General features: G+C 46.0%; 46 protein-coding genes, 1 tRNA gene and 1 riboswitch (2 of these 48 running past the window's edge). Of the genes, 28 read left to right on the forward strand and 19 right to left on the reverse strand.

What is annotated here, in order from left to right:
- Positions 1–269 carry the end of a ligase-associated DNA damage response endonuclease PdeM gene (gene pdeM, locus Q1V85_RS19890; protein ID WP_300602312.1) on the forward strand. It extends 391 nt beyond the left edge of the window, so only the last 269 of its 660 coding nucleotides appear in the window; its start codon lies off the left edge, out of view; the stop codon is at positions 267–269.
- 56 nt (positions 270–325) lie between these two features.
- Positions 326–499 carry a hypothetical protein gene (locus tag Q1V85_RS19895; protein WP_300602313.1) on the forward strand — a complete coding sequence of 58 codons (174 nt, stop codon included), beginning with the start codon at positions 326–328 and terminating at the stop codon, positions 497–499.
- Positions 500–609: 110 nt separating this feature from the next.
- Here Q1V85_RS19895 and Q1V85_RS19900 read toward each other — a convergent pair whose 3' ends face one another.
- Positions 610–957, reverse strand: a complete 348-nt coding sequence (locus Q1V85_RS19900) for a hypothetical protein (protein ID WP_300602314.1) — start codon at positions 955–957, stop codon at positions 610–612.
- A 412-nt stretch (positions 958–1,369) separates the two neighbouring features.
- On the opposite strand from Q1V85_RS19900, the gene Q1V85_RS19905 reads away from it, so the two are divergent.
- Positions 1,370–1,549, forward strand: coding sequence for a hypothetical protein (locus Q1V85_RS19905; RefSeq protein WP_300602315.1), 180 nt, complete (start codon positions 1,370–1,372; stop codon positions 1,547–1,549).
- 32 nt (positions 1,550–1,581) lie between these two features.
- On the opposite strand, the gene Q1V85_RS19910 is transcribed toward Q1V85_RS19905, so the two are convergent.
- From Q1V85_RS19910 to Q1V85_RS19925, 4 genes are all read right to left on the reverse strand, one after another.
- Positions 1,582–1,938 carry a hypothetical protein gene (locus Q1V85_RS19910; RefSeq protein ID WP_300602316.1) on the reverse strand — a complete coding sequence of 119 codons (357 nt, stop codon included), beginning with the start codon at positions 1,936–1,938 and terminating at the stop codon, positions 1,582–1,584.
- Positions 1,939–2,405: 467 nt separating this feature from the next.
- Positions 2,406–3,563 (reverse strand): hypothetical protein, encoded by a 1,158-nt coding sequence (locus Q1V85_RS19915; protein WP_300602317.1) that lies wholly within the window; start codon positions 3,561–3,563, stop codon positions 2,406–2,408.
- Positions 3,564–3,969: 406 nt separating this feature from the next.
- Entirely contained in the window at positions 3,970–5,238 is a 1,269-nt protein-coding gene (locus Q1V85_RS19920) for a hypothetical protein (protein ID WP_300602318.1), read from the reverse strand.
- 164 nt (positions 5,239–5,402) lie between these two features.
- Positions 5,403–5,849 (reverse strand): Hsp20/alpha crystallin family protein, encoded by a 447-nt coding sequence (locus Q1V85_RS19925; protein WP_300602319.1) that lies wholly within the window; start codon positions 5,847–5,849, stop codon positions 5,403–5,405.
- Between the two features lie 318 nt (positions 5,850–6,167).
- Between Q1V85_RS19925 and Q1V85_RS19930 the strand changes: the two genes are divergently transcribed.
- The 4 genes from Q1V85_RS19930 to Q1V85_RS19945 all read left to right on the forward strand — a co-directional run bounded on the left by Q1V85_RS19930 (position 6,168) and on the right by Q1V85_RS19945 (position 10,718).
- Positions 6,168–6,584 (forward strand): BrxA/BrxB family bacilliredoxin, encoded by a 417-nt coding sequence (locus Q1V85_RS19930; RefSeq protein WP_300602320.1) that lies wholly within the window; start codon positions 6,168–6,170, stop codon positions 6,582–6,584.
- Between the two features lie 155 nt (positions 6,585–6,739).
- Positions 6,740–8,026, forward strand: coding sequence for a prolipoprotein diacylglyceryl transferase family protein (locus tag Q1V85_RS19935; protein ID WP_300602321.1), 1,287 nt, complete (start codon positions 6,740–6,742; stop codon positions 8,024–8,026).
- A gap of 169 nt (positions 8,027–8,195) precedes the next feature.
- Positions 8,196–9,053, forward strand: coding sequence for an RNA polymerase sigma factor RpoD/SigA (locus Q1V85_RS19940; RefSeq protein ID WP_008585204.1), 858 nt, complete (start codon positions 8,196–8,198; stop codon positions 9,051–9,053).
- Between the two features lie 762 nt (positions 9,054–9,815).
- A complete protein-coding gene (locus Q1V85_RS19945) occupies positions 9,816–10,718 on the forward strand; it encodes an SDR family oxidoreductase (RefSeq protein WP_300602322.1) in 903 nt (300 codons plus the stop codon).
- Here Q1V85_RS19945 and Q1V85_RS19950 read toward each other — a convergent pair.
- From Q1V85_RS19950 to Q1V85_RS19960, 3 genes are all read right to left on the reverse strand, one after another.
- A complete protein-coding gene (locus Q1V85_RS19950) occupies positions 10,715–11,308 on the reverse strand; it encodes a DUF1684 domain-containing protein (protein WP_300602323.1) in 594 nt (197 codons plus the stop codon). The two genes, Q1V85_RS19945 and Q1V85_RS19950, sit on opposite strands and share 4 nt — an antisense overlap.
- Positions 11,309–11,318: 10 nt before the next feature.
- Entirely contained in the window at positions 11,319–12,248 is a 930-nt protein-coding gene (ctlX, locus tag Q1V85_RS19955) for a citrulline utilization hydrolase CtlX (protein ID WP_300602324.1), read from the reverse strand.
- Positions 12,249–12,615: 367 nt separating this feature from the next.
- On the reverse strand, positions 12,616–14,046 hold the full coding sequence (locus Q1V85_RS19960; RefSeq protein ID WP_300602325.1) for an arginine deiminase family protein: 1,431 nt from the start codon (positions 14,044–14,046) through the stop codon (positions 12,616–12,618).
- 97 nt (positions 14,047–14,143) lie between these two features.
- On the opposite strand from Q1V85_RS19960, the gene Q1V85_RS19965 reads away from it, so the two are divergent.
- The 5 genes from Q1V85_RS19965 (at position 14,144) to Q1V85_RS19985 (ending at position 19,326) form a co-directional block, all read left to right on the forward strand.
- Complete coding sequence (locus Q1V85_RS19965) at positions 14,144–15,025, forward strand: DMT family transporter (RefSeq protein ID WP_300602326.1); 882 nt, start codon at positions 14,144–14,146, stop codon at positions 15,023–15,025.
- Positions 15,026–15,734: 709 nt separating this feature from the next.
- Positions 15,735–16,613, forward strand: coding sequence for a PPK2 family polyphosphate kinase (locus Q1V85_RS19970; RefSeq protein WP_300602327.1), 879 nt, complete (start codon positions 15,735–15,737; stop codon positions 16,611–16,613).
- A gap of 159 nt (positions 16,614–16,772) precedes the next feature.
- Positions 16,773–17,789, forward strand: coding sequence for a c-type cytochrome (locus Q1V85_RS19975; RefSeq protein WP_300602328.1), 1,017 nt, complete (start codon positions 16,773–16,775; stop codon positions 17,787–17,789).
- A gap of 22 nt (positions 17,790–17,811) precedes the next feature.
- A complete protein-coding gene (locus Q1V85_RS19980; protein WP_300602329.1) occupies positions 17,812–18,276 on the forward strand; it encodes a DsrE family protein in 465 nt (154 codons plus the stop codon).
- 129 nt (positions 18,277–18,405) lie between these two features.
- Positions 18,406–19,326 carry a substrate-binding domain-containing protein gene (locus Q1V85_RS19985; RefSeq protein WP_300602330.1) on the forward strand — a complete coding sequence of 307 codons (921 nt, stop codon included), beginning with the start codon at positions 18,406–18,408 and terminating at the stop codon, positions 19,324–19,326.
- A 498-nt stretch (positions 19,327–19,824) separates the two neighbouring features.
- On the opposite strand, the gene Q1V85_RS19990 is transcribed toward Q1V85_RS19985, so the two are convergent.
- Positions 19,825–20,532, reverse strand: coding sequence for a DinB family protein (locus Q1V85_RS19990; RefSeq protein ID WP_300602331.1), 708 nt, complete (start codon positions 20,530–20,532; stop codon positions 19,825–19,827).
- 311 nt (positions 20,533–20,843) lie between these two features.
- Here Q1V85_RS19990 and Q1V85_RS19995 point away from each other — a divergent pair, with 311 nt between their 5' ends.
- From Q1V85_RS19995 to Q1V85_RS20005, 3 genes are all read left to right on the forward strand, one after another.
- Entirely contained in the window at positions 20,844–22,583 is a 1,740-nt protein-coding gene (locus tag Q1V85_RS19995; protein ID WP_300602332.1) for a hypothetical protein, read from the forward strand.
- Positions 22,584–22,768: 185 nt separating this feature from the next.
- Complete coding sequence (locus tag Q1V85_RS20000; protein WP_300602333.1) at positions 22,769–25,999, forward strand: glycosyl hydrolase; 3,231 nt, start codon at positions 22,769–22,771, stop codon at positions 25,997–25,999.
- Between the two features lie 258 nt (positions 26,000–26,257).
- The gene (locus Q1V85_RS20005; protein WP_300602334.1) at positions 26,258–27,997 is read left to right on the forward strand and encodes a hypothetical protein; all 1,740 of its coding nucleotides are present in this window, start codon (positions 26,258–26,260) and stop codon (positions 27,995–27,997) included.
- Between the two features lie 196 nt (positions 27,998–28,193).
- On the opposite strand, the gene Q1V85_RS20010 is transcribed toward Q1V85_RS20005, so the two are convergent.
- Entirely contained in the window at positions 28,194–31,202 is a 3,009-nt protein-coding gene (locus Q1V85_RS20010) for a sensor histidine kinase (protein ID WP_300602335.1), read from the reverse strand.
- Between the two features lie 495 nt (positions 31,203–31,697).
- Between Q1V85_RS20010 and Q1V85_RS20015 the strand changes: the two genes are divergently transcribed.
- Positions 31,698–34,208, forward strand: coding sequence for a hypothetical protein (locus Q1V85_RS20015; protein ID WP_300602336.1), 2,511 nt, complete (start codon positions 31,698–31,700; stop codon positions 34,206–34,208).
- Positions 34,209–34,366: 158 nt separating this feature from the next.
- On the opposite strand, the gene Q1V85_RS25235 is transcribed toward Q1V85_RS20015, so the two are convergent.
- A complete protein-coding gene (locus tag Q1V85_RS25235) occupies positions 34,367–34,516 on the reverse strand; it encodes a LuxR C-terminal-related transcriptional regulator (protein WP_366914020.1) in 150 nt (49 codons plus the stop codon).
- Between the two features lie 312 nt (positions 34,517–34,828).
- Here Q1V85_RS25235 and Q1V85_RS20020 point away from each other — a divergent pair, with 312 nt between their 5' ends.
- The 3 genes from Q1V85_RS20020 (at position 34,829) to Q1V85_RS20030 (ending at position 36,348) form a co-directional block, all read left to right on the forward strand.
- On the forward strand, positions 34,829–35,893 hold the full coding sequence (locus tag Q1V85_RS20020; protein ID WP_300602337.1) for an alpha/beta hydrolase-fold protein: 1,065 nt from the start codon (positions 34,829–34,831) through the stop codon (positions 35,891–35,893).
- A gap of 114 nt (positions 35,894–36,007) precedes the next feature.
- Positions 36,008–36,092, forward strand: a tRNA-Ser gene (locus tag Q1V85_RS20025).
- Positions 36,093–36,141: 49 nt separating this feature from the next.
- Positions 36,142–36,348: a hypothetical protein gene (locus Q1V85_RS20030; RefSeq protein ID WP_300602338.1), complete on the forward strand. Its 207-nt coding sequence runs from the start codon at positions 36,142–36,144 to the stop codon at positions 36,346–36,348.
- A 56-nt stretch (positions 36,349–36,404) separates the two neighbouring features.
- Here Q1V85_RS20030 and Q1V85_RS20035 read toward each other — a convergent pair whose 3' ends face one another.
- Together Q1V85_RS20035 and Q1V85_RS20040 are read right to left on the reverse strand one after the other, a co-directional pair.
- A complete protein-coding gene (locus tag Q1V85_RS20035; RefSeq protein WP_300602339.1) occupies positions 36,405–37,598 on the reverse strand; it encodes a hypothetical protein in 1,194 nt (397 codons plus the stop codon).
- 134 nt (positions 37,599–37,732) lie between these two features.
- A complete protein-coding gene (locus Q1V85_RS20040) occupies positions 37,733–38,959 on the reverse strand; it encodes a LamG domain-containing protein (RefSeq protein WP_300602340.1) in 1,227 nt (408 codons plus the stop codon).
- 505 nt (positions 38,960–39,464) lie between these two features.
- On the opposite strand from Q1V85_RS20040, the gene Q1V85_RS20045 reads away from it, so the two are divergent.
- From Q1V85_RS20045 to Q1V85_RS20065, 5 genes are all read left to right on the forward strand, one after another.
- On the forward strand, positions 39,465–41,408 hold the full coding sequence (locus Q1V85_RS20045; RefSeq protein ID WP_300602341.1) for an ATP-binding protein: 1,944 nt from the start codon (positions 39,465–39,467) through the stop codon (positions 41,406–41,408).
- Positions 41,409–41,580: 172 nt separating this feature from the next.
- Positions 41,581–42,195, forward strand: a complete 615-nt coding sequence (locus tag Q1V85_RS20050) for a response regulator transcription factor (protein ID WP_300602342.1) — start codon at positions 41,581–41,583, stop codon at positions 42,193–42,195.
- A 329-nt stretch (positions 42,196–42,524) separates the two neighbouring features.
- Complete coding sequence (gene ric, locus Q1V85_RS20055; RefSeq protein ID WP_300602343.1) at positions 42,525–43,235, forward strand: iron-sulfur cluster repair di-iron protein; 711 nt, start codon at positions 42,525–42,527, stop codon at positions 43,233–43,235.
- 55 nt (positions 43,236–43,290) lie between these two features.
- A complete protein-coding gene (locus Q1V85_RS20060; RefSeq protein WP_300602344.1) occupies positions 43,291–43,488 on the forward strand; it encodes a hypothetical protein in 198 nt (65 codons plus the stop codon).
- 473 nt (positions 43,489–43,961) lie between these two features.
- Entirely contained in the window at positions 43,962–44,609 is a 648-nt protein-coding gene (locus tag Q1V85_RS20065) for a TetR/AcrR family transcriptional regulator (RefSeq protein ID WP_300602345.1), read from the forward strand.
- 58 nt (positions 44,610–44,667) lie between these two features.
- On the opposite strand, the gene Q1V85_RS20070 is transcribed toward Q1V85_RS20065, so the two are convergent.
- Positions 44,668–45,165 carry a MarR family winged helix-turn-helix transcriptional regulator gene (locus Q1V85_RS20070; protein ID WP_300602346.1) on the reverse strand — a complete coding sequence of 166 codons (498 nt, stop codon included), beginning with the start codon at positions 45,163–45,165 and terminating at the stop codon, positions 44,668–44,670.
- Positions 45,166–45,170: 5 nt separating this feature from the next.
- On the reverse strand, positions 45,171–45,662 hold the full coding sequence (locus Q1V85_RS20075) for a GNAT family N-acetyltransferase (RefSeq protein WP_300602348.1): 492 nt from the start codon (positions 45,660–45,662) through the stop codon (positions 45,171–45,173).
- 412 nt (positions 45,663–46,074) lie between these two features.
- Between Q1V85_RS20075 and Q1V85_RS20080 the strand changes: the two genes are divergently transcribed.
- Positions 46,075–47,322 carry an ABC transporter permease gene (locus tag Q1V85_RS20080; RefSeq protein WP_300602350.1) on the forward strand — a complete coding sequence of 416 codons (1,248 nt, stop codon included), beginning with the start codon at positions 46,075–46,077 and terminating at the stop codon, positions 47,320–47,322.
- A 267-nt stretch (positions 47,323–47,589) separates the two neighbouring features.
- Positions 47,590–48,633, forward strand: a complete 1,044-nt coding sequence (gene tsaD / locus Q1V85_RS20085; RefSeq protein ID WP_300602352.1) for a tRNA (adenosine(37)-N6)-threonylcarbamoyltransferase complex transferase subunit TsaD — start codon at positions 47,590–47,592, stop codon at positions 48,631–48,633.
- Between the two features lie 187 nt (positions 48,634–48,820).
- On the opposite strand, the gene Q1V85_RS20090 is transcribed toward tsaD, so the two are convergent.
- From Q1V85_RS20090 to Q1V85_RS20100, 3 genes are all read right to left on the reverse strand, one after another.
- A complete protein-coding gene (locus Q1V85_RS20090; RefSeq protein ID WP_300602354.1) occupies positions 48,821–50,077 on the reverse strand; it encodes a homoserine dehydrogenase in 1,257 nt (418 codons plus the stop codon).
- A gap of 5 nt (positions 50,078–50,082) precedes the next feature.
- Positions 50,083–51,123, reverse strand: a complete 1,041-nt coding sequence (gene metX, locus Q1V85_RS20095; protein ID WP_300602356.1) for a homoserine O-acetyltransferase — start codon at positions 51,121–51,123, stop codon at positions 50,083–50,085.
- Between the two features lie 69 nt (positions 51,124–51,192).
- On the reverse strand, positions 51,193–52,506 hold the full coding sequence (locus Q1V85_RS20100) for an O-acetylhomoserine aminocarboxypropyltransferase/cysteine synthase family protein (protein WP_300602358.1): 1,314 nt from the start codon (positions 52,504–52,506) through the stop codon (positions 51,193–51,195).
- Positions 52,507–52,812: 306 nt separating this feature from the next.
- Positions 52,813–52,921, reverse strand: a riboswitch (SAM riboswitch).
- Between the two features lie 291 nt (positions 52,922–53,212).
- Between Q1V85_RS20100 and pckA the strand changes: the two genes are divergently transcribed.
- The gene (gene pckA / locus Q1V85_RS20105; protein WP_300602360.1) at positions 53,213–54,817 is read left to right on the forward strand and encodes a phosphoenolpyruvate carboxykinase (ATP); all 1,605 of its coding nucleotides are present in this window, start codon (positions 53,213–53,215) and stop codon (positions 54,815–54,817) included.
- 353 nt (positions 54,818–55,170) lie between these two features.
- Here pckA and Q1V85_RS20110 read toward each other — a convergent pair whose 3' ends face one another.
- Positions 55,171–56,664, reverse strand: a complete 1,494-nt coding sequence (locus tag Q1V85_RS20110) for an arylsulfatase (protein ID WP_300602362.1) — start codon at positions 56,662–56,664, stop codon at positions 55,171–55,173.
- 322 nt (positions 56,665–56,986) lie between these two features.
- Between Q1V85_RS20110 and Q1V85_RS20115 the strand changes: the two genes are divergently transcribed.
- Positions 56,987–57,671, forward strand: partial view of a sulfatase-like hydrolase/transferase gene (locus tag Q1V85_RS20115; RefSeq protein ID WP_300602364.1) — the start only. It continues 845 nt past the right edge of the window; only the first 685 of its 1,530 coding nucleotides appear in the window; it begins with the start codon at positions 56,987–56,989; the stop codon falls past the right edge of the window.

Here is a 57,671-nt window from a genome sequence, read left to right on the forward strand (position 1 = left end):
CGGAGCATATTAACCCTCCCTTTCATTTTGTACATGAAATGGAAGAAGCGCATCCTGAACGGCTTACGATCTCCGGCCATGTACATCCCGGCTACCTGCTTTCCGGAAAAGCCCGGCAGGCACTTTGCCTTCCCTGTTTTGTATATGGACCCCATCAGTTACTGTTGCCGGCGTTTAGTGCCTTTACCGGTTTGTGTACTACATTTGAAAAAGCACCGGGCGCACATTATTTTGTGATCTCCGGTGATAAAATATTTGCATTTCAATAGCGGTACGGCCACGTATTTGGCATCATATTTTACGGTATTTCAAAAATAACCGGTGTATGATGACTATAAAGAAACATAAGACCACCAATCCGATGGATAAAAAAGAGGAAGTGGCCACAAGCAATGATCCCAGGATTGACCAGGATGTGCCCGGATTTCCACACCACCCTTCTTCCGAAGAAGATCTCAAAAAGAAAAATGAGAAGGATGTAAAGAAGAAAAAGAAATAAAAGAAAGCGCTTCAAAAGTCACCTGCTGCTCCCGGATGCCCAATAAGTCCGGCATGAACGCATGGTGGTTTTTGAAGCAACCTCTTTGTTATAGATGAAAAGGCATGCCTTTACTCAAACAATTCCTGGTCTTCCCGTTCCGCCATTGGGATCTTTTTAATAAAATCATCAAATTCCGGTCCCTCATGATTGCTGTACGGACCATAAATATCCAGGATATAAGCACGAAAGCCCTGCGGATCCTGGGTTACATAAAGCACCGTATTATTATCCGGATCCGATTCGTCTTCAAAACGGAATGTGCGGATAATAAGCAGGTCTTCCGGCTGGTAAACCCGTTGATGTTTTTCCGAAACCATTTGTTTTTGATCATTCATGATGATCTCCTGGTCAATACCCCGCTGTTTCAATTTTTCCAGCACCTTTGTAAGGGTGGTCATTTCTGTTTTTTGTTCCATAAGACAATAATTTGGATCAGGTAATTGAAATATCACTTTATAAAAACAGAAACTGCGCCAAAAACAGCATTATGGATTTGTTTAACGTTCCAGGTTTAAGGTTAGGTCCGCTTCAGACCTGATGTCTATTGTAGCTATCAATGGTCAGTTATCAGATGATCCCGTTCGTGATAAGCAGATCAGTTATTCAATGCTATTGCTCAATAGGGTGTTATCACCTGAGCATGATAGATACGATTAAAAACTGAAAACTGACGGTTGAAAGCTAAATGCTAAGCATATGGTGACTGATAACTAAAGACTAAACGCTGAAGCCAGAAGCAGAAGACCCAGGTTTGGAAGATCCTCGGGCCAGTGTGTAAAATACACCGTTCTTTATCTCTGGTAATGGGGACTGTTTACCCCCGCCAGGATGATGAACGGCGTTGCTGAAAATAGCACCACCGATCGTTCCGGTTCCTTTTTGTTAACCACAGCACCGGCTATTTCCGGTTTTGTTGAAACAGGGTCTGGTAATGGCGGCTGGCTGGGTGTTTCCGGGGCCTGTGGCACTGGAACTGCAATTGTTTGCCGGGCCAGTTGTGCTTCATAACCGGCCAGTTCCTGCAGGTCCGCCTCAATAATTTAGACAGCTGTTTCAGCGATTTGCATCCTGTTTTCCAGTTTGATCAGCAGGATAGGGTTGTATCGCAACAAGCGCGCCTCCAGTACCATAACCTGGCTTTTAGCCAGATCGCGTTTTAGCTTCGTCGTTACATCCGTGGGTGGTGCCTGGGTTAACGCCTGCTCATAGCCATCGAGTACAGCTTGCTTCACGTACCGCTCTGCCAGGGTTTTTTCAATGATCTTTCGATGGCGCTCAATCCTGCGTTCAAGAAAACCGATTTTTACGGTTAAGCTGGATTGTTGCTGTCGCAATGTTTCTTTTAGCAATGCGTAGTCCTGGATGGTATAAACCCGGTTTAAAGATAGTTTTGTCATATTGGTTGCTTTAAGGTTAAAAAACAGGGGCTTTCGCTACCTAAATATAACAAAAAAAACGATAATGTGAAACGATGAGATTTTTTAACGGTTTATTGGGTAGGGCGTTTATGAGCACTATTATCATTCAGGAGCAGGTATTTGGTGTAATAGATTTGGAAGGGGTGGATTTTTATCATTTTTAAACTAACATTCGGAGCTGGATTTGGACTTTAGTTCTTTCGATATCTAAATTTTCTCTTTGTAATTAGAGTGCAGGGCTGGCAAGAAAATGGCTCACATAAAATCTCTATGCTGATTCTGACTTGCGGAATAGGTTATGGCTTTGTCTTTATCAGGCTTACGTTCGAAAAGTATAGTCCAACGAGCAGATTGGCACAATATTCTTCGCTGAGTGGGGATTTAAGGAATAATATCAAGAGGTGCTAGTTAGATAGCACCTCTTGATAAACTTTTAAAAATAATAATTAATTGTAATATTGATAATAAAAATGAAGACCTACCTGGAAATGAACATTTAACTTTATTCTGGCGGTATATAATTTCAGGTTATTGATATTGGGTAGCAATGTGGATGCTGGGCCTGTGGGGCCATTCGAGTTGTATAATTCATATGTGGGGTGGGCTCCAAAACCGACGGTATAAACATCGTTGTCTGCTAAGAAGTTTTTTGTATAAGTGAACCGTCCATCTGAGGTAGGGTAAATAGCATTGCCTATTTGAACATTACCAGGTGCATACATAATTCCATGACCAGGTGTGCCATCTATCGTTTCAACAGAAAGGTAATCGAGATATGTGTTTGCTCCATATGTTCCCCAAATAAAGTATTGCTTTCTTTGCTGAGTAAATTCAATATAAAACTTATAAATACAAGACCAAATTGTTCCACCAAGGGCATCAGTACCTGTGGGAACAACAATATAGTTTTCATGCAACCGTATAAATTTCCTTGTTTTACTATCGACGTCAAATCTTTGAGCTGCAATTTCATAGTCAAACTGTTGATTAGAAGATGGTTGGATAATTGGATCTGTTGTTGCCATTAAAGCTTTCATTTTGGGGAATGATTTAATTCTTTCGGCTTTTATGTCTGCCCTAAAATTACTTAGTTCTTTATCCAAGTTGAGATTGGCATCAAGAAAACTATTTGTTTGTAGTTCAGATTTAGACGCTTGCAAATAAAAGACATTATTGTTGTGATATCGGAGAAGGTATTCTCCAACCTGTACAATACCTTTGCTGTTAAGTACTTTATCTAAGGGTATACCGTTTTTACTACGCAATAGTCCGTCCTCTTTTCCATAAAAAAAGAAATTGCTGTCAATAATATTATTGCCTCCTGGAGTAGCCTCTATCTGGAGGAATTGGTCGTATAAAGATTTTTTGAGACCACTATTTCGCTTCCACTTTTGATATTCTGAATCACTCATCGCCATTAGTTTTGAAATCGTTTCATTAAAGGTGGCGATACTTTCAAATTTGAGATATGGCTCTCCATTAATGGAACTATTAAGAGTATTGGCGCTACCTTGATTTTGAATGGTTTCATCTTTTTTACAAGAGACAAGCGTTAAGATAAAAGCAGTAATAGTTAATAAATAGCAGTAAACTTGTTTTTTCATTTTCATTAGTTTTTAATTAGTAAATCGTGTTTTAAATAAGAAAATATTTCGGCCTGGCAAAAGGATGCCTGTTGAATTATTTCAGAGGTTGGTATTATTTAGCTGGGGCACGTTATCTTTTACAGGAAATCGAATAGATGTCTTTCATCATAATTGGTTTCATTTTTCATAAAGAGTTTAATTATATCTTAAAGATAATAAATAAATACTATATAAAAAATAATTTAACAGTGTTTTAAAAAAGGGTTGAAGACTTTTATTTAATTGGAATGTTCGGTAAAAGTTATTGAGAGGGAGTTGAGGGCACTATCTTAAAAAAAAATTGTAAATATTAAAATCCGGAGCTAGGTCATTAATCTAAGTTAATTCCAGAATTTAATCTCTTGTTTTTTTGTTTTTGGGGAATCTATTTTAGCCGGTACTTGCGCTGCACTTTGGAACTGTTAAAATATTTATTGATCTGTTCCTCCGACATGTTTTCCGCCATTTCTGTAGGTACTTCCCCCAGTTGAGCCTGGCTCTGGCGTAATTCTTTTTTAAGGGTTTCCGTTTTGGCTGCGATATTCGGATCGCGGTCGCCCGATAGCTTACAGTCAAAAACCACGTATTCAAGACGCTTAATATTGGCCCTGAGCTGTCCAGCCTGGTTTTGCTCTACCGTTTTTGGCGGAGCTGTTGCCTCCCTGATGGGTATGGCAAGTACACCGGCGCCGGCCAGCACTTTTGGAGTGGCTACTTTGTTATTGTTTACGGTTGTGGATATAACAGTTCCCGTGGTAGTAGTGGCAGCTGTGGCTACATCAAAGCCCGATCTCCAGGACTTGGTCGATTTTAGTTTTTTATCCAATTGGAGGAATGTGTATTTATAGCGCAATAACCAGCGGTTCATGTTTTCCAGGGCATCGGCGTATTCCCGGGTGGCAATATCGAAGTTCAATGCATTCCGCACTATTACTTTCACACGGGCCGTGTCTGTGAAATTAAACTGTGTAGTGCCGATAAACACCAGGTTTACGATCTTTACCTGCGCTGAATCTTTTTCGCTCACAAAGTCATAACCGGGCATCCACTCAAAAGTATCATCGCAGGTTTTGGGCAGCTTAAAACCGCCAATAGAAATGTTGCTGGTAACAAGTACCCGCTCTATTGGGAAATTTCCGTTATCGCAAAGAACATTAAAGGATAGTTTATTGCCTTCTTCTACATATACCGGGCTTACTACCGACGGTTTAATGCGAGGAAAAATAATATCGGTACTATAAAAGGAAATAGTAAAAGAAGTATCTACCCGGTCATGCGGATCCGACAAGCTTTGCACACCGATCTGCACCGGGTATTTGGTGTCGTATTTTAACCTGCCCGACATAAACAGCGACTTATTGGATTTAAAGGAAAGTGTTCCGTTGTCCTTGTCTATCCGCAGGCCGGATGGAGCATCTTTCAGGAACCAGTAATAATTCTTTTGAGGTTTATTGATCTGCAGCCTGTAAGACAGGTTAGAATCCACGTGCAGGGAAAAGAACGGGTAAAGGTTAATGATCCGTAAACTGGTATCTGCGTACCGGATAGTGTTAGGGATTATAGGAAGGTTAACGGAGTCATTTGTAACCTGGGCATTGAGCGCTCCGAATACAGAAAGCACAAATGCTGTAAAAAATATTATTTTTTTGAGCATAATCATAACGGGCGGTTAAAATGATTTACGAAAATACTGGATTATGACGAACTCAGCATAAATAAGGTTCATTTCCAGGCAGAAATAAAAAAGCCCATTGTAGAAACAACGGGCTCTAAACCAAAACTAACTGCTTATGAGAAAAATTTTTGTGCTTTATATCATTAAAGAACTTCTATATCTTTTGACGCCGTTTTAATATTTTCCTTTTTCTGGATCGTAACTATTAAGATACCATTAACATATTTGGCTTCAATTTTATCTGTATCCACTTTGTCGTCAACGGTGAATGTCCGTTTGAAGGAACGGGTCCAGAATTCTTTCCGGATATTCTTTTCAGTTGTGGCATTGGTTGCCTCGCCCTTATCAACAGAAATTGAAAGAATTTGTTGATCAATATTGATTTTAAAATCACTTTTTTCAAACCCGGGAGCAACTACCTCAATCTGGTACTCATTTTCTTTCTCTTTAATGTTGACCGGTACAAACCCGCGGGTATTGGGGTTTTTTACCTCCGCCTTAAAAATGGCAGGAATCTCTGTTATAAAATCATCTACCAGGCTGGTTAATGTGCGCTCGAAGGGCGTTCCGTTGAATTTTACGTTTGTCATTGCTATTCGTTTTAATTAAGTTTTAAAAATTTTGATTTGTATAGCAGGGATCAAATTCAACACCAACTGAATTTATCGGAAATAATGTCATTATTTTGTTGTTTTGTTTGACATGTTGTCATTTTATTAAACTCCCGAAGGTGCTAGTTGTCAGTTTACTCCCGAAAAATTCAAATAGGGGGCTAAATAATCAGCGCATCTGCGGCAGGTTTTAAAAAGAGCCGCAGATGCGCTGATTTAAAGAACCTTGTTTACCGGTAACCTTTGGTTTTAACTTTTTAGCTATTTTTGTGTTATCGTTTTAAAATCTATATAAATATGTATCCACAGGAAATAGTGATCCCCATGATGGAGGAATTGACTGATAATGGTTTTGAAAATCTCTCTACCCCTGAAGCGGTAGACGCTTCATTGGCGCAAAAAGGTACCAATCTTTTGGTAATTAACTCTGTATGCGGATGTTCCGCTGGTACGGCCCGTCCGGGAGTGCTAATGGCAATTGCCAATGCCGAAAAGAAACCAGATCACCTGACCACCAGTTTTGCCGGGTTCGATATTGAAGCAGTAAGCAAAGTACGCGAGCACCTGTTGCCTTATCCACCGTCTTCACCGGCTGTTGCCTTGTTTAAAGACGGGGAACTGGTGCATTTTATTGAGCGCCATCAGATCGAAGGCCGGTCTGCACAAATGATTGCGCAGAACCTGATCGCTGCTTTCGACGAATATTGCAACTAATCCTTCAGCGGGTATCTATAAAGGTCCTACATGGCACATGCAGGACCTTTTCTTTTGCACTTACTAAAGGCTTCTAAAGCCCTGAATGGAAAACTTTTAAGCGTTTAAACCTTAAACCTGCCTTATATTTGTAATATTGTGCTCAATTTTAACGCATGTATCCAAACCTATATTACGTTTTTAAAGATTTTTTCGGTATTGAGTGGAACTTCCTGCATTTTGTAAATTCCTTTGGTTTTTTTGTTGCGCTGGCCTTTATTATTTGTTCCGTTGTTTTGGCTAAAGAATTGCGCCGCAAGGGAAAGGAAGGAATGCTGGGACCGGTTGAGGAAAAAGTAATTGTAGGTAAGCCGGCCTCGCCCGCGGAACTGGCTACCAACTTTGGTCTTGGATTTTTGCTTGGATATAAAATCCTTGGATTATTCATGACAAATGGCGGCATGACCAATCCCCAGGAATATATTTTTTCCTCACAGGGAAACCTGCTGGCCGGTATCGGGTTGGGCGCGATATTTACGTATATAAAATGGCGGGAAAAAAACCGGCAAAAGCTGGCGACACCTGAAACCCGTACCATCCGTGTTTGGCCGCACGACCGGGTAGGGGAGATCACCATGATCGCCATTATCTTCGGACTGCTGGGCGCCAAATTGTTTGATACGTTTGAAAACTGGGATTCTTTTCTCAAGGACCCATCCTCTATTTTCTCTATGTCGGGGCTTACCTTTTACGGGGGGCTTATTTGTGCGGGCATTGCGCTTTGGTGGTATACCCGCAAGCATCAGATCCCGTTCCTGCATTTTATTGATGTAATGGCGCCGGTGATGATGCTGGCCTATGGCCTGGGACGTATTGGCTGCCAGGTTTCCGGCGACGGGGACTGGGGCATTTACAATGCTGCATTTAAAACGACTCCCAACGGAGGGGTGCTTCCTGCAACGCTGAACGACTTCCAGGCAACCGTAGCCCAGCAGTCGGAGTTTTTTGCACATAGTTCTACGCATCATGCATTTTTTCCCAAACCGGGATTCCTGAGTTTTCTGCCGGATTGGTTTTTTGCGTATGATTTTCCGCATAATGTAAATGAAACCGGGGTGCCGCTGACCAATTGTATCGGCAAGTACTGTAACCATCTTCCCGTACCTGTATTCCCCACTTCGCTTTATGAGATTATTATGGGACTCATCCTCTTCGGGCTGATCTGGGCCATCCGCAAGCGCTTTAAAGTACCTGGGATGCTTTTTGGTATTTATTTGATATTAAATGGTTTGGAGCGATTTTTTATTGAAAAGATCCGCGTAAATGTGAAAATGAATTTCCTTGGGATGCAGATCACCCAGGCCGAGTTGATCTCCTTTTTAATGATCATAGCGGGAGCCATCATGATCATTTTATTAAAACGCGGTTACCGGGAAGGAAAACCTGTTGAAAAAACGTCATAACCTATTATAACTAACTTTCTAAAAAACTGTTATATTACAGATAAGTTCGGAGAGCCGGATGGTTTTTCGCTAAATCTGTTGTATCTTTGAATGTTTTTAAAAAAACTGTTAATATTGTTCTATCGGAATACCGGCCCTCTTGGGGACGGTTCTTATAATTAATTCTATTATGCGCCAGCTAAAAATTGCTACACAAATTACTAACCGTGACTCTCAGGCGGTGGAAAAATATCTCCAGGAGATTTCGAAAATTTCCATGATTACGCCCGAAGAGGAAACAACACTGGCCCAAAAGATCAAAATGGGCGATCAGCGTGCGCTGGATAAGCTGGTTCAGGCGAACCTGCGTTTTGTGGTGTCCGTGGCAAAGCAATACCAGCACCAGGGGCTTTCCCTGAGTGATCTGATCAACGAGGGAAACCTGGGCCTGATCAAGGCAGCGCAGCGTTTTGACGAAACCAAAGGTTTTAAATTTATTTCCTACGCCGTTTGGTGGATCCGTCAGTCCATTCTGCAGGCTTTGGCCGAGCAGGGCAGGCTGGTTCGTTTACCCCAGAACAAGATCGGTACCTATAATAAAGCCAATAAAGCCTATATGGCTTTTGAGCAGGAGCATGAGCGGGAACCTTCTACAGAAGAACTTTCCGAATTGTTGGAAATGAGTGAAACGGAGATCAACAATATCTTCCAGAGCAATACCCGGCATACTTCGCTGGATGCCCCCGTGCATGAAGCAGAGGATGTGGCCATGGGCGATTTGCTGGAAGGCGGATCGGATACGGATGATGATGTGATGAAGGATTCATTGCGTAACGAGATCCGGAGGGTTCTGAAATCGCTTTCTCCCCGTGAAGCTGAAATTGTAAATGCCTATTTTGGATTGGATGGGGAAAATGGGGTAACCATCGAACAGATCGGCCAGAAGTACGATCTTACCAAAGAGCGTATCCGCCAGATCAAGGAGCGCGCCATCAAAAGGCTGCAAAAAGCACGGTACAGCAGTGCGCTGAAATCCTACCTGGGATAAGGCCAGTGTTGAATATAAAAAATATGAAGCTCCGGTATTGCCGGGGCTTTTTTGTTTAAGAGGGGAGAGATGAATTTGAAAATTTGAATCCCGATAGTCATCGGGAGTGGAAATGTGGAATGAGGCAGTAGTGAATAGTCAATAGACAATAGTCAATAGTTTTTTGCGGTTTTTGTCAATAGGCAGCAAATTGCTTTGTATATCCCTAAAACTTTCGTCTTCCTTGTCTCCCTGTCCACAAAAAGCTTTAGCCTTCAGCTATCAACCGTAGATGCTGCTTCATTCCTGCTGATCTATTGCCTCATTTCTGCATTTTTCCGGGGACACAAAGACTGGTGGGACATCGGGTGACTTCTGAAAACTGAAAACTGACGACTGAAAACTGATGACTGAATGCTAAAAGCTAAACGCTTTAAGGGGAGAGATGAATTTGAAAATTTGAAGATGTGGGAATGAGACAATAATGAATAGTGAATAGTCAATAGTTTTTTGCGGTTTTTGTCAATAGGCAGCAAATTGCTTTGTATATTCCTAAAACCCTTCGTCTCCCTTGTCTCCCTGTCCACAAAAAGCTTTAGCCTTCAGCTATCAACCGTAGATGCTGCTTCATTCCTGCTGATCTATTGCCTCATTTCTGCATTTTTCCGGGGACACAAAGACTGGTGGGACATTGGGTGACTTCTGAAAACTGACGACTGATAACTGATAACTGATGGCTGAAGTCCTGATTGCATTTTCATTTTATGTCCCTATTATTGTAGCATGAAAATTTTGGTAACGGGCTCAAACGGATTGGTAGGCAGCTATGTGGTGCAACAGTTGCTGGACGCAGGACACCAGGTATTTGCTTCTTCCAAAACACCGGACCTGTCGGCATTTGGCGAACGCAAAGGATACCGGTTTATCCAGATGGATTTTACTGATCCGTATATACTGAGTGCCGTTTTTGAGGCCGTGCAGCCGGATGTGGTGGTGCACAGCGGCGCCATGAGCAAGCCGGATGATTGTGAGCTGAACCAGGCGGATGCCTATAATGTAAACACCGCAGGAACCCTGCAATTACTGCTCAATGCGGCCGACTATCAAAGTTTTTTTATTTTCCTTTCTACCGATTTTATTTTTAACGGAAAGCAGGGCATGCACCGCGAGGAAGATCCGGCAGACCCGCTCAGCTATTATGGCCGAACCAAACTGGAAGCGGAAGATGCGGTAAAAGCATACGAATATGGGTGGGCCATTGTGCGCACAGTATTTGTTTACGGAAAGCCGCTCTATGGCCGTGATTGTTTCCTGACGATGATCGCAAAAAAACTGCGGAATAACGAAGCTTACAAGCTTACAGACGACCAGGAACGAACCCCCACCTATGCACCGGATCTGGCAAAAGGCATTGCCGCGATCATTGAAAAGAAAGCAACCGGCGTATTCCATCTTTGCGGGAAAGACATCCGGTCGCCCTACCAGATGGCGATGGAAGCGGCCGCATTTATGGGGATCGGTGCACATCAGTTAACACCCGTACGCACGGCCGACCTGCCGGCGCTGGCGGAGCGCCCTTTAAAAAGCGGACTGGATATTTCCAAAGCACAGCAGGAACTGGGGTATGCACCGCTTCCGTTTCCGGAAGGATTGCGGCGGACCCTTGAAGGGATAGCCGGTGTTTAATGTTCCCGTGCAAATTGTTTTTCGCCTGCGTTTATGGCGATCTTTAAGTGATTTTCTTTTGGGGGAATCGGACAGCTGTACCCCGTGCTCACATAGGCACAATAAGGGTTATAGGCCTTGTTAAAATCCAGTACAACAGTATTGTTTTTAATGTCCGTGGTTTTCAGATCAAGGTAGCGGCCGGTTTCATAACTCTCTTTGCCATTGGTGGCATCTTTAAAAGGCAAAAACAGGTAATCGAAATATTCTTCTCTTTGAAGAAGGAATTGCGACTGGTAAACAGCCAGCTTTTGCTGACTTCCGTTTAATGTAAACAGCAGCCACCCATAAATACGATATTGTTTCGGCTTGCCATTGGAAGTGGGTACGGGGAACCAGTCGCTTTTCGTTTCTTTTTGAAATCTTGCTATTACCCGGTAATGTTCATCAGCAGGAAAAAAACGGAAGTACTGTTTTTCTGCACCGGTAACCACCTGGTGTTTTGCTACATAGTCTGCTATAAAATGGTCGATGCTGTCTTTGTAAGCATCCTGTGCATGGGCGGTCAGGGTTATGCACCATGCAGCGAGATAAAGAAATACCTGTTTCATGTACGTGTTTTTAATGAGGATGTGATGCCGGTTGCAGTGGAAGAAATACCTCTGCAATCATGCATCGTGCACTGCCGCCGCCGTTCTGTTCGATGGTGGTGAGCGGTGCGTGTAAAATAGGGTTATAGGTTTCCAGCCGTTGTTTTTGAGCATCGGATAAGGAATGGTAAGCAGCAGAAGACATCACCAGGAACCGTTGTCCTTCGGTATTCCGTACCTGCAGGGCATTACCTGCAAAATGTTCCATTTGTTCCAGGCTGATGGAAATGATTTCCTTGCCGGTGTCGGTAAGCGATTGCAATACCTGCGCCCGTTCTGTTGGATCGGCAATGGTATCTGCAGCGATGATGGCATAATCCTCTGCCACGCTCATCATCACATTGGTGTGGTAGATGGGTGTGCCGTTGCCATCAGTAGCATGAAAGATCACCGGGGTGAAATCGAGCATACCGCAAAAATCGAGCAATACCTGTTCGTCGGTGCGGGCCGAAAGGCAGGCATAGGCCTTCTGATGCACACGGTCCAGCACCATACTACCCGTTCCTTCCAAAAAACGCTGCTCCTTTTCGTAGCTGGTAAGATCCACTTTGGAATAGATAATGAACTGTTCCTTCAATTGATGCAGGATACCCTTGGCCCGTTCCGTTCTCCGGTTGGTGGCAAACATCGGGTAAAGCACAATTTGTCCGTCGCCGTGCATGGAGATCCAGTTATTGGGAAATACCGAATCGGGCGTATAAGGCTGCGGCTGGTCCTGTATCACATGCACATCGATCTGGTGATTTCTGAGCAGGGCTACCAGCTGATCAAATTCTTCCTGGGCCTTCTCATTCACATTCCAGTTGCTGTTTGCTTTCTGAAATGCATTATTTACGGCCGTTTCCGCATTAAAGCCAAAGGCGATGGGGCGGATCATGAGTAAGTGCGCTGTTGTTTGCATACCTGTTAATAAATGAACAACTGTTAAAGAAAAAAAGTTTAGCCGCTATACATTCCGGCCGGTGATAAAAGAAACGATTATGATTTGTTATGCACTGTTTCCAATCTGTGCCTGCTGCATCTGTGCAACAATGATCGATCGCCTTGGATATGGAAGATCAATGATACGATCGTCGACTTCACTATACGCTGCCCCGGGGGACAAAAGCATCAAATGTAATCCCCAGGTTGATTTGGTTCCCGGTCAACTACTCAGTGTGACGACCGGGACAGTGATCATTGCCGTATAGATTTTGTTACGCAAATGGAGACCCGTATGACAAATAACTTTTGAACCGTTGTCCGGATGCCTGCTTCAAAAAATCATGCTACGGCGCTTCCCGCAGCAGCGGCATACTCATGCAATGAAAACCGCCGCGGGCCCTGGAAAGTTCCGCGGATGGAATGGTAATAAACGTATCTTTTAGCTTTTTCGGATCCACCGCTCCGCTTTCCAGCTGCGGCAGCAGTGTTTTAATGTCCACGATGGTAAAACCTTCTTTCCGGAATGCCTCCAGCGTTTTGTCGTTCCGGTCGTAACCCACTACCACACCATCTTTCAGGGCCAGCAGGTTACAACTGTCGGTCCATTGCTCGCGCAGATCAAAAGGAAATTCATCGTTGCCGGAATGAATGATCTTTACGCTTCCCTTTACCTTCAGATCCTTTTTGCTGATATCCACCAGCAGGTCTTCCAGGCTGGCAAAGCGGACGGGCTTTGAAATATTGTTCTTCCGGAACTGGATAATGGAAACGGCCGTTTCGGGTTTCTGATCTTCGATTGCACGTAAGATCAGATCACTCATTTCTTTTTTTGCCTGCTTTTTAGAAAAGGCGCCCAACATTACCCAGGTATCTTTTTTTACCTGTGTAAAAATGGTATCGATGTGCATGTACTCCCGTTTCTGCGGGATCTGAACCAGGGTTACTTTGCTGACGATGTTCTTTTTAAAAAGTGTGGTAGCTACCTGGTGAGCCGCGGCCATACTGGTACGCTCGCTGATGCCGATGACCACATGCTCACTGCTTACCACCATTACATCTCCACCTTCAAGCGTTACATTGTATTCGTCGGCATCTACGGGCAGCAGGAAATGGTAAGGACTATCGGAAAGTTCTATGATATGGTTCCGGTAATCTTTAAAAAGCGGGTGGTTAAAGAAAATATATTTCATCAGCAAGGCCTCCCGGAGCCTTGCCTTTTTAGCGGGCTTATTTAAAAGAATATGGTCCTTGATCACGATGCCGATATCCCGGGTAAAAATAAAATTCGGCACGGGCGGAAACAGCATTTCCAGGTTGGTACCGGTACCACTGATAAAGATCCGCGCCAGTTCTTCCGGCTTTTGGGTCAGCAGCATTTCCTGTGTATGGTACGAACAGTTTTCTATGGCACACACAGAAGCCACGAGCTTTTGCCGGATAGCGGCATTGCGGAGTATTTCTGCCAGCAACACTTCAATTTCGATCACATTTTTTGAGTGATGAAAGCCTGCGCTGCCCGGTTTAAAAAAGCGGTAATCATTTTTAGGATCGTCGATCGATTTTAAGCGGCCCCTGATCAGGTCAGGATCCAGGAAATACAATAGCAGTTTTGTATAGTAATCGTATTCCTTGCGGCGAACGGTGTTGAGGTGTACAATGTCTTCAAACAGCCAGTCCTGCGCTTTTGAGGGGATCACCTTCCCAATACCGCTGTCCGGGCTGTGTACCAGCAATTTTTTCAGTAAACCAATTTCCGATGTTACATTTATTTGCATATAGAGGTTATTGAAACGCTAACGTCTGTTATTAACAAAAATAAGGGAATGAATGTTTGTGATCAAAGTTCTGTAATTTAATTAGCTTGCACGCCGGATGAAGAAAGCGTTTTTACAATTACATATTGCAGTGTTACTGGCTGGTTTTACCGGTATCCTGGGCGAGTTAATTACCCTTAATGAGGGGTTATTGGTATGGTACCGGCTGATGATTGCAGCAGTAACGCTTTGGGTATTGATGTGGGCTACGGGCAGGTTGCAGCGGCTGCCGGTAAAAGAGGCGCTGAAGATCTCCGGTATCGGCTTTTTATCGGCATTGCACTGGGTGTTTTTTTATGCCTCTATAAAATATGGAAATGTTTCCATCGGGCTGGTCTGCCTTTCGGCGGTCGGCTTTTTTTCGGCGATCCTGGAGCCCTTGCTCAACCGGGTGCCCATAAAGCGTACCGAACTGGTATTGGGACTTTGCTCTGTGTTTGGAATTTATCTCATCTTTCATTTTGATGCCCAATATAAATTGGGGATCATATTGGGCTTTATTTCCTCCTTTTTTGCGGCCCTGTTTCCCATCCTTTTGAAATTTTCGATGAAACGCACCAACATGCAAACGGTGCTTACCTGGCAGATGACCGGCGGGTTCATCACCCTTTCCCTGGTAATGCCGCTGTACCTGCACCTGTTTCCGGTAGCAACCCTGCTGCCATCGCTGCCCGATTTTTTATGGTTACTGGTACTGGCCTGGCTTTGCTCCGTGGTGGCCTTCCAGTTTTCTATGAGCGCCCTTAAAAAGCTTTCGGCCTTTACCGTAAGCCTGTCGTACAACCTGGAGCCGCTTTACGGGATCCTGATGGCCTTCATCATTCTTAAGGAAAACAAATCGCTCAACAACGGCTTCTACCTGGGTTTTACCATCATCAGTCTTACGCTGATCCTGCACGCAGTGATCCTCAAACGGAGCCGGAGGAAGGATTTGGTTTAAGGGGCCAGGTTTAAAGTTAAATTTCGTTTGATACCTGAACGCTCATCTAATGGCAATCAGTAGTCAGCAATCAGTTATCAGATGCTTCCGTTTCGGGTAAGCGGATCATTTATTCAGTGTGAATCTTCAAGAGATTTATCTTGTCCCGAACGGGATGGTACGACTGAAAACTGGCGACTGAAGGCTATTGCCTCATTTCTCCATTTCCTGGCGGACACGAAGACTGGTGGGACATTGGGATAGATTTATATTCGGGAACGTAATCAACTGAAGACTGATAACTGAAAACTGATCACTGACGGCTGAAAGCTAAACGCAATGGCAATCAGCTGTCAGCAATCAGTTATCAGATGCTTTCGTTTCGCAGATCATTTATTCAATGTGAATCTTCAAGAGATTTATCTGTCCCGAACGGGATGCTACGACTGAAAACTGGCGACTGAAGGCTATTGCCTCATTTCTCCATTTCCTGGGTGACACGAAGAGTGGTGGGACATTGGGGCTTTTGATACCCGGTAGCCAGGATTGAAAACTAGATGCTGAACGCCGTTTCTCGTTCCAGGTTTAAAGTTGCATTTCCGTTTTGCACTCGATGTAGCAGGATAAATTTATATTCCGGAACATAGTCAACTGAAAACTGACGGCTAAACTTAAAATTTTATATTTAGAATTTTGAATATTGTATCTTCCCGTATCCAAAAAAAAGCATATGAAAACAGGTTTCGGAAAACAATTCAGGGTATCGGACAATTTTAAACTTTCAAACCATCCAACGGATATTTCAGACCGGATAAATGCGGCCGATGCAAAGGAAGCGCTGAAGACGATTCGTAAAGAATTAAGTGCCTTCCAGGAAAAGCTGTATGCGCATAACCGGTATAGTGTACTGGTGTGTTTACAGGGAATGGATACGGCCGGAAAAGACAGTCTGATCCGGCAGGTGTTTAAAGAGTTTAATGTAAGGGGCGTAGTGGTAAATAGTTTTAAGACGCCCTCCGCATTGGAACTGCAGCATGATTATCTCTGGCGTCATGCCATTGTGCTGCCGGAAAAGGGAAAGTTTGGAGTTTTCAATCGTACCCATTACGAAAATGTACTGGTTACAAGGGTACACCCGGAATACCTGCTCAAAGAAAATATGCCGGGGATTGAAGCGGTGAAAGACCTGCCAAAAGATTTCTGGAAAAAGCGTTTTGAGCAGATCAATCATTTTGAAGAGCAATTGGTGAACAACGGAACCATCCTGTTTAAATTCTTCCTGCACCTGGGAAAGGATGAGCAAAAGGCGAGACTGCTGCGAAGACTGGATAAGCAAAAACACCAGTGGAAGTTTTCCCCGGGCGACCTGGCGGAAAGAGCCCTGTGGGATCGCTATATGGACTGCTACGAAGATGCGATCCGGCATACCAGTCCGGCCACTGCACCCTGGCATGCGATTCCCGCAGATGACAAAGACATTTGCCGTTACCTGGTGGCGTCCATTCTTTTGGAACAGCTGAAAACCTATAAGGATGTGCAGTATCCCGACCCGGGACCTGAAATAACCGAACATGTACAACAGTACCGCGCCCAGCTGGAGCAGCAATAAGTGGCCATGATTTATGACCGTAAATTCCCGAAATTTGCGATATCCTATTTGAATGGTAGACTGTGTTTGTATAACTTAAAGTTATGGCCTATTGCGTTTATTCATTGCTGTTTTTCTGTAAGGTGATGTAGCTTTGTTCTATAAAAACAAGCTGTAAACATGAAAGCGTTTTGGATACCTGCGATGATATTTTTGGCGATGATAATAGCGGTGCTGATAAGCAACGGATGCACCGGTAAGGCGGATGGGGCAGCACCTTCTAAAACCATGGCCGGAACAAAATTGCCGGAGCGGGAAGTCTGGACGGGCTGGAATCAATACCAGATCCCGGATTATACAGAAGCGGGCCGACAGATCCAATATGGCTATGAGCTGATCGCCAATACATCGTATTACCTGGGACCCCGGGGAACCGTTGCGGCATTAACCAATGGTATGAATTGCCAGAACTGTCATTTAAAGGGAGGAACGGTACCTTATGGAAATAATTTTGGGAAAGTGTTTGCCACCTATCCATTATACCGGGCGCGCAATAACGGCATCCAGGATATCTACGAGCGGGTGAATGACTGTTTTCAGCGCAGTTTAAACGGAAAAAAACTGGACACGGCCTCCAAAGAAATGCAGGCGATCTATGCCTACATTAAATGGCTGGGGGACGGCATTCCCAGGGGCAAAGTGTTAGCCGGTACCTCCATCATGAAACTACCGTTTATGAACCGGGCGGCCGATCCGCAGCTGGGCCGGGTTGCATACCAGGCAAAATGCGTAAGTTGCCATGGTACAGATGGCGGCGGAGCGGCGAATGCGGAGGGCACGGGATACACGTATCCGCCCTTATGGGGGAGCCATAGTTTTAACGACGGCGCAGGGCTGTTTCGCTTAGCGAGTATGGCCGGTTTTATAAAAAACAATATGCCGTTTGGAGCTACATACCGGGATCCGCAGCTTACGGATGAGGAAGCCTGGGATATTGCAGCGTATATCAACAGTCAGTCGCGCCCGGCCTTTGATCAGCATGAAGACTGGCAGATCCTGAGCAAAAAGCCGCTGGATATGCCTTACGGACCTTATATCGATAGCTTTTCGCAGCAACAGCATAAATACGGGCCCTATGGTCCCATAGAAATTGCACAGGCAGCCGCGAAAAGCCGGATGGAGAAAACAAAAGAATAAGCAGACTAAAAATTTAAAAAGAATGAAACAGGTTTTAATGATTCTGGGCGGCATGTTACTGACCCTGATGGTACATGCACAGCAACTGACAAAAACAGAAGAGAAGAACCGGAGCTTTACCGGTGCCGTAGCCGTAAAAAAGCAATACCGGGTGATTTACCAGATGGATAACGGCGATCCGAAGGTCATTGAAAAAGTGCTTCGCAACCTGAACAATGCGTTAAATGATCCGCGGCTGAAAGGAAAATTGCAGGCGGAGCTGGTGGCGTTCAGCGGAGGAACCGATGCTTATCTGAAAGGCAGTAAATATGAAGAAACCCTGAAAAGCCTGGTTGAAAAAGGCGTGATCGTGGCACAATGCGCCAACACGCTTCATGAACGCAATATTGAACGGGACAAGATCTATGATTTTATCGGGGTGGTGCCCAGTGGTAATGGTGAACTGATCCTGCGCCAGGCAGAGGGCTGGTCCGTGATCAAACCCTGACCTGGCCGCCTGCACGGAGCCCTTGTAAAACCAGGTGCCAACCTGCCTGGGAGGGCACTGCTATGCAATTGTTCCATAAACCCGGTGGCCCTGCTGCCGGATCGAAACCGTACAACAAAAAAATTACCGATGAAAAAAAAATGGATGATGATAATGGTGCTGGTTTGTTGCCAGCTGTGTGTAAAAATCGTAGCAGGACAGGAACATCGTTTTGATCCGCCCTGGAATACACCGCCACAGAGCGGCGTAATGTTTACCGTGCCGGGTGTGGATAATGTGCCGGATCTGTTTGGTGATATCAATGATCCGCAACTGGTAGTATTTTTTGCGGGTAACCAGTTTATGTGTATCGATGAATTGATCGGGGCATTTAAGAAAGCGCATCCCCGTTACACGCGGGTGTTTGCAGAAACCCTACCGCCCGGGATCCTGGCAAAGCAGATCGAAACCGGCTCCTTAACCATGGGCAACCTGCGCATTACGCTGAAGCCGGATGTATACACGGCCGGTAAAAGCCGGATCGACGTAATGACGCCCCTGTTCAGTGATACCGCGGCTTATGCCTATAATAAACTGGCTATTATGGTACAGAAAGGAAACCCGAAAAACATAAAAGGGCTTAAAGACCTGGGAAGAAAAGAGGTGCAGGTGGTGATGCCCAACCCGGAATTTGAGGGGATCGGCAAACGGATTGAGGCCGCTTACGTAAAGGCCGGCGGCGAGGCGCTGAAGCAGGTGATTATGGAAGACAAAGTAAAGGATGGCAGTACCTGGCTCACCCAGATCCATCACCGGCAAACTCCTATGCAGATCCTTTATGGAAAAAGCGATGCGGGGCCGGTTTGGTATTCTGAGGCCTATTATCAAACGATGCTGCAACACCCGGTGGAGTTAATCTCCATTCCGGACCAGGAGAATATTGAGGCAACCTATATGGCCGGCCGGCTAAAAAACGCACCGCATCCGCAGGCGGCAAAGGACTTTATGCAGTTTTTGAAAACTGCTGCCGCCAAGGCCATCTATAAAAAGTACGGGTTTACCACGCCCTGAGTTCCCGACCTGGGTGAGGGCTCCGAACTTTTTCCGGATTCATAAAAGAGCAGGTTTGTGAAACCGATTGTGTTAAAAGTCGCTTTATAAGATGTAGTCGTTTTGTCCGCCGTGGCGGATCAGGATCTATTATAGACAACTATTTTTAAATGCCGAAACAATGCGTCGATGGTAGATGATAAAATGCGCTGATAACTAATTATACGCTGCATAAAAAAGAGGCGCTGCGGATCCTGCTGATAGCAGTAGTTGCTATTCCGTTCCAAAGTAATAATAGAAAGAACCCACCCTATGAAAACAAAACAAAAGGGAAAAAGAAAAGGAAGCAGGGTCTTGAAATATTCCGATTTTTCGGAAACGGTTGTCATCACCACATTGATTAGTTTAACCCATCAAAAACCAGGCAGGACAAGTGAAAGGCTTTTGATACAACCTCTTTCAATAAGCCGGCATAAGCTTTTTCAATGAAGGCTGCTAACACCCTGCGCAAAAGCAGGATCAGGCTTGCTTCGGAAAATCTGTGCTGGCTTTCACTTCTTCGATTTGCTGGGTATGCCGGTTACTGTGCGCCGAAATAAGCAGGATGAACTGGTAGGCATCATAGGTGCCGATCGGTGTTATCAGTACATGGTTGCGCAGATCGGCCTTCGTGTTTTGAATAAAGCGGATCCGTTTTTCGCGGTTCTCTTTAAACGCGGCAAGCGCTTCCGCCAGCGTTTTGTAAGAAGAATGGGCTGGCTCAAGGGCCGCAAATGTCTTTGATTTTTTTGAGCGGTCTTCTACAGCCTTGATCAGCTGCTGATCGGTAAATAAGAGCGCGGCTCTTTTTTCGGGGTTCACCGGTTTTGTTAAACCTGCTTCCACCATCTTCCAGAGTGTTTCTTCGGCTGCAGCGATGTGTTTAACACATTCCTCGATACTCCATTTCCCGGCGGCTGGTTTAAATGTTAATTGTGCTTCGTTCAGGTCCTTTACCGCATTAAAAACACCGGATTCTGTTTCTTTTAGAAATTGGATTGCAAATGTCCGTTCTTCTTTGGTAAGCCCCCTTTGTCCGGATCTAAGACCGGGCAGCGGTCTGCTTTTTGGGCGGGCATTGCTGTTGTAAGAACTGAAACTTAAGAAAACCAGCAGCAGCAAGGCGGCGGCCTGTTTCATCGAATGAACGCCGGAGCATGTTGGGGTATTTAATAGCATACATTTCATACAACAAATGTATCATTCAAATAATACAGACTGCGGGTGTTATTCAGACAATCTCCCGGGGTGATCCGGACGGGGCAGCACCTTTTTGTTATTGAGCCATGACATCCGGAATGAGGGTACAAACCACGTGCTCAGGTAGGTACAGGACAGTTATATGGCCCAAGTTTTATTTATTCGTATGCGTTACAGAACCGATACGGCTTGCCATTTCTGCAGAAGGAAGCATCTTTATGTTCCGGTAATCATCGGCTTACCGGCTTCCTTCAATATTCAATAGCCATGTTCCGGATGTAATGAAAAATAAATAACAGATGCTTAGAACGGTTATTGGAGTTACCCTTTTATGTTGTTCCGGGTTGTTTTCCTGGTGCCAGGTTTTTAGTGGTGTAGATGACCTGGGACGGGTTTTGCCGCAGCAGGATGTGGCCGGCAATATCCGGAAGGGAAAACAGGTGGGTATATTTTATTTTCTGTGGCAGGGCGATGTGCATTCGCCAACGGCGGAGCGCGTTTGGGACCTGAGCGAAATATATCGTAAAACTCCCGAAGTTTTTAAAGACTTTAATCATCCCGGCTGGGGTGGAGGGGCCGGTGTTGCCGGGCGGTATTATTTCTGGGGCGAACCGATATACGGGTACTACAGAGGAGATGATTATTGGGTGCATTTAAAAAATATACAATTGCTGACAGATGCCGGGGTCGATTTTTTAGTGATCGATGCTACGAACCGGTTAATTTATCCAACACAATCCGCCGCGCTTTTTAAAGCGATCGAAGCCGTTCGGGCGCAGGGTAAAAATCCGCCCAAACTGGTGTATTATACCAATACCGGTTCCGGAGCGGCCATGCAGGAGATCTTCGATACTTATTATAAAGAAGGAGCACCGCATCGCTATCCGAACTGTTGGTTTTATCTTGATGGAAAGCCTTTGATAATCGGTTTGTCTGCAGAAGCAAAAGGAAAGGACTATGAACCGTTTTTTACTTTCAGGGAATCGCAATGGCCCAATGAAGGAAAAAAAGAAAATGGCTGGCCCTGGATTGAATTCCAGCGTCCGCAACAGGTATATTATAACAAAAAAGGACAGAAGGAGATTATAAACGTTTCCACCGCACAACATCCGGAACTGGATGCCGCCATGGGCGGGTCGGCATTTTACGGCCGTCCTGGAAACTGGGGCCGCAGTTTTAGAAACAACTCGCCCGGAAACCCGGAAAAGGATTTATACTATGGCTACAATATACAGGAGCAGTGGGACTTTGCAATCAGCCAGGATGTACCGTTTGTATTTGTTACGGGATGGAATGAGTGGATCGCGGGCAAATGGCGCCGGCAATCCGGAGATAAAAACCAGGCTTTATTTGTAGACCAGGCCAGTCCTGAATATAGCCGGGATATTGAACCTTCATTAACCGCCGGACTGCGTGATCATTACTATATGCAGCTGATCGGAAATATCCGCCGGTATAAAGGAACACCGGAAATTCCGGTGGTATTCAGAAAAGAGCCCATACGCAATTGGAACGATTGGAAGACGGTGCCGGCAGTGTATGAAGATTATGCCGGTGATGTACTGCATCGCTCACATCCGGGCGCACAGACGGAGCCCGCGGTCGTTTATACAAATACTACCGGCAGGAATGATTTAAAAACAGTAAAGCTCGCCGCCGGAAAGGAGCGTTTGTATTTTTATGTAAATACCGTGGATACCTTAACGGCTGTTTCGGGCGAGAACTGGATGACGCTTTGGTTAAACACCGATCAATCCTATACCTCCGGCTGGAACGGGTATGATTACCGGGTGATCGCCGGCAGCCAGTTGCAGCGGTTCATCAATCAAACCTGGAAGACGATTGCTACCATAAGTTTCATGATGCAGGGCAGCCAGCTAATGATCGAAATCCCTTATAGACTGATTGGCCTTCCCGGTAAGGATGCCTTAGTGGAATTTAAATGGTCTGATAATATGCAGAAGGCAGATCCATTGGATTGGTACACCAGCGGGGATGCTGCGCCCGGTGGCCGGATGAACCTGCTGTTGCGTTTTTAAGGCCATTGTTTATACAGTAGCAAATACCATGTTGCCTTCAGAACCATTGTGTGAATGCCGATACCGTTTAAGACGTCATTAAAGAAGCGGGGGCATGGGTGCTGTTTGATGTTTGTACAGGGAGGAACAGGACGGTTGTCTGCCTTAAATTTGATTTATTTGTAAGAACCGGAGAAATATTCGTTATGAGAGTTTGCCATTTATACCTGACAGGGTTTTGTCTTTTATTGTTTGGAGCCTGCAGCACTGCAAAAAAAAGCAGTGACTGGAGTCACATAGAGCATGTATTTGCAAAGGCTCCGGATTCCATTCAAACCAGCGTATACTGGTACTGGATATCCGATAATCTTTCAAAAGAAGGCGTGGTTAAAGACTTGCAGGCCATGAAGACGGTTGGTATCAACCGGGCATTTATCGGGAATATCGGTTTAAGCGACCTGCCGGGCAATGCCTATGGCAGGGTGAAGATTTTTACAGATGAATGGTGGGATATTTTACATACGGCTTTGAAGACGGCTACCGAACTCAACATCGATATCGGTATTTTCAACAGCCCGGGATGGAGCCAGTCCGGAGGCCCCTGGGTAAAACCCAGCCAGGCCATGCGTTACCTGGCAACAGCAGATACGCTGGTCACCGGCGGTGGACGTTTTCAGCGTAAATTGCCTGTTCCGGATAAAGACTTTCAGCCGGTACAGGTACTGGCTTTCCGTGCACCCAAAGACTATGGCGTAACCATTGCAGCGCAGCATCCCTCGCTGCAATCAAATCTCCAGGGGCGGGCATTGCAAACGCTCTTTGATAAAGATCTGAATACAGAAGTGGCTTTAGAAAAAAATAAAACAAATGAAATCACCATTGCGTCAAATAAAGCGTTTACTGCGAGAAGCCTTACGGTATATCCCGGTAAGCGGAATATGAGCTTTGACGTGGTGCTGGAAGCAAAAAAACAAAACGATTTTGTACCGGTACGGTCATTCCGCTTGGACCGGAACAACAATAACCTGAATGTAGGATTTGAACAGTTTGCTCCTGTAACGGTTTCTTTCGATGCGGTTGAAGCAAAGGAATACCGGGTTTTGATAAAAAACATACAGGGTGATGGCGGCATTGCGGAGATTGAACTTGCCGCGGCACCAAGGGTGGAGCGCTTTAAGGAAAAAACACTGGTGCGCATGCATCCCACACCGCTTCCTTACTGGCACGATTATCAATGGGAAGCACAGGCGGTGATAAAAGACCCGGCCTATGTGATCCGGCCACAGGACGTGATGAACCTTACCGGTAATGTAGATCAAAATGGCGTGCTAACCTGGAATGTTCCCAAAGGGGAGTGGGTGATCTTAAATTCCGGTATGGTGCCCACAGGCGTCACAAACGGACCGGCAAGTCCGGAAGGCGTAGGGCTTGAAGTGGATAAGATGAACCAGGAACATGTGCTGGCGCATTTTGATGCATTCCTTGGTGAAATATTACGCAGGATACCCGAGCAGGATCGTAAATCATTTAAAGTGGCCGTGCAGGATAGTTATGAAACCGGCGGCCAGAACTGGACCGATGCGTTTGCCGCAAAATTCAAAAAAATCTATGGCTATGATCCGGTGCCTTTTTCACCCGTGTTCCAGGGATTTGTAGTAGGCAGCCAGGAGCAGTCGGATCGTTTTTTATGGGATGTACGCCGGCTGATTGCGGATATGGTAGCTTATGAGTATGTAGGTGGGTTGCGAGACATAAGCCATAAACATGGCTTAACCATATGGCTGGAGAATTACGGTCACTGGGGCTTTCCCGGAGAGTTCTTACAATATGGCGGACAATCGGATGAAGTTGGCGGAGAGTTCTGGAGCGAGGGCGAGCTGGGAAATATAGAGAACCGCGCGGCATCATCTGCTGCGCATATCTACGGAAAAACAAAGGTGTCGGCAGAGTCCTTTACTGCAGCGGGCAATACGTTTGGCCGGTACCCGGCGCTGTTTAAGGAACGGGGCGATCGTTTCTTTGCAGAAGGCATCAATAATACATTGCTGCACGTATACATCCATCAGCCTTACGAAGGGAAACTGCCGGGTGTAAACGCCTGGTTTGGCAACGAGTTCAACCGGTTCAATACCTGGTTTTATGATATGGGCGGTTTTATACAATATTTAAAAAGAAGCAACTATTTGCTGCAACAGGGGCGGTATGTAGCAGATGTGGCCTACTTTATCGGGGAGGATGTCCCCAAAATGACGGGTGTACAGGATCCGGCAATGCCGAAGGGATATGCCTTCGATTATATCAATGCTGAAGTATTGCTGAACCGGATCACGATGAAGAACGGGCGGTTTACACTTCCGGATGGACTTTCTTACAAAGTACTGGTGCTGCCAAAACTGGAAACCATCCGGCCGGAGGTATTGCGTAAAATAGAAATACTGGTGAAGCAGGGCGGTGTGATCTTAGGACCACAGCCTAAACGTTCGCCCAGTTTAGCGCATTATGGTGCAGCAGATAGTGAAGTGCTACAGATTGGCGCAGCGATGTGGAATGGTGCTGATGGAACGGCTAAAACAGAAAATAACTATCAGCAGGGAAAGGTATTTAACGGACTAACTCTCGAAGCCGTAATGGACCGGCTTTCCATGATCCCGGATGTGAAGCTGAAAAAGGAAGATCCCGTGGTATACCTGCACCGTACCCTCAAAGATGGCGAACTGTATTTTATCGCCAATCAGTCAGACCGGAAGATCAGCGTAGCGCCTGCATTCCGTATCAGCGGCCGCGTGCCGGAATTATGGGATGCTGTAAAGGGTGCGATGCGGGTGTTGCCGGAGTTTACGGATAACGGCCGGCAAACTACGGTGCCGCTGGAGCTGGCTCCATTTGAAAGCGCGTTTATCCTGTTCCGTAAATCAAGCTCCGCTGCAAAGAAGGACGGTCGCAATTTCCCGGAGCCTCAAAAAATAATACCGGTCTCCGGAACCTGGGATGTTGTATTTGAAAGTCCGGTTACAGCCGGTTTCCATATCAAGATGGATGCACTGACCGACTGGTCCAAACACAAAGACTCCGCCATCCGTTATTTTTCCGGTGCCGCAACCTATTCGATTGCATTGCCCAAATTAACCGTTGCCAGGGGACAGAAAGTATTGCTGGATCTGGGTGCGCTGGTGGCTGTTGGAACCGTTTCCGTAAACGGCAAAACGATCGGGAATGTGTGGACGGCTCCATATAAACTGGATATTTCTGATTATTTAACGCCGGGTGAAAATACGCTGCAGGTGAAAGTAGTGAATACCTGGGTGAACCGGCTGATCGGCGATGCGCGGCTGCCGAAAGAAAAACGAAGTACCTGGACGATTGTGGATCCCTATAACGGGAACAGTCCCTTGCATAAGGGCGGATTAACAGGACCGGTAACACTGGAAATATATTGATAAAAATACATTGAAATCGGGTGCATACCATTCTTACAAACTTCTTTTGAGTCCGGTTTCAACCGCAACGTGCGTAGGGAATGCGCGAAGTTCGCAAAGCTATTTAACAGGAGTCCGCCATTGCGGGCATTGCGGATTCGCTGCGTCCTTTGCCTGCCCGGATGACCGGTCGGACGGGCGGTAAAAAGAAGACGACAAAAAATGCTATACACCCTGGAATCAGACGAAACCAGCTGGTAATAATTAAAATGTAAGGGAATGAAAAAAATGATATGGATTTTTGTTTTGGGAGTATTCGGGTTGTGTTTGTTACCAGGTGTTCCGGCAGCACAGGAGAAACCGGCTAACAACCGGTTGAGGAGTCCGCTTACCAGGGAGTATGTATACCCTGTGCGGATCGTTTGGCAACAAGGCCAGGTAACAGGAGCGGAGCAGTTATTAAAGCAGGGCATCGGTCAGGCCAGTTTAAATAATGCCAATGTGGTGTCGCTAAAAACAACTGAAAAAGGGCCGGCCAGCATTTTGCTGGATTTTGGCCGCGAAATGAATGGTGCGCTCGAAGTGATCACAGGTATGTGGCCGGCTCCCAACGGCCCCAGAAAGGTGCGGATCCGCTTTGGCGAATCAGTGAGTGAAGCCATGGCTGAATTAGGTGCACACGGATCCACCAACGATCATGCCATCCGCGATTTTAGCCTTATGATGCCCTGGCTGGGAAAAGTACAAAGCGGGGAATCCGGTTTCCGCTTTGTAAGAATTGATCTGCTGGATGTAAACGCAGAAGCGCAGTTGAAGGAAGTACGGGTGATTTCCACGTACCGCGACATTCCTTACCTGGGATCATTTAAAAGCAGTAATGAACGGTTAAATAAGATCTGGGAAGTGGGGGCGTATACGGTGCATTTAAATATGCAGGATTACCTGTGGGACGGCATCAAGCGTGATCGCCTGGTATGGGTGGGTGATCTGCACCCCGAAGTATCTACGGTGAATTCGGTTTTTGGCTATAACGAGGTAGTGCCCAGGAGCCTGGACCTGGCGCGGAATACCACACCGCTGCCGGGGTGGATGAGCGGTATCAGCACGTACTCTATGTGGTGGATCATTATTCAGCATGACTGGTACCTGCATCACGGTGACCTTCCTTACCTGAAGGAGCAACAAGCCTATTTACAGGGGCTATTGAAACAGATCATGGGCAAAGTGGTAGATGGTAAAGAACAAATGGACGGAAACCGTTTCCTGGATTGGCCTTCCAGTAAGGATACGGTTGCCATTCATGCCGGTTTACAGGCCATGACGATATGGAGTCTTGAACGGGGTGCCGATTTGAGTACCGTACTGGGAGATCTGGAAACGGCAAAGCAATGCCGGGAAACCGTAGCCGAAATGCGGAAGGTTGTTCTGCCGCACCATAACAGTAAACAGGCTGCCGCCCTGCTTTCCCTGGTTGGTATGATGGACGCCGGCAAGGCCTATGCAGATGTATTATCGGTTGGCGGCGCAAAAGGCTTCTCTACATTCTATGGCTATTACATGCTGGAGGCAATGGCCAAAGCCGGGAAGTACAGGGAGGCAATGGACCTTATTACGGAGTATTGGGGGGGCATGCTGGATCTGGGAGCAACCACCTTCTGGGAAGATTTTAATATCGACTGGTTAAAAAATGCAGCCCGCATCGATGAGTTGGTACCGGCTGGCAAAACAGATGTACATGCCGCTTATGGCGATTATTGTTATGTGGGGCATCGTCATAGTTTTTGCCATGGATGGGCATCTGGTCCTACGGTCTGGTTATCCGAACATGTGTTGGGATTAAAAGCTGTGAAACCCGGAGGAAGGGTATTCCGGCTAAACCCCCACCTGGGCAATCTCTCTTTTGCAGAGGGAACCTTCCCAACCGCATTGGGTGTAATACGGGTAAGGCATACAAAAGATAAGGCAGGAAAAGTGGTAACCACAGTACAGGCACCAAAAGGGATCCGTATTTTAAGATAACAGCGTTGGCTTTCGGCGATCGCAGCGGGGCGGAAAGCGATCCGTTTTTAGCAATCAGCAATCAGTTATCAGTTTTCAGTTATCAGCCTTCAGTTATTAGCACATCGGGTATGAAAACGGATCTGACCTGAAACTTTGAACCAGGAACATACGCGTAGCATTCAGCCTTTAGCAATCAGCATTTAGCTTTTAGCCATCAGCCATTCGCTATGGGCTCTTGCTTTAACGTTATTGTAAAAACCGAACCCTTGCCTTGTTCGGAGGTAACAGACAATGCCCCATCAATCTTGTCAAGCATTTCTAAAATAATAGCGCTTCCCATTCTGCCGTTTTTTACCGCTTTATCTCTGTTCAGGAAATTTTCAATCTGGAATGCATTCAATCCCTTTCCCGTGTCGGATACCTGTATTTGCAGGCCTTCGGGGATCAGGGCGGCCTTTATACTGATGGTCCCGTTCTCTGTATTCTTGTTGGCATTATCTACCAGGTTTCGTAGGATCAGTATCAATATGTCTTTATCCGTATAAGGCTGAATAGTGGTTGTATGAATGGAGCATTTGTTATTATTGATCTGCAGGATCTCCCTGAATAAGGCCTCGATGTCTTCGAAAAGTTGCTGCAGTGAAAACTGCGTTCTTTTTACGTTGAAATGTTCTTGCTGACTGACCGCCCAGGAGAAAAACTGGTCGGTGAAGCGGCTTAACTCGCCAATTAACTGGTTCAGGCCAATGACCTGGTTTAAATTTTCATCGCTGCCATGCGCCCAATTCTTCACCAGCGATTTTCCGGTAATTCTCATAGAAAAAAGCGGCGACCGGATATCGTGTAATACGGTTGAAATAATTTGTTCTTTTACTTCATTACTCTTCTTTAACGCTATTTCTGAATCCTCCAGCTGCTGTACGGCTGTACTTAACTTTTCTGTACGGGTTTCTACGATTTTTTCGATCTTCAGCTTCTCTTTCTCCAGTTTGGCTACACGCCTTCTTGATGACATATATACCAGGCCGCCGATCAGTAACACGATGCCTGCAAAGAACCAGCCTGTTCTGTAGAAAAAAGGCGTAACGGTAATATTAACGGAAATGCTACCGCCCGGTGTATGCTCATTGCTGCCCGCTTTCCGGAACATTAAGGTGTAGTCACCGGCAGGTAATGTATTTATAGAAACAATTCCTGAAGAAGGAACCGGGATCCACTCTCCCTTATTGGTGCCAATTTTGTATTCCAGTTTCAGGTCTTCTTTGTTGCCAAAAAAGGGACAGGCAATTTTAATATGCAGGTTTTGAAAGGTGGGTTTTAACCGGATGGGCCCATTGATACTGTCTAAGATTATGGATTGTCCGTCGATGCTTATTTCATCGATAAAGATTTTTTCCCGGGGAAAATCGGTTGTGAACCGGTTGGGATAAAACTTTACCAACCCGTCAATGGATGGCAATACCAGGGCGCCGTCATGCAACCACTGGAAGTTAGGATTTGCACCTCCGTTAAATTCATTGGTTCTTAGTCCGTTCCCTTTATTAAATGCAGACCAGAAAACCGAATTTGTTTTGCCGGTCGCAAAATCGGCCAATGTCTGAATCTGCACTTTGTACAGCCCGTTATTGGTGGGCAGCCAGAAGTTGCCAGTATTGTCTTCTATAAAAGCATGGATGGAGCTAAACGCCCTTCTGGGGCCAGGCGGTAACGGGTACAATTTATTGTTTGTGTATAAAAAGGAGCCCTTCCCATCTGTGCCGATCCATAACCGGTTTTGTTTGTCCGGGTACACGTTTCGGATGGAAAAGGAATCAAGTATGGACCGGGAGATCGTATGATTTTTAAGATCATACCATTTTAATCCGGCGGCAGTTGCAAGCAGGCAGGCCTCGTTTTTTAACGGTACCAGTTCTGTTGCCACCATATCCGGGGAGAACTTTTTCTGGTAAATCAATCTTCCTTCTGCGGTTATTTTGTATAAAGAGGAGTGTGTGCATAACAATAGGGTGCCATCTTCTTTAAATGGGATAATGCTTATCATCCGGTTATCAAGCTGGAAAATGTTTCTGTCTATAACCCCGGTCCTGGAATTGTAACGGGATAACAGGTAGCTATTTTCATAATAAATCCTGTCTGCACTATCGGTATAGCTTGCCCTGCCGTCGCTGTTATACAATGGTACATACAGGGAGCTGTTATCCCGGCGCACAAGCGCGTTGTTTACAAGGATATCATCCTGCGATGTCTTCGCGATGGTATAGTAGTTTTCGGGGCCGGATTCCTTTGGTATTTCTGGATAAATAAAATCCGACACTTTTATGGTGTACAACCCTTGCGTACCGGTTCCGATAAAATAAGTCTTAAGATCCGGCCGGTAGGCGATGCAAAGTGGCATTTCCAGGTTTAGGTTGCTTAAAACACACTTACTGTCCACGGCTCCGTTCCTGTAAAAAAGCTCGTAAAGGTTTCCGCCGGCATATATAAAGGCTCCCCGTTCGCACCATAAGGCCTTGAAATCGCCACTAAGGAATTGTTTGTTGCTGCTAATAGCTCCATGAATAGGACCTGCCTGCTCTACGCCGTTATTCCAGCATCTGCTCCGGTTGCCGGGCCATACCTGTAAGTAATAGTGGTCACCCAGGATCAAACGGCCAACCGGTTCCGTTTCATTTCGCTTTAATTTGGTGATATTGGTTTTGCGGATAAAATAGGCATTACCTCCCTGGAACAGATAAATGTCGCCGTTTTTCATTCCGCCCGGCGTTTTTACAAGAGGAATCGTTGCGGCATTATATATCGCCTGCCACAGGCTGTCAAATGTGGGGCTTTTTGTAATGTAACCTGTAGCCATAAAGTTGAGGCTGTCGGTACCAGCTAACTTGGGTAAATAGGCATACAGGGATGTGGATCCGGTTATTTTGATATTTTGAAAGTCCAGCGTTTGCGCATATATATTCCCGGCAGTATCGGCCATCATGGCCACGATTCTCTCTCCTTTAAGTCCCTTTACCACATCACTTCCATATGACTTAAAATTATTGTTATCAAACCGGACAATGCCGGCTTCTGTAGCCAGCCAGCAAAATCCACTCTTATCAAATTTAATAGCCTTGACGCTATTTTGAGGCAGGCCGTTCTCTGAATTGTATTGTTTTATTACATAGTTATTGGTTTGTGCATATACCAGGGTGTGAATAAAAAAAAGGCAGAAAAACAGCTGCACAGATTTTAGCTTCTTTTTTGAATAAAAACGGAAATAGTCATTAAGCATAGTGGTAGTAAAAGCCGAACAAAAATACAGGATAATTTATGACTATATGCAGGAGAAATCAATAAGCTAAAACGGCAAAAGTTGAAAAGTATGAGTGTTTTGCCCTGCAGCGTATAACCAATTTGCTTGTTGATAACCGATGTATTGATCTTCGGATTATACCGTACTTCCTCTTTAAGTTTATTCAGGTTGTACTATATTTTTTTATTCCGTTTTTAACAGCCGGTAAATTGCAGCGATAATACTTGAATAAGTGCAAAATACTTATGAGAATAATTATGAGAAACCTCTATCCATCAATTAAAGTCAACGTTTATCCTCAAAATCAAATGTCGGATTCAAGACAAAGCAACGCCTGGCATTAAGCTAAAGAATCATAAACCTCAAAGAATAATCAGTTGTTTACCCGTTTTTTATTTATCTCAAAACTAAAATCACATGATAACAATGCGTACAGCAAAAATCGCCTTATTGGCATTCATTAGTATTTGGTCTGCCACTTATTCTTATGGGCAGGCTTGCTATGGCACCAGTGGTTGCCAGGACTACAGTAATTTTGGTGTTAACTCTTCTGTTGCATCCAATTTAGAATACGATAACTTTGTATCGGCTTTTCACCAGAGTGTAGTCCGGGATGCATCCGGAGATCTTAAAATATGGGGACAAAAAACCGCAGCAAATGGTACCGGGGATCTCCTGTCTCCAACCCCTATTAACAGCGTTAATTTTCCCGGCCTTACCGGCACACCTTTAAAGGCTTCAATAGGAAGTTCCTATATCAACGCCTTTCAGAATGTTTTATTGACAACCGATGGGTTATGGGCCTGGGGAGATCCGGGTGGGGTCATTCCCAACGCTGTAAAAAGTGATAGTAAGTTTGGAAAAGTGAACCTCGGACTACCCGCCGGAGTTTCGCCTTCAGATGTAAAGATGCTGTTTGCTACCTATCAAACGCTGGCCATTACTACCTGCAGTGGAAATGTTTGGGTGCTTACCAATCATACCGGAGCCATGCGCGGGGATGGAACTACGGGAACGCCCGCCAACTGGAATACGACCTGGGCACGCGTTCTAAAAACCGATGGCACTCCACTAACGAATGTGGTTGCCACCCGTGGAGCCTGGGGCGCGCTTATAGCACTTACCAGCACCGGGGAAATTTATACCTGGGGTAACAGAACCTGGTTAGGAACCGGAGAGTCGGCAGCCGCCGCAAAAACGCGGGCTACGCTGATGCAGGCGCCCAGCACAACAGATGGCCCTATAAAAATGATTGGAGCAACGGCTGATGATACTGGCCCCGCAATCACTTATTATGTACTGTACCAGAATGGTAAACTATTTTCCACCGGGGACAATGCGAACCGGCAGAAAGGAAATTTTACAACCACCAGCAACGGCACCTGGGTGAGACCTTCTTATCCAAGTACCGCAAATGCAAATGTTGCAGGAGCCCCAATGGACAATATTGTTTGGATTTCACCGAATGAACATGATCCAACCTATCCGGGTATCAATGTGATTTCCGGTGATAATAACCGCGTGTTTGCCTGGGGATTCCAGGAAAGTGGTAACCTGGGGCGGTCAAATGGAGCCAACAATCCGGGCGAACCTGCTGATCTTGCAGGAGGGGGGATTACGGTAGTGGAAACCGGCGGACATACCACACTGGTCCTTAACCAGTGCCAGGCAAATTTTGGATATGTAGGCCATAAAGTAAGTGGCAGTATGGGTGATGGAACCAGCGTTAGCGCAGTTCAAGTTAACTATAGCTATGCAACCAATGGTCTTAAGGTGTGCGGTGCTCAACAGACAAATTTGCCGGAAATAAACCTGGCGAATGCCCCTTCTGTTAACAGCAATGGTGAATATTGCCGTGGTACATCAGTAAAACTATTGCCTTCACCTGCCGGAGGTACGCTTGCCATAAAATCCGGGGCAGGTTTTGCAACCCTGGCCGATAGTATTTTAAGTTTCACTGGCAACGGATTGGTGACGGTAAGTTATACGGTTACCAACCCAGGCTGTCCGAAGCCGGTTGAAGTAGTACGCACGTTTAATGTGACAACCTGCACTCCAATTGTAACCATCAGCGGAAAGGTATGGGACGATAATAATGGCAATGCCAAAACGGAAGCCGGTGAAAATGGTGTTTCCAATAATATGTGGGCGAACCTGGTTGGACCGGATGGCGCTGTTATCGCCTCCGTAAAAATTAATGCAGATGGCACGTATACGTTTATCGTAAGTAAATCCCTGCTTACGGAAACCGGAACGTATTCGGTGGTGTTAACCAACAATAGCAGGCAACAGGGCGTGCCGCTTCAAAGTGCTGATAGCCCCGCTAACGGTTATGGTTATACCGGAACCAACAAAGGTACCAGTAACACGGCGGATCCTGCCAACCGCAGCGGAAAAATCAGTGTGGGAGATCTGAACGCTGCTGCAAACAATAGCACGGTTGCAAATATAAACTTTGGGATCAGCAATGACCCGTTGGTGCTGCCAGTTACATTCGGCGCCGTTTCAGCTAAGATCACCAATGGAAAGCTTGTTGTGAACTGGAGTACGATGAGTGAAACCAATAATGATCATTTTGATGTTGAGATTTCTAAGGACGGTACCAATTTTACCAAAATAGGAACCGTAAAAAGCAGCGCGCCTAACGGTATATCCACGGGTACAACCGACTATAAATATGAAATGGACTTATCAGGCAGTACTGCCATTTTGGGCATCGGTATCCTTGCGCTGGGTTGCCTGACGCTTCACTTTAAACGGAAAGGCAAAGTACTGTTTGTTTTAGCAATGATTGCCGGCAGTACACTTTTTATTGCAGGTTGTAAAAAGGTGTCTGCAGACCAGGCTAATAGCGGGGAGTTTTTCTTAAGGATCGTACAGGTTGATGTGGATGGCACGCAGTCGTTTAGTAAAATAGTAAAAGTGATCAAAGATTAAATTTTTAAACGAGCGATAGCTACATTTGGCAGCATTGGCCAATGTAAAACGGGGGGTAATTCTTTACACCCCGTTTTCATTTCACATGTTATATGGCTTTGCCTGAGGAATCAGTTGAACTGTATCCGGAACGCATCAGGTTTTTCAGCTAAAGTGCATCAAGTAATATCATCCCAACCCAACCTGATAATGCCTGCGCGTGTTCTGATATTTAATTTACGCATAATATTGTTTCTGTATTGTTCTATGGTACGTTCTGAAAGGGTCAGATAATGACCGATCTCTTTAGTGGTTGTTTGCTTGCACAACAGTGCCGAAATCGGCGCTTTTTGCCGGATAGCGGTATTTTTATAAAATGGAACGGAACGGGATTAAGGGGGCATCGTTATTTGCCCCTATCCACTCCGGGCGCACATGCAGTTTCAGATAGCTTTAGTATTTTTACCTGAAATGCATATGACATGGTTGAAAATTACTTTGCGACCGCCGGTTACAGGTATTGCAAACGGAATTTTTGTAGATTGCTCCACGGGCTGATCATTACATTCGTTTTGATTCATGTATCGAAACCGGTGCAGGCCCAGGATGATGAGCTTCCCCAGAGGAATCAAAAGAAGGTAGTGATCACATCAAAAATCCTGGATGAGCAACGGTCATTATGGATCTATACCCCCGTAAACTATGCATCATCCGGTGAAAAATACCCGGTACTGTATTTATTGGATCCTGATCAGAACTTCGCCTATGTAACGGAACTTGAGCGTTTTTTATCGGACCGCTATCGCATTCCCCAGATGATCATTGTTGGCATAGTAAACACCGATCGTAAGAAAGACTTCACGCCGATACATTCGTTGCTCTTCGACGGCAAGATCGACAGCAGCCTGGCAACGACCGGAGGTGGAAAAAATTTCCTGGACTTTATAAAAAATGAGCTCATCCCCTACATCGATAAGCATTACAGAACCCATCCTTACCGTGTGCTCTCCGGGCACTCCCTGGGTGGACTGTTTGCCGTTTACTGCAAAGAAGCGGACCCCGGCCTTTTTCAATCGGAGATCGTGATCAGCCCCGCGATTTATGGCGGAAATATGGAAATCCTTGGCCGGTTGTCCGGTTTCCTCAGAGCGCATTCACAACTCAAGGGCTACCTGTCCCTGTCACTGGGCAATGAACCGGGCGGTAAGCTGGCCGCCGACTCCCTTGTTACCCAACTAAACCAGTTCGCCCCCCAATCCCTTAAATGGCAATATAACAGGTATATGGACGAAGACCATTTTTCTGTGGGATATAAAAGCATGTATGACGGGCTGCGGTTTATTTTTGCAGACTGGTTTATGAACCCGCAGGACACAGCTTCCGTAAAATCTTACCAGGATATAGCATCGCATTTCGCACGTCTTTCGATTCAATATGGATATACCATACAACCTTCTGAAGATTTTATGAATGAATGTGGCTATCAGCGACTCAACGGAGGCCATATGGATCAGGCCATAGAAATATTTGCACAGAACGTCAAAAACCATCCTGGCTCGTCAAACGCTTATGACAGCCTGGGCGAAGCGTACTATTTAACGGGAGATATGAAACGCGCCCTGGAAAACTACCGGAAATCAGTACAGCTAAATCCCGGAAACCAGCATGGGAAGCATATGATCAGAAAGATCACCAGCAAACGGTGATATCTTTAAAGATTTTCAAAAACCGGATGGGATAGATGTTCAGGTACCTCATGCCGGCAAAAAAAATCAATAACATTTTTTTGTCATCAAACTGCCAACCCTTACTTTTGCCGCGGAGAGATGGCAGAGCGGTCGAATGCGGCGGTCTTGAAAACCGTTGACTGTAACAGGTCCGGGGGTTCGAATCCCTCTCTCTCCGCCGAAAATAAAAAAGCGCTGTTTTCAGCGCTTTTTTATTTTTAGATAGAATGGCTAACGAATACGGCTCACCGGTTGAGCAAGAACGTACAGACAGCAAGACAGTCAGCTATAAACAAACTTTAGGGATCGCTGTTTCCAGGCCTGCGCTTTTACACCTCAAAGAAAGTACTTTTTTTCAGTCTTATATCGTCGATGAAAAGAGATGGGTTTTCCTGTTCAGGCGCCAGTGCTATCCGGAACCAGGCATTGAATAAACAGCTTTTGCAGCGGCTTATTTTTTCAAACGCTGTCATGAAGTACGGGTTGCCCATCATGGCATTTCGCAAACACGCCAGTTGAGGGTTTCGGCATAGCTGGTAGCACCCGCAAAGGCGATTCCGGAGGCGGAGCTCAGGTTGGCCGTGCCATATCCAAAAACCATTACCTTGCCGGCCTGTTTGGTGCTAAGGGGAGCGGTAAAGGAAGCGTCTTCGCTTAAATAGGAAAACATCACAAAGGTTACCGGGGAGCAGATCGTCCTTGAACTGCGCCAGTTCTGTAACTGGTCGGCAAAAAAAGGTGTTTCGTAATAACTGGCCACTGAAGTGCCCAAAACAGAAGTGGTATAAGCCGAACCGCCCCAGTCATATACGAGGGTGCTCTGCAAACGCCGGGAATCGAGCGGGAACCTGCCGGGTATACGAAAAGAGTCGATTGTAATGCCTATTTCAGAACGTGAACCCCAGGGGCCCTGTGTATCGGTTTTTGTATCAATGCCACTATGCGGATTGCCGAGATTGGTCGTATTGCGATCGCTGTGATGCGATCCCGTACCGATGCCGGATTTGTAGTTGTCGAAGAGAAAAAACGATGTTGGAATATCACTTACGCATAAAAAAGGATTGGGATCATCCGGCTTGGACACTGGTGGCGCTGGATCTGATGGCTGATTGTCACCACCGGGCGAATAAGGCTGAACCGGTGTTTGTACCGCCAGCTGAAACCGCAGAAATTCCTCGAATTTAATCAGTCCCCGTTGGTCTGAGGGAAACAGTGTTTTTATTTTTTCCTGGTAGCTGAGCTCATTCACTTTCGCCTCCGTCCAGATCTTTTTGATAAACGGATAATAGGCTTTTGACAGGTATGCGGCTTTCGACCGTTTTTCATCGGTTGTTTTCGCATCTGCAACAGCCTTTATAGCGGCCTGGTATCCTTTGTACATATCCGGTTCCGCTTCCATAAGTATACGCAGGTTCTCTGTTACCGGTGCAACGATTTCCGATATCTTTTTTACCAATGCCTCCTGATCGGCTTTTGCTGAAACCTGCATGGCTTCAAGGGATGGATTGAAGAAGATGGTTGGGTACCGGGTTGAATCTGTCTTCGATATAAAAAGGCTTTTCGTAACCGCCAGCTTATCCGGAGGGAGCGCAGTTTCATTTGCATCTGTTAACGCGTTCTTTTTGCAGGAAGTTTGCCCCAGAAGCAGACCCGCAAATAACAACGGGTAAAATGTCTTTTTCATGTGTATGATTTTTTATTTTTATGAATTGATGGATAAATGTTACGCCAGGGACCCTTTGAATGGGCCCTGGGTGGGCCTGCAAGTAAAAATAACTTGTACTGTATGCGATGGGTATTATTAAAAAAGATGATTTTTTAATTTCTGGCAGCCTGTATGATTTTACTGTAGCTTTTTGTTCCGTCCTTGTCTTCCTGTGCTATTCGTATATACATGTTTCCCGGGGCATTCGATTGTATTTCAACTGAGGTCCTGGTACAGGAAATCAGCACAGCCGCACTTACCAAAGCGGCAGCTACGAGCTGGTGGCGGCGTTTATTATGCAGTGGTAATAGCAGGATCGCCAACAGGCTAAAGCCGGCGAATGCCAGATTGTGCAGGTCAAGGTGAAAACTGTATTGTATGGGTGTATTGGAACTGCCCCCGGAAGATTTCAATGTCCCTATTTCTTTAAACTGTTTGCCATCCCGGGATGCTTCAATGATATAGCGGTCGTTGTTGTTTTCCGAAAGACTGGTAAACTGTACCAGCAACATATTGCCTGTGATGGCTGCTGTAATGCTTCCAAAGGTTACGGGCAACGGGCCTTCTGTAACAACAGGCAATGTCATTAATTCGCTTTCCTTTAAGGCACGGTTGTAAATGCGGACTTCGTCTATGATGCCATCGCTGTATTCATCGGGCCCGCTTAAGCTGCGCCCAATGGAATAGGAATTTACATTGTCCAAACTGAAGGCTTCGTGGTAAGCTTTGGCTCCAACCAGGTTGCCATCTACATAAAATTTAGTGATATCTGTGAGCTTGCTGTACGTTACTGCCAGGTGATGCCACTGGTTGAACTGCCAGGTATAATCACAACCGATATAATTGGTGTTGTAGCCCGACTCAAATAAAATACCTCCCGATGCCCAGTTGGCTTCCAACAGCACCGAACCCCAGTCTGTCGATGGATCATATTGTTCAAAAACAGCAAATACGTTCCAGTTATTATACCAGTTCCGGATATTGATCCAGGCCGCAATGGTTACTTCGTTGGACGTGTAGATTTTAGAAAGAGAAGCACTGGATGCTATCTCAATATAGGAATTAGTGCCGTTAAAATTGTAGGCTGAATTCGCATTCCCGAACCGGTCTGCAGTAAGGGTAGCATTGTGCACAACGCCGTTATTATTGTGGCCACTTGCATCAGCGGCATTGCCGTTGAATGGTAAATAAAGCAATAGGCTGTCGTTGATCGATTGTGCCATGGACGATTGTGCGGATAGCGTCAGCGAAGTCAAAAAGAGCATATATTTTATCATCTTATAACGGCTTTGATATGCTGTGATGAACGGTTTGGTGAAGAAATCGAAAGGAGGCTTCATTTGTTTGTTTTTAAGGGGCTTGTTTGGATATAAACGCAGCTTTTATACAGGCTGCCGCATAATTATTAAAAAAGATGATTTCCTGATAGAGCTTTTGTGCTTTTGGCGTGGTTTGACGGCCATCGTTTCATGTCCTGAACGGGAAACCGACAATGCAGACGGATAACAGGATACCGAATAGCTGCAGGAAACAGCCGTTTTGAAAATGCCGGGTTCATTTCTGAAGATTTGTAGTTAATTTTTATAGCTTTAATACCAGGTGTAAAAATAGACCGGTACCGGGGGCAGGTAAATCATTAAAAAAGATGATTTTTTGGACCCGTGCATCCGGAAAATCATTAAAAAGGAGGAGGAGGAATGGTAAGGCCAGTGCTTAATTTGCGATGATGGTGACCGGCTGCAAAAAATGCTGCTGTTCTGCTGTGTCTGCCTATTTTAGTTCCTGATACATACACAGCAGAAAACGAAGAAGGACAGCCTTCTGAACATATTAAACCTGTAACGAATGATGAAGCAATTGATTTTACGAACGCTGTGCCTGTTATGTATCTGCATCTCCGGTAACGGACAAACACCGGATAAAGACAGCTTGCTGAAACTGCTGCCCGTGGCAAAAGATGATACTGCAAAAGTGCAGCTTTATATCGATATCGGCAATCAATATGAAATGGATGATCATAAAACAGCAAAGCTGTATTATCATAAGGCCCGGGTGCTAAGTGAACGTTTAGGATATAAAAAAGGCCTTATAAAATTTATTACCAATTATGGACAGATCTTGAACCTGGAAGGAGCCTTCGACTCGTCCGTTTTGCTGAATAAGCGTTCTGTTGAACTGGCCAAAACCATGAATGACCCCTTGCTGTTAGGAAAATGTTATGCCAATACCGGTATTGCTTTTCAATATACGGGCATCTACGACAGCGCCGCATTGTATATAGAAAAGGCAAGGCCGTATATTTTACAAACGGGTGATAAAATGCTGCTGGCAAAGCTTTCCGATGTATTGCAAAACCTCTACATGAATCTTAAACGGAACAAAGAGGCCATCAATGCAGGTGAAGAAGCAGTTGGCTATTTCCGTACGGGAAATGATCCTGTTAGTTTAGGGATTGCCCTGTTAAACCTGGGCAATAATTACGAATCGGTCAATGGTCATGAAAAATCCCTGGCATTATACAGGGAGGCACTTCAAAAGGCAGAGGCTGCCAACTATCATGATTTACAGGAGGCCGCCTTATTGGGCATCGTAACCGCTTACATGCACAAAAATGATTTTGACGGTATGAAGCCGTATATCGACCGGGTGCTTGCGCTTACTAAAGATGGGGATGTGCCGGGAACTACCGTTGTGGCCTACCGGGCCTTATCGCTCTATTATTATTTTAAAAGAAATTACGCAGAAGCAAAAAAGTTTATCGATCAGTCGCTTGCCATTTGCAATGAGCATAACCTGAGAAACGATAAAGTAAAGGGATTGGAAACGCTAAGCAGCATATTCATTGCTATGCAGCGGCTGGAGGATGGGGAAGAAGTGCTGCGGCAGGTAACATTGTTGCAGGACAGCCTTGTTGGTGAAGATGTGCAAAATGAAATCGTGCGCACTGAAAAGCGTTTTGAACTGGAGAAAAAGGAATCCCAGATAAAATTACAGCAGACAGCGCTAAAGCAAAAAAACACGCTCAATTATTTGTTTGGGATCGCGGCCCTGTCGGCCATTCTTATTGGTTTGCTTGGCTACAGGAGCTACCGGCACAAGCAGAAATTGCAGCGGGCCCGGATTGATGAGCTTGAAAAAGAAAAGCAGCTGGACGCCATGGAAGCCGTACTGAAAGGTGAGGAACGGGAGCGTACCCGCCTGGCCAAAGACCTGCACGACGGGCTAGGGGGCATGCTGAGCGGCGTTAAATATTCTCTAAGCAATATGAAAGGAAATTTAATTTTGACACCCGACAATGCGCAGGCGTTTGAGCGCAGTATTGATATGCTGGATAGCAGCATCCGGGAAATGCGCCGTGTGGCGCATAATATGATGCCTGAGGTACTGGTAAAATATGGGTTGAATGTGGCATTGCAGGAATTCTGTAATGAAATCGACCGGAGCAGCGCCGTACAGATCAGCTATCAGTCGGTGGGGGCTGGTGATGCCGCTGTTGATCAAACGGTTGCGGTTACCATTTACCGTATTATACAGGAGCTGGTGAATAATGCCATCAAACATGCCCATGCGCAAAATATGCTGGTGCAGTTACATATATCTGAGCCCGAAAAACGGTTAACGGTAACGGTAGAGGATGACGGTAAAGGATTTGATAAAAGCCAGCTTACCACTGCTGAGGGCATGGGTTGGAGCAATATTCAAAACAGGGTTGATTTTCTGAAAGGAAAAATAGATGTGCATTCAGAACCAGGCAGGGGCACTTCTGTTTTCATTGAGGCCGGTATCTGATTGGCCACGGAGGCACTGAAGCACAGAGGGTCTTGTGCTTTTTTAAGTTAAAACAGCGGAAGTCCTGATCGGAGGGGTTGTGGCAGTCGTATAAAAAAAACGGAGTTTCTGTGTTCCGAACGGTTTGAACAGTGACCATAACACAGAATCTTTGTGGTAAAACCAAACAAATATGAAAGCGAGCGTATTTATAGTAGATGATCATTACATGGTAATTGAGGGCATCCGCTCTTTACTGCAACATGAAAAAGATATTGATTGGATGGGGCACGCGACCAATGCCGCCTCCTGCCTTAGTTTTCTGAAACAACAGCAGCCGGATGTATTATTGATGGACATCAGCCTGCCGGATAAGAGCGGCACCGACCTGTGCAGGGAAGTAAAGCAATTATTTCCAGCTGTTTTTGTGCTGGGACTCAGCACATTTAATCAGCAGGCGGTGATCCGCAATATGATGGATAACGGTGCTTCGGGCTACCTGTTAAAAAACGCAGATAAAGCGGAGCTGCTGGAGGCCATTCAGCTGGTGCTGGCAGGTAAAACCTATTTCAGCCAGGAAGCAGCCGCTTCGTTAAAAGACAACGACCAGGTTCTTCCCCTGATCACAAGGCGCGAAAAAGAAGTGTTATTGCTGATTGCTAAAGGGCTTACCAATGCAGAAATATCTGAACAGCTTTTTATCAGTGTTCCCACGGTAAACACACACCGTAAAAGCCTGCTTGAAAAATTTGATGCAAAGAACACCGCTATTCTGATCAGCAAGGCCATTCGCCAGGGGATGGTATAAGGCTGTTAAAGCGTTCCTGGATGTTATTCCTGATGTGATTCGGCCTGCGGAATGGGCATGCTCCGGGATCTGTTCCTGCCCGGCATTTTTTTTCAGGTGTGTATCAGGAGGACGTACCGGCGATAATAAAAGATGAAAAAGTCTTTTATTTGCTTTTCCTCGTATCTTTGTGCGGATTTACGAATACTTCAGGGGCGGAGTAGGATCGGTAATGGCGGCAGGTTGCAGATTAATAAAGGATAAAAGGTGTTTATATCTGTAACCGCTGTTCCGGAGTGTAGCGGAAGATCCGCTTTTGCCTGGAACTTAACCGGCAAATTAAAAATAGTATGGATATTCATGAACAAACCGTTATAGGAGCGTTAGTAGCCGAAGATTACCGGACTGCTGCTGTTTTTAAAGCATATGGTATCGATTTCTGCTGTAATGGCAACCGTACCATTGCGGAAGCCTGCGCAAAAAAAAGGGCGGAGCCACAGCTCCTGATCAATGCGCTGGAGCAGGCCTGCAATCAGTCGGATACCGGTACGCTGGCGTATAATAACTGGCCGGCTGATTTACTGGCAGATTATATTGAAAAAAAGCATCACCGCTATGTAACGGCAAAAATCGCTGAGATTACGCCATTCCTTGAAAAAGTAACCACGGTGCACGGAGACCGGCATCCTGAATTGAAAAAGGTGGAAGCATTGTTCAGGGATAGTGCAGCTGAACTGTCGGAGCATATGCACAAGGAAGAAACGGTGCTGTTCCCGTATATCCGGAATATGGCGGCAAACGGAACTGCCCGCCCATCTTTTCGAACAGTAGCGGATCCCATCAGTGTGATGATGTATGAACACAATCAGGAGGGCGAGCGTTTTGAAAAAATTGCAGTACTTACCGGTAACTATACTCCTCCCGAAGATGCCTGCAATACTTACCGGGTCACTTTTTCCCTGCTGAAAGAGTTTGAGGAAGATCTGCATCTGCATGTGCACCTGGAGAATAATATCCTGTTTCCAAAAGCCGTTAAAATGGAAGAGGAGCGGAACCATTAAAAACACAGGAGGCAGGAATAAGATCTTGGGTCATGAACCTTATTATGATGCATCGATGGAGGACTGCATATCGAAGACGTGGTTACAGTGGGGCTTGTTGAATCTTGCGCTCGTAGCCTTATATGGTACACTGATGCGTTATAAGATCGCATTTGATTTTCCGTACCTGCAGCAAAAGTACCTGGCGTACGCGCATTTTTTGCCTTTAGTGGGAGGGGCGGTCATCTGCAATGTACCGGTCCGGCACTTATAACCACGCCCTATCTTGTTACTGGTTGAAGCCGGGAAATTGTTTATATCACAGCTGGTGGGGATGGTGCAAAAAAAATGGACATACTAAGCAAAAGAGCATATCCATTATAATCAACCTGTAGTTACCATTCCGCCTCAAAGCATCTTAGTTGGCCGGTTTAAACTAGCAACGGCACATTCGGAAATTTAAAAAAACAGACGCCGGTAAAGATTTTTTTACAGCATCTGCAGTTTTGAATGCAGCAAAGGTATACCTTTAATCGTAATAAGTCAACGGTTGGTGACTTGTAACGATTAAGCTATTTGGAATAATAGAAGAAATATACCTTATTACGTCAAATACGTATGCAGTGTTCAGATGCAACGTGAATTTTTTATAAATATTTAATATTTTTTGAAAATATTTCTAATACATCTAATGGCGGAGTGTTGCGTTTGATTTTCTAAAAAACAGAACCTTTGAAAGCGGTTGCTATGAAAGCGAAACAAAGAAATACCCAGGAGCCCAGGCGGGATAAGCAAAAATCCATGCAGAAATTGTTGCATTCGGTGGGAGCGATTCTTCAGAAGGATGGCTACAAAGCACTAACGGCGAATCATATTGCGGCTCATGCAAAATTGGACAAAAAACTGATCTATAATTATTTTGGAAGTCTGCGGGGGCTGATCGATGCGTATCTGAAGGAAAATGATTTCTGGAAGCGCACGGAACTGGTAACGGACCAGGAGCCGCTTACGGATATGCCCGCAGCTAAAGTAGTGGAGATCTTAAAAGGGCAGTTTACATTCCTGGAGCATTCGCCGGAGATGCAGCATATCATTCTTTGGGAGCTGAGTGAAAAGAACCCGTTGTTACAGAACATCCTGGACGAGCGGGAACGCTTCGGCGAACAGCTGTTCAAATTAGCGGATCACTACTTTAAAGGTACGGCTGTAAACTTCCGGGCGGTGAATGCCTTGCTGGTGTCGGCCATTTACTATATCATCCTGCATTCCCGTTATAACGCCAATACCATTTGTGGTATTGATGCCACTAATAAAAAAGGAAGGGAACAGCTTTTTAACGCTATAGAGCAGATCATTAACTGGTGTTACCAGGAAGCAGGCGTGTATCCGGAATAAATAAGCCGGCAACCCATGCTGCAGGCCTGTAACCTTACCGTAAAAGAAGATTGATCGTTTATACGACCGGGTTCCCCGTTTCTTTTTGTTTCAGCTGTAACGCCGCATCGGTCAGCGCTGTTTGCCCCAGGCGTTGTTCTACTTCCGCAATCGATTTAAACAGGTTGTTCCGGGTATCCGTTATTTGTGTAATGGCCTGCACCAGCCATTCCCATACCGGCTGTATGTTTGCTACCAGGGCCTGCCCCTGGGGCGAAAGCGTCAGCAGGCGTTTCCGCTCATCACCGGGATGTTTTTTTGAGCGAATCAGTTTTTTTTTCTCCAGCTCTTTTAAAAGACTGATGGTAGAAGGGTGGGTATATCCAATTTCCGCCGCCAGCTCCATCACACCCAATGTGTTCTTTTTATGCAGGGCATAGATCACCGGAAACCACTTGGGATCAAAGTCGATGCCACAGGCCCGGTATACTTCATGTCCCTGTTTGCGGATGCGCTCACTCAGCCGCTGTAACCGGGTGGCCAGCGCCAGTATGCCGGCTTCATCAATGATATCCATGGCTTTTACTGATTTGTGAGTGAAAGGGAATAGAACCGGTTATCAACCGGCATTTTCGGGAAAAAGGAGGGCAGGGCTGTTTCCGCGATTTCGGTGAAACCCTGTTTTTCATAAAACCGCATGGCCGCCTTCAGCAGGTCAACCGTGCCCAGGTACAACGTTTCAACCTGTTGTTGCCGGCAATACCGGATCAGGGTGTGCAGCAGTTCATGCGCTACACCTGGTTGCGTTCCCCGGTATTCTTTTTTTACAAACATTTTCCGGATTACCCCGGTTTGTTCGGGTGTGCGGATCAGGGCAATGGTGCCGATGAGGATGTCGTCTGCAAAAGCACCCCAGAAATTTCCGCCGGGCTTTATATAAAAGGCATCAATGTTTTGCAGGTCGGGCTGGCTTTCCAGCGTAACCGGCACATTAAATTCTAGTTGCTGAATGGTTAAAATCAGGTCGATGACCTGCCCGCTATAAGCGTTGCTGAGCTCCCGGATGGTAAACATAGTCTCTGTATTGTTAGATCAATGCCGCTTCCCTCAGCGATTTTTATAATGCCGCATACGCTGATTGTGCCTGCGGTGCCTTCCTGCAGTATTTTAAGCATGGTTAAAGCCGGTGCCAGATCTGCGCAACTTGTCACATCCCGGGCGTGATCTGCGGCTTTAGGGAAACCACATCAATGATTAAATAGCAAATATATGTAGTTAACTACGTATTTAGCTACTTAATTAAAAATTTATATTATTTTAGCAGAACATAGCCGTGTGTGCCGATGAATCGATGGCAGGAGTATGACCCGTATATGGATGGCTGGGTTTTAATGATCGTATATTCTAAGGGGTTAATCCGGAGGTAAATGCCTGCCCAGACTGTTCCGTTGCAAAAGGCAATAAAAACGTGGTTATATTTGTACCTATGTTAAGGCGCTCACTGGAAATTATAAGCAGTAGTTTTCGCATGGCCATGCAGGAGCTATGGAAGAATAAGCTGCGCACCTTCCTGTCGCTTTTTGGCATTACCATCGGGATCTTCTGTATCATCGGCGTATTGGCCACGGTAAACAGCCTGCAGCAAAACATACAGAATGAAATAAAAACCCTGGGCTCCAATACGATCTATGTAGATAAATGGGATTATGGAGGCGGGCCCGATTATCCCTGGTGGAAATATGTGAACCGGCCGGTGCCCCGTTATGATGAGGTAAAGCCAATAAAAGAGCGCACACCCAATGCCCGCTATGTGGCCTTTGCGCTCCAGGGAAGGGGAAACGTAGAGTTTTCGGGATACCTGCTAAACGGTGTAAACGTATACAGTGTTAGCGAAGAGTACATCAAGATACAGCCGCTGACTATGGGTTTTGGCCGTTTTATTTCCGATGCGGAATTTAACTACGGCACCAATGTGGCGGTGATTGGAAATGAGATTGCTGAAAAGTTATTTAATGAGCCGGAGCTGGCGGTAAATAAAATGATCTCCATAGCCGGACGGAAGATCCTGGTAGCAGGTGTCATTGAAAAACAGGGAAAGCAGATGATCGGTGGCTGGGGCTTTGATCAGAGCGTGATCCTTCCATTTTTGTTCGGACGTACGATCTACAACGAGGAAAAGACCGATCCGGTGATCATGGTGCAGGGCCGGGAGCAGATCACCAGTAAGGGGCTAAAGGATGAACTGATGGTAACCATGCGGAGCCTTCACAAGCTGAGCCCGAAGCAGGATGATAATTTTGCATTAAATGATATCAATGATATCGGCAGCCAGGTGGAAGAGGCCTTTGCGGGATTAAATATAGGAGGAGCTGTAATTGGAGGGATTAGTTTGATTGTGGGATTGTTTGGTGTAGCCAATATTATGTTTGTAACCGTAAAGGAACGCACTTCGCAGATCGGTTTGAAAAAAGCCCTGGGCGCCAAGCGGCAGATCATTCTTACGGAGTTCCTGCTGGAGTCGGCTTTTCTTTGCATGCTGGGCGGATTGATTGGCTTATTCCTGGTATACCTGCTGGCGCAGATCCTGAGTAAGGCCCTCGATTTCCCGGTATTTATATCCGTTGGTAATATGGTATGGACCTTTTTGATCTGTGTGATCGTTGGGGTGATTGCGGGTATTGTTCCGGCGATACAGGCGGCAAAAATGAACCCGGTGGTGGCCATCCGGAGTTGAGGGAGTGGGTAGTAGTGAATAGGCAATAGTGAATAGGGAATAGGGAGTAGGCAATAGTGAATAGTCAATGGTGAATCAGGGTCGTTTTCTTAAAGTCGCAGATGTGCAGATTTGGTACAGGCTTTAACTACAACAATGTCGCAGAAAAGCGCCGAAGGCGTGATCAGCGTATCTGCGCAACCATAAAATTGCTTAAGGAAATGGCATTGAATGGTGAATGGGCAATAGTCAATAGTTAAGAGGCGGGGCGCTGAATAAATTAAAATAATGAGCAAGATAAATATACTGGCAATTGAATCGAGTTGTGATGAAACATCTGCGGCGGTTTGCAGCGGCGGGGAAATTTTATCGAACCGGATCGCTACACAGGCGGTGCATGCAGAACATGGGGGTGTGGTGCCGGAACTGGCATCGCGGGCGCATATGCAGCATATCGTTCCCGTGGTGGATGTGGCATTAAAGCAAAGCGGGTTGAAGCTGGAGGATATGAATGCGATCGCGTTTACGCAGGCACCCGGATTGATCGGGAGTTTGCTGGTGGGCGGACAGTTTGCAAAATCGCTGTCACTGGCATTGAACAAGCCGCTGATAGCGGTGAATCATATGCAGGCGCATGTGCTGGCGAATTTAATACCCGCGGATAAACCCTCGTTCCCATTTCTGTGTTTGACGGTGAGCGGCGGACATACCCAGATCGTAAAATGTGTTTCGCCTACCCGGCTGGAAATTATCGGCGAAACCATTGATGATGCGGCAGGGGAAGCTTTTGATAAGGCCGCAAAAATGCTGGGATTGCCTTACCCGGGCGGACCACTGGTGGATAAATATGCAAAGGAGGGAAACCCAGACCGGTTTCAATTTCCTGAACCCAGGATACCCGGTTATAATTTTAGTTTTAGCGGACTTAAAACGGCGATCCTTTATTTCCTGAGAAATGCCGGTACAGCACAGGTATACAAAGAAGAGTTTGCAGCCTCAGAGGCAGAACGGCAACGCTTTATTGATGAGAACCTGCGGGATATTTGTGCCTCTATCCAGCACCGGATCATTTCGATCCTGTTAAATAAACTGAGCAGGGCTGCCAAAGAGCTGGGGATAAAAGATCTTTGTATTGCCGGTGGTGTATCTGCCAATAGCGGGCTGCGGAAGGCATTTAAGGAAATGGGTGAGGAAAAGGGCTGGAATACATTTATTCCGGATTTTCAATATTGCACCGATAACGCCGGTATGATTGCCATCACCGGTTATTATAAGTATCTCGAAAATGATTTTGCAGACCTGTCGGTGCCATCCATGGCACGGGGATTTTAATGGTTAAAAAGTTCCATGTTCCATAGTTCGCGCATAACGTGAAACCCTGGAACATGGAACCTGAAACAAAAGAATTAGTTTTCAGTGATCAGTTGTCAGTCGATTATGCCCGGATCATCGATTTATCTGCTCGCATGGAGTGTAAAGCGAAAGTTCAACCTGAAACTTTGAACGTCAAACCTGAAACTTATATCAGCCCTGCTAATTCCAGGCTTTTCTTCTTTAATTTCCGTTCTTCAATATCTTCAATAATTCCGTCGGCCTCTACAATTAAGGAAGTACCGTTCTCTTTCCACCAGGAATGTTGTTTTAGTTTTTGCAGTGCGATTACCCCCGATAAATATTTACGGCTTTCCTGGGCATGCCATTCCTCGATCCACTCAAAGTCTTCTTTGGGAATATTCGCCAGGTCGGTAAAGCTTACAAATACTTTCAGGTAAATGGCATCATTGAGCTGGTGCGGCTTGTGGTGGTATAATTTTTTATACTCATACCGGTATTCATAGCGCAGTGCCGAGATATCGCTCAGTACTGCTGAAGCGGTAGGAAAGCTTCCGGCACCTTTACCATAAAAGAACTGCTGATCTGCAAACCCGCTTTCAATAACCACACCGTTGTATTCATTTTTTACAAAGGACAGGGGGCTATCGGTATTTACAAATTGCGGAAGCACATAGGCACCCACACCGCCATTGATCAGTTTTTTTGCCTGCGCCACCAGTTTGATCTGTTGTCCGCGCGCCTTGGCTACCAGGGCATCTGATTTGGCAATATTCTGAATGCCGTTAAACAGGATGTGGTCCGGGTGCGCCACAATGCCATAGGCATGAAGCAACAGGATGGTCCATTTGTTCAGTGCATCATATCCTTCTACATCCAGGGTGGGATCGCTTTCTGCAAAGCCCAGTTGCTGTGCCAGTAACAGGGCGTCTTTAAATGCCAGGTTTTCTTCAAAGATCTTGGTGAGGATAAAATTGGTACTACCGTTTACGATGGCACGGATGCTGTGCAGGAGATCATTGTCATAGTACTCTTCCAGGTTCCGGATCACCGGGATGGAAGCGCAGGCAGAAGATTCGTACAGCAGGGACCTTCCGGTTTTTTGCTGCAGCTCCAGTAATTCCGAGAGGTTTTCCGCGATCATTTTCTTGGAAGAGCTCACGACGTCCTTGCCATTTTTTAAAGCCGTGCTTACAATTTCAAAACCAGCAATGGAGTCATCGATCACTTCAACGATCAGGTTGATGGAGGTGTCGTTTAACAGTTCATTGCGATCGGTTGTAAACAGATCTTCGGGTGCATTTCTTTTCTTCCCCGGATGCTTGATGCAGACTTTTTTGATGCTGGCTTTTAAAGAAGGTGTTTGTTGCAACACTTTATAAAGCCCTTCTCCTACAACACCAAAGCCAAATAGTCCGATCACTAATTCTCTATGTTCGCCCATTGTTTTTATTTTATCGCCACGCCTTCGGCATGACGGGTTGTGAATTTTTTTATTGCTTCTGATATCTGGTCAAATTCCAGCAGGAATCCATCATGACCATAATCAGAACGGATTTCTTTTTCGATGGCTCCGGGGATATGTTCTGCTAAAAACTCCTGTTCTTCCGGTGGAAACAGCAGGTCTCCTTCCAGTGCCAATGCCAGCGTTTTTGCCTGGATGGTTCCCAGGGCCTTAATTACCCCGCCGCGTCCGCGTCCAAGGTTGTGGCTATCCATACTTTTGCTAAGGGCATAATAGCTGAAGGCATTAAAGCGTGCCGCTAATTTAGTACCCTGGTAGCGTTGGTAGCTTTCACTCCGGAAAGCTTCCAGCTGTTCATCCGAATGTTCGGATTGTGTTTTGTTATAGGCTGTAGCATTGCGATAGGAGAGCAGGGCGATTCCCCGCGCTACCTCCATGCCTTTAAGTCCGGCGTCCGGACTTTTGGTTTGCCAGCTTTGATCGGCCTCAATCGCAAACCGCTGCGAGGCATTAAAGGCCTTTCCCCAGGGGGAGTGCACCGCGTTGGTTGCCAGGGGAATGATGTATTCGAAGAGCCCCGGGTCCTGTACGGCCCATTCCAGGAGCTGTTGTCCGCCGGTACTGCCCCCGATACCGATCTTTATTTTTTGAATGCCCAGTTCTTTTTGCAACAACTGGTAGGCATGTGCCATGTCTCGGATGGTGAAGAACGGGAAATCATGATAATAGGGTGCTCCGGTTGCCGGGTTTACATCCAGGGGGCTGCTGCTGCCATAACAGCTGCCCGGCATGTTTACGCAGATGATAAAATCCTTTTGGGGATCAAAGGTTTTTCCTTCACCAATCATTTCGGGCCACCATTCATGCGGGTTGCTGTTTGCTGTAAGCGCATGAAAGATCCACACCACGTTGGACTGCTCTTCATTGATGCGGCCATAGGTGGTATAAGCCAGCCGCAGGTTTTGAAAAATTACACCACTTTCTAATACAAAGGGTGCCGGATATGTAAATATGTTTTGTTGCATTCTGGGTGAAAAGACCTGTAAGGTTTTAACCAATCTGCAGAAATGGGAAAACCTTACAGGCCTTGTTTTTTACTGGTTAAAAACAGCGGCAAAAGCCTGCTCAAAATCTGCTTTAATATCTTCGATATATTCAATACCAAGGCTGATGCGGATCAGGTTGTCCAGCACGCCGGCACTGGCTCTTTCGGCTTCGCTGAGCTGCTCGTGCGTGGTAGAAGCGGGATGGATGGCCAGGGTTTTGGCATCGCCTACGTTTGCCAGGTGGCTTACCAGCTTCAGGTTATTGATAAAGTTCCGGCCGTTTTCAAGTCCGCCTTTAATCCCAAATTGCAGCACACCGCCAAAACCATTGATTAGGTACTTTTTGGCCAGGGTGTGATATGGGCTGCTTTCCAGTCCGGGATACCATACGAACTCAACCTTGTCGTGTTGCTCCAGCCATTGTGCAAGCGCAAGGGCATTGTCTACCGTACGTTGTACGCGCAACGAAAGTGTTTCCAGTCCCTGCAGCAGCAGGAAGGAGTTAAAGGGACTCAGTGCCGGTCCAAAATCACGCAGTCCTTCCACACGGGCGCGGATGGCAAATGCAATATTGGGCAGTCCCAGCGGGTTGCCTTCACCAAACACCTGCCAGAAGTTTAACCCGTGATAGCCTTCTGAGGGCTCGGAGAACTGCGGGAATTTGCCGTTACCCCAGTTGTAATTGCCTCCGTCTACGATGATGCCACCGATGCTGTTGCCATGTCCGCCGATCCACTTGGTGGCTGCTTCTACAACAATATTGGCACCGTGTTTAATGGGCTGAAACAGGTAACCACCGGCACCAAAGGTATTGTCTACGATCAGCGGGAGATCATATTCTTTGGCCAGTGCGACAAATTTTTCAAAGTCGGGAACATTCAACCGCGGGTTACCCAGCGTTTCGATATAAATGGCCTTTGTTTTGTCATCGATCAACGGACGGAAGCTATCTACATTATCATCTGCAGCGAACCGTACGTCGATACCCAGCCGTTTAAAAGAAACCTTAAACTGGTTAAACGTACCGCCATATAAAAACGGAGAGGTAACAAAATTTTCACCAGCCTGCAGCAGGTTGGTAATGGCTAAAAACTGTGCGGCCTGGCCCGATGCGGTAGCCAGTGCGGCAACGCCTCCTTCGAGTGCGGCAACGCGCTGCTCAAATACATCGGTGGTCGGATTCATGATCCGGGTATAGATATTGCCAAATTCTTTTAAGCCAAAAAGATTGGCGGCATGATCGGCATTTTTAAAAACATAAGAAGTCGTCTGGTAAATCGGTACGGCACGGCTTCCGGTTGTAGGGTCGGGCTGCTGACCGGCATGCACCTGCAATGTGTCGAAATGTAGTTGGTTACTCATAAAAAATAATGAATTTAATAAAGTGAAAAATAATGTTGAACTATGTAAGGGTCGTTAGAGAACACCTGTTGGGGGTATGAAGATGATATGCCTGCTAAGGCATACAACAAACAGGGCAACACATTACGGGCGTAATGTAAAAAACGGGATATGTTGCGCTTTGTTTCATGCAGACTACGAATTTAGTAGAGTTTTGTTTCATATTCAAAAAAAATTACAGGCAGCGGATGGCCGGCACAAAAAAAGCCCACCCGGATAAACCAGATGAGCTGTCTTATGAATGTTTTTATAATACGCTACAAATCCGACTTATCTTCCTCCCGTTTCTGCGGGAGCTGGAATTGGCACCTTGTTATCCTCATAACAGGTTGCCAAGGCTTCATTGGGCCAAACCCTCTGCCTTTCTTGATAAGGTTTCCCACCTGGGCGGGAAAATGAAAAAGAACTAAAATAACCTGCTGACAGGCCGGCGCAAAGGTAGGAAACAAAAAGGAAAGAAAAAAGCTATAGGGGCATCATTAATCCTAAGAACCTGTCTTTCAATAAGAAATATGAACAATTGTTAGTTTAACAATTAAATGTTAGAAATTATTCTTTGTTTATTCTTTTTGTATTTTAAAATATCTAATTTACTGTGTTTAAAATATATTTTTTTTAGATATTTTCAAATGATATTTTTGTTGTTTCAACAAAGTTTAAACGCAATATGCTTACAAAGCCATTCGAGATCCCCGAAAAACAGCTGAAGTCAGCGGGGCTCAACTTAAACAACCAAATCCATTATCAACTGACCTCCGACGAGCTGGTAGAAGACGCGCTTATGAATCACCAGGGCCGGCTGAATGATACCGGGGCCCTGGTCATCTCCACCGGAACATTTACCGGCCGCTCACCAAAAGACAAATTTGTTGTAAAAGATGACCTGACTGCAACAACGATCGATTGGGGAAATTTTAACAACCCCATCGAAGAGCGGTATTTCGACCGGATCCTTGAAGACGTACGCAGTTATTTAAACAGCCGGGAAGAGCTGTGGGTAAGGGATGCCTATGCCTGTGCGGCACCGGAGTACCGGTTAAATATCCGCGTGGTAAATGAGTTACCCTGGATGAACCTGTTTGCCCATAATCTTTTCCTGCGACCGGCTGAGGAAGAACTGGAACATTTTGAACCGGACTGGCATATTCTTTCCGCTCCCGGGCTGGAACTGGACCCCGTACGTTGCGGTACCCGGCAGGGCAATGCTACTGTTGTAAGTTTTAAACATAAGATGATCCTGATCGCCGGTAGCGCGTATACCGGGGAGATCAAGAAAGGGATCTTTTCGATATTGAATTACCTGTTGCCGCAAACCCGGGATGTGCTGAGCATGCATTGTTCGGCCAATATTGGAAAGGATGGAGATACGGCCCTGTTCTTCGGACTGAGCGGTACCGGTAAAACCACGCTGAGTACGGATCCAAACCGGAAACTGATCGGGGATGATGAGCATGGGTGGGATGATAAAGGGGTATTTAACTTTGAAGGTGGTTGTTACGCAAAATGCATCGGGCTCTCCGAAGAAAAAGAGCCGGAGATCTATCATGCTGTAAGAAAAGGCGCCCTTGTTGAAAACGTTACATTCTTTCCCGGAACGGACCGCATCAATTTTGAGGATGCATCTGTCACTGAAAATACAAGGGTGGCTTATCCGATCGATTTTGTGGAAAACAGTGTGCCGGAAGAAATGGGTGGTGTACCGGAGCATATCTTCTTTTTGACCTGTGATGCCTATGGTGTGTTGCCGCCCATCGCGCGGTTGTCGCGGGAGCAGGCGCTGTATTATTTTATCAGTGGTTACACCGCAAAAGTGGCGGGTACGGAAGCCGGTGTTACCGAACCCAAAGCTACATTCAGTGCCTGCTTTGGAGCACCCTTTCTGCCGCTGCATCCGGCACGGTACGCGGCCATGCTGGGTGAGCGAATCGCAGCACACGGGGTAAAGGTGTGGATGGTCAATACCGGCTGGACGGGTGGTGCCTATGGTACCGGAAGCCGGATGAAACTGGCCGATTCGCGGGCGATGATACGGGCTGCTTTGAACGGAGGCCTGGATAATGTTATCTATCATAAAGATCCTGTTTTCAGACTGATGATCCCCGGCACCTGCCCGGGTGTGGATCCAAACGTATTAACGCCACGGCATACCTGGCAGCACCCGGAAGCCTATGATGCACAGGCGGCGGACCTGGCCGGGCAGTTTATAAAAAATTTTGAAAGATATGCAGCGGTGGTTGCCGGAGCAATAAAAGACGCGGGCCCAAAGCTTTGATTTTTTTTTTTGTGTTTGTTTTATGAAGGGCCACTGGTAACGGTGGCTTTTTTTATGGGTGCCACTGATGGCTGTGGCAATATTTAAACGCAAGGGGCGGGAGGTTTTTCGCTAAGTTCGCAAGGAAAGTTTATGCGGATGATCTATCGGTGTTTCCGTTGCGACCATTGCGGATGCTTTGCGTACGTTGCGTTAAAAAATAAACTGAGTATTAAACCGCGAGGAGCGTAAGGTTTTCTGCGAAGTTTGCAAGGAGGTTTATAACGATGATTTTATCGATGTTTCCGTTGCGGCTATTGCGGATGCTTTGCGCACGTTGCGTTAAAAAATAAATTGCAAGAAATGTAAAAACTTCAGCGTTTCTGCGTCTCTGTAACCTTCTCAAACTTTGGATCTATAAATTCCCATTCTTTTATATGCGGATGCTGATGCTCTTTTAATGCAATGGCCTGCATCTGCTGAATAATATCGGTGTGCAGGGCCGCCACATTATCCGTTTCATGAAGATCCGTTTCCAGGTTATAAAGTTGCCACGGAGCATTGTTATTTTTCTGTACGCCGGTACGTACACCTTTCCAGTTGCCGATCCGTACGGCTACCTGTCCACCTTTTTCAGGATATTCAAAATAAAGGTAGGGATGCTGCTGTTGTGTTCCTTTACCCAGCAACTCTGGCAAAAGCGAAATGCCATTAACGGGATGTGTGAGCCGTTGCCCGATAAGCTCCGCAAAGGTCGGCATCATATCGTATTGCACGGAAAGCAGGGAACTGGTTTTTCCCGCCGGAATTTTCCCAGGCCAGCGGGCAATAAAAGGCTCCCGGAAGCCGCCTTCGTAAAGATCCATTTTTAATCCACGCAATCCCTGCACGCTGTTAAAGAACGCTGCATCAACCCCACCATTGAAGGTAGCCCCGTTATCGCTTGAAAAAAGGATGATGGTATTTTGATCCAGTCCCAGTTTTTTGATCTCGTTCATGATGAGGCCTACCTGGTCATCCAAACAGGTGATCATGCCGGCATAAGTAGACAAGGGGTATTTGGAAGCTGCATAGCCGTTCTGTCCGTAATAGGGTTTTTCATCAAATTGCCCTTTGTACATATTGATGTACTTTTCCGGTACCTGGAGCGACACATGCGGAATGGTATACGGCAGGTACAGAAACAATGGCTGCTGCCGGTGCGCACGGATAAAACCCAGCGCCTTCTCCGTCATTTTATCAATTGAGTATACATTTCCCTTAAAGTAATTAAAGTCGCTGTCGGTAGCTGTTTGAGGATTGAGTTGCCGGTGTACCCAGATGTCTGGATTCCGGAGCGTATCCCGGGAATGGTTTTCCCAAAGATGGGTGGGGTAGTAGTTATGCGCCTGTTTCTGATCCAGGTACCCATAAAAATAGTCGAAGCCCTGCGCAAGCGGATGTCCCGTGGTGTTACCGGCTCCCAATCCCCATTTTCCAATGGCCGCAGTTGCATAGCCGGCGTTCTTAAAAAGATGGCCCAGCGTAAAACTGCCCTCCGGCAGCGGCATCTGTCCGCCTTCAAGACTATCCGAAAAGCCTCCCAGTTCATAATTGCCTCTTATATATGAATGCCCACCGTTCTTTCCGGTCAGCAGCATACAACGCGCAGGAGCACATACCGGGGTGCCGGAATAGTGTTGGGTAAACCGCATGCCCTCTGCAGCCAGCTGATCCAGGTGGGGTGTTTTTATTTTTTGCTGCCCGTAGCAGCCCAGTTCGCCATAGCCCATATCATCGGCATAAATATAAATTACATTGGGCTTTTGCTGCGCAAAAGCGGCCGTACAAAAGAAGAGTATGCAGGTGACGAACGTTATTATTTTCATTGCGGGACTATTTACCGGCCGGAGATCGTGCATGTTATTTTATCAGGGAATGGGTAGCCCGTTCCTTATCCGGAACCATACCTATAAAGGTAGCGTATTTGCGGGTGGAGATCCTGGAACAACGGCATTTTGCGCAATCGGATGCACAGCTTCCGCATTTTTCCCGGAGATGTTTTTAGATGTTACTATATTTCAACGAACTTCGCGGTTGTTTGCTGAAGCTGCTCAAAAGCCTCAGCGGTATTTGTGCTGGTTGTATGAACAGTTGGCTATAGAACGAAGGCCAGCAAGCACAAATGATTTACAAGTTTTATTTTAGTATATGAAAAGAAGCTGGCTATTAACCCTGGTGTTTTCCTGTTGTATTTTATGCGCGTTCGCTCAAACGGCGAGCCGTCCGAATGTGCTGATCATTTATACAGATGATCTGGGGTACGGAGATCTGAGTTGCAATGGTGCCAAAGTGATCGCCACACCCAATGTTGACCGCCTGGCACAGAACGGGATCAATTTTTCCAATGCACATGCAACCGCTTCTACCTGTACGCCTTCCCGGTACTCATTGCTTTCGGGCCGGTATGCCTGGCGTAAAAAAGGAACCAATATCCTTCCGGGAGATGCCAACCTGGTGATCCCTACCGATATTACCACATTGCCAAAAGTGTTTCAGCAGGCGGGCTATCAGACAGGGGTAGTGGGGAAATGGCACCTGGGGCTGGGAAACCAATCGCCGGTAGACTGGAATAAGCCGGTTGCACCCGGGCCCCGGGAAGTAGGCTTCGATTACTCGTTTATATTTCCGGCAACGGCAGACCGGGTTCCCACGATCTTTATGGAAAACCAGCAGGCTCTTGGGTTAGAAGAAAAAGATCCGATCGCTGTAGATTATCACAAAGCGTTTCCGGGAGAGTTGACGGGGAAGGCGCATCCGGAACTACTTAAACAACCCAATGATCCCCGGCAGGGACACGACGGGCATATTGTGAATGGCATTGGCCGGATCGGGT

It is taken from the genome of Niabella sp. (assembly GCF_030150205.1).
In the GTDB taxonomy this organism is placed as follows: Bacteria; Bacteroidota; Bacteroidia; order Chitinophagales; family Chitinophagaceae; genus Niabella.

Bases quoted from the DNA above. Each gene is read 5' to 3' on its own strand.
- Q1V85_RS20030 (WP_300602338.1), top strand. From the start codon at position 36,142: ATGGCTAACGAATACGGCTCACCGGTTGAGCAAGAACGTACAGACAGC.
- ctlX (WP_300602324.1), bottom strand. From the start codon at position 12,248: ATGCAAACAACAGCGCACTTACTCATGATCCGCCCCATCGCCTTTGGC.
- Q1V85_RS20005 (WP_300602334.1), top strand. From the start codon at position 26,258: ATGAAAAAAATGATATGGATTTTTGTTTTGGGAGTATTCGGGTTGTGT.
- Q1V85_RS19905 (WP_300602315.1), top strand. From the start codon at position 1,370: ATGATGAACGGCGTTGCTGAAAATAGCACCACCGATCGTTCCGGTTCC.
- Q1V85_RS20035 (WP_300602339.1), bottom strand. From the start codon at position 37,598: ATGAAAAAGACATTTTACCCGTTGTTATTTGCGGGTCTGCTTCTGGGG.
- Q1V85_RS19965 (WP_300602326.1), top strand. From the start codon at position 14,144: ATGAAGAAAGCGTTTTTACAATTACATATTGCAGTGTTACTGGCTGGT.
- Q1V85_RS19970 (WP_300602327.1), top strand. From the start codon at position 15,735: ATGAAAACAGGTTTCGGAAAACAATTCAGGGTATCGGACAATTTTAAA.
- Q1V85_RS20050 (WP_300602342.1), top strand. From the start codon at position 41,581: ATGAAAGCGAGCGTATTTATAGTAGATGATCATTACATGGTAATTGAG.
- Q1V85_RS19900 (WP_300602314.1), bottom strand. From the start codon at position 957: ATGGAACAAAAAACAGAAATGACCACCCTTACAAAGGTGCTGGAAAAA.
- metX (WP_300602356.1), bottom strand. From the start codon at position 51,123: ATGCAACAAAACATATTTACATATCCGGCACCCTTTGTATTAGAAAGT.
- Q1V85_RS19945 (WP_300602322.1), top strand. From the start codon at position 9,816: ATGAAAATTTTGGTAACGGGCTCAAACGGATTGGTAGGCAGCTATGTG.
- Q1V85_RS19935 (WP_300602321.1), top strand. From the start codon at position 6,740: ATGTATCCAAACCTATATTACGTTTTTAAAGATTTTTTCGGTATTGAG.
- Q1V85_RS19925 (WP_300602319.1), bottom strand. From the start codon at position 5,849: ATGACAAACGTAAAATTCAACGGAACGCCCTTCGAGCGCACATTAACC.
- Q1V85_RS19920 (WP_300602318.1), bottom strand. From the start codon at position 5,238: ATGCTCAAAAAAATAATATTTTTTACAGCATTTGTGCTTTCTGTATTC.
- pckA (WP_300602360.1), top strand. From the start codon at position 53,213: ATGCTTACAAAGCCATTCGAGATCCCCGAAAAACAGCTGAAGTCAGCG.
- Q1V85_RS20070 (WP_300602346.1), bottom strand. From the start codon at position 45,165: ATGGATATCATTGATGAAGCCGGCATACTGGCGCTGGCCACCCGGTTA.
- Q1V85_RS19950 (WP_300602323.1), bottom strand. From the start codon at position 11,308: ATGAAACAGGTATTTCTTTATCTCGCTGCATGGTGCATAACCCTGACC.
- Q1V85_RS19975 (WP_300602328.1), top strand. From the start codon at position 16,773: ATGAAAGCGTTTTGGATACCTGCGATGATATTTTTGGCGATGATAATA.
- Q1V85_RS20040 (WP_300602340.1), bottom strand. From the start codon at position 38,959: ATGAAGCCTCCTTTCGATTTCTTCACCAAACCGTTCATCACAGCATAT.
- Q1V85_RS19910 (WP_300602316.1), bottom strand. From the start codon at position 1,938: ATGACAAAACTATCTTTAAACCGGGTTTATACCATCCAGGACTACGCA.
- Q1V85_RS20110 (WP_300602362.1), bottom strand. From the start codon at position 56,664: ATGAAAATAATAACGTTCGTCACCTGCATACTCTTCTTTTGTACGGCC.
- Q1V85_RS20080 (WP_300602350.1), top strand. From the start codon at position 46,075: ATGTTAAGGCGCTCACTGGAAATTATAAGCAGTAGTTTTCGCATGGCC.
- Q1V85_RS20045 (WP_300602341.1), top strand. From the start codon at position 39,465: ATGATGAAGCAATTGATTTTACGAACGCTGTGCCTGTTATGTATCTGC.
- Q1V85_RS20060 (WP_300602344.1), top strand. From the start codon at position 43,291: ATGGAGGACTGCATATCGAAGACGTGGTTACAGTGGGGCTTGTTGAAT.
- Q1V85_RS19895 (WP_300602313.1), top strand. From the start codon at position 326: ATGATGACTATAAAGAAACATAAGACCACCAATCCGATGGATAAAAAA.
- Q1V85_RS20000 (WP_300602333.1), top strand. From the start codon at position 22,769: ATGAGAGTTTGCCATTTATACCTGACAGGGTTTTGTCTTTTATTGTTT.
- Q1V85_RS19930 (WP_300602320.1), top strand. From the start codon at position 6,168: ATGTATCCACAGGAAATAGTGATCCCCATGATGGAGGAATTGACTGAT.
- Q1V85_RS19985 (WP_300602330.1), top strand. From the start codon at position 18,406: ATGAAAAAAAAATGGATGATGATAATGGTGCTGGTTTGTTGCCAGCTG.
- Q1V85_RS20015 (WP_300602336.1), top strand. From the start codon at position 31,698: ATGCGTACAGCAAAAATCGCCTTATTGGCATTCATTAGTATTTGGTCT.
- Q1V85_RS20100 (WP_300602358.1), bottom strand. From the start codon at position 52,506: ATGAGTAACCAACTACATTTCGACACATTGCAGGTGCATGCCGGTCAG.
- tsaD (WP_300602352.1), top strand. From the start codon at position 47,590: ATGAGCAAGATAAATATACTGGCAATTGAATCGAGTTGTGATGAAACA.
- Q1V85_RS20090 (WP_300602354.1), bottom strand. From the start codon at position 50,077: ATGGGCGAACATAGAGAATTAGTGATCGGACTATTTGGCTTTGGTGTT.
- Q1V85_RS20075 (WP_300602348.1), bottom strand. From the start codon at position 45,662: ATGTTTACCATCCGGGAGCTCAGCAACGCTTATAGCGGGCAGGTCATC.
- Q1V85_RS19995 (WP_300602332.1), top strand. From the start codon at position 20,844: ATGCTTAGAACGGTTATTGGAGTTACCCTTTTATGTTGTTCCGGGTTG.
- Q1V85_RS19940 (WP_008585204.1), top strand. From the start codon at position 8,196: ATGCGCCAGCTAAAAATTGCTACACAAATTACTAACCGTGACTCTCAG.
- Q1V85_RS19990 (WP_300602331.1), bottom strand. From the start codon at position 20,532: ATGAAATGTATGCTATTAAATACCCCAACATGCTCCGGCGTTCATTCG.
- Q1V85_RS19980 (WP_300602329.1), top strand. From the start codon at position 17,812: ATGAAACAGGTTTTAATGATTCTGGGCGGCATGTTACTGACCCTGATG.
- Q1V85_RS20065 (WP_300602345.1), top strand. From the start codon at position 43,962: ATGAAAGCGAAACAAAGAAATACCCAGGAGCCCAGGCGGGATAAGCAA.
- Q1V85_RS19915 (WP_300602317.1), bottom strand. From the start codon at position 3,563: ATGAAAAAACAAGTTTACTGCTATTTATTAACTATTACTGCTTTTATC.
- Q1V85_RS19960 (WP_300602325.1), bottom strand. From the start codon at position 14,046: ATGCAAATAAATGTAACATCGGAAATTGGTTTACTGAAAAAATTGCTG.
- ric (WP_300602343.1), top strand. From the start codon at position 42,525: ATGGATATTCATGAACAAACCGTTATAGGAGCGTTAGTAGCCGAAGAT.